Annotated in this window: 46 protein-coding genes and 4 pseudogenes (1 of these 50 running past the window's edge); 23 read left to right on the forward strand and 27 right to left on the reverse strand. The window is 62.1% G+C overall.

Going from position 1 to position 57,671, the window contains the following annotated elements:
• Positions 1 to 23: 23 nt before the first annotated feature.
• The 9 genes and pseudogenes from AWJ14_RS21915 to AWJ14_RS11750 all read right to left on the reverse strand — a co-directional run bounded on the left by AWJ14_RS21915 (position 24) and on the right by AWJ14_RS11750 (position 7,161).
• The gene (locus AWJ14_RS21915) at positions 24 to 557 is read right to left on the reverse strand and encodes an autoinducer binding domain-containing protein (protein ID WP_171904868.1); all 534 of its coding nucleotides are present in this window, start codon (positions 555 to 557) and stop codon (positions 24 to 26) included.
• A gap of 68 nt (positions 558 to 625) precedes the next feature.
• Entirely contained in the window at positions 626 to 2,623 is a 1,998-nt protein-coding gene (locus AWJ14_RS11715) for a relaxase/mobilization nuclease domain-containing protein (RefSeq protein WP_425349628.1), read from the reverse strand.
• Positions 2,624 to 3,011: 388 nt separating this feature from the next.
• A complete protein-coding gene (locus AWJ14_RS11720; protein ID WP_066179001.1) occupies positions 3,012 to 3,932 on the reverse strand; it encodes a lytic transglycosylase domain-containing protein in 921 nt (306 codons plus the stop codon).
• 4 nt (positions 3,933 to 3,936) lie between these two features.
• Entirely contained in the window at positions 3,937 to 4,272 is a 336-nt protein-coding gene (locus AWJ14_RS11725) for a DUF736 domain-containing protein (RefSeq protein WP_066179004.1), read from the reverse strand.
• A gap of 67 nt (positions 4,273 to 4,339) precedes the next feature.
• Positions 4,340 to 4,885 (reverse strand): S26 family signal peptidase, encoded by a 546-nt coding sequence (locus tag AWJ14_RS11730; protein WP_066179007.1) that lies wholly within the window; start codon positions 4,883 to 4,885, stop codon positions 4,340 to 4,342.
• The gene (locus AWJ14_RS11735) at positions 4,882 to 5,400 is read right to left on the reverse strand and encodes a DUF2840 domain-containing protein (RefSeq protein WP_066179010.1); all 519 of its coding nucleotides are present in this window, start codon (positions 5,398 to 5,400) and stop codon (positions 4,882 to 4,884) included. Before AWJ14_RS11735 ends, AWJ14_RS11730 begins: the two co-directional genes overlap by 4 nt.
• Positions 5,397 to 6,474 (reverse strand): annotated as a pseudogene (locus tag AWJ14_RS11740) (replication initiator protein A). Before AWJ14_RS11740 ends, AWJ14_RS11735 begins: the two are co-directional and overlap by 4 nt.
• Positions 6,475 to 6,744, reverse strand: coding sequence for a helix-turn-helix transcriptional regulator (locus AWJ14_RS11745; RefSeq protein WP_066179013.1), 270 nt, complete (start codon positions 6,742 to 6,744; stop codon positions 6,475 to 6,477).
• A 195-nt stretch (positions 6,745 to 6,939) separates the two neighbouring features.
• Positions 6,940 to 7,161, reverse strand: a complete 222-nt coding sequence (locus AWJ14_RS11750) for a helix-turn-helix domain-containing protein (RefSeq protein ID WP_066179016.1) — start codon at positions 7,159 to 7,161, stop codon at positions 6,940 to 6,942.
• Positions 7,162 to 7,295: 134 nt separating this feature from the next.
• Between AWJ14_RS11750 and AWJ14_RS22810 the strand changes: the two are divergent.
• From AWJ14_RS22810 to AWJ14_RS11770, 5 genes and pseudogenes are all read left to right on the forward strand, one after another.
• Positions 7,296 to 7,638: pseudogene (locus AWJ14_RS22810) on the forward strand (DNA -binding domain-containing protein).
• Between the two features lie 75 nt (positions 7,639 to 7,713).
• Complete coding sequence (locus AWJ14_RS11755) at positions 7,714 to 8,622, forward strand: ABC transporter ATP-binding protein (RefSeq protein WP_066179019.1); 909 nt, start codon at positions 7,714 to 7,716, stop codon at positions 8,620 to 8,622.
• Positions 8,619 to 9,413 (forward strand): hypothetical protein, encoded by a 795-nt coding sequence (locus AWJ14_RS11760; protein WP_066179021.1) that lies wholly within the window; start codon positions 8,619 to 8,621, stop codon positions 9,411 to 9,413. Before AWJ14_RS11755 ends, AWJ14_RS11760 begins: the two co-directional genes overlap by 4 nt.
• Positions 9,414 to 9,493: 80 nt before the next feature.
• On the forward strand, positions 9,494 to 10,150 hold the full coding sequence (locus tag AWJ14_RS11765; RefSeq protein WP_066179024.1) for a transglycosylase domain-containing protein: 657 nt from the start codon (positions 9,494 to 9,496) through the stop codon (positions 10,148 to 10,150).
• A gap of 76 nt (positions 10,151 to 10,226) precedes the next feature.
• Positions 10,227 to 11,231, forward strand: a complete 1,005-nt coding sequence (locus AWJ14_RS11770; protein WP_066179027.1) for a S41 family peptidase — start codon at positions 10,227 to 10,229, stop codon at positions 11,229 to 11,231.
• A gap of 70 nt (positions 11,232 to 11,301) precedes the next feature.
• On the opposite strand, the gene AWJ14_RS11775 is transcribed toward AWJ14_RS11770, so the two are convergent.
• The 4 genes from AWJ14_RS11775 to AWJ14_RS11785 all read right to left on the reverse strand — a co-directional run bounded on the left by AWJ14_RS11775 (position 11,302) and on the right by AWJ14_RS11785 (position 14,058).
• Complete coding sequence (locus tag AWJ14_RS11775; protein WP_425349627.1) at positions 11,302 to 11,814, reverse strand: DUF2285 domain-containing protein; 513 nt, start codon at positions 11,812 to 11,814, stop codon at positions 11,302 to 11,304.
• 70 nt (positions 11,815 to 11,884) lie between these two features.
• Positions 11,885 to 12,088 carry a transcriptional regulator domain-containing protein gene (locus tag AWJ14_RS21925; protein ID WP_083220210.1) on the reverse strand — a complete coding sequence of 68 codons (204 nt, stop codon included), beginning with the start codon at positions 12,086 to 12,088 and terminating at the stop codon, positions 11,885 to 11,887.
• A gap of 307 nt (positions 12,089 to 12,395) precedes the next feature.
• On the reverse strand, positions 12,396 to 13,238 hold the full coding sequence (locus tag AWJ14_RS11780) for a DUF932 domain-containing protein (protein WP_066179033.1): 843 nt from the start codon (positions 13,236 to 13,238) through the stop codon (positions 12,396 to 12,398).
• A gap of 502 nt (positions 13,239 to 13,740) precedes the next feature.
• A complete protein-coding gene (locus AWJ14_RS11785) occupies positions 13,741 to 14,058 on the reverse strand; it encodes a DUF736 domain-containing protein (protein ID WP_066179036.1) in 318 nt (105 codons plus the stop codon).
• Here AWJ14_RS11785 and AWJ14_RS11790 point away from each other — a divergent pair.
• Positions 14,048 to 14,257 carry a hypothetical protein gene (locus AWJ14_RS11790; protein ID WP_066179039.1) on the forward strand — a complete coding sequence of 70 codons (210 nt, stop codon included), beginning with the start codon at positions 14,048 to 14,050 and terminating at the stop codon, positions 14,255 to 14,257. The genes AWJ14_RS11785 and AWJ14_RS11790 overlap by 11 nt on opposite strands.
• A gap of 734 nt (positions 14,258 to 14,991) precedes the next feature.
• Positions 14,992 to 15,798, forward strand: a complete 807-nt coding sequence (locus AWJ14_RS11795; RefSeq protein WP_066179041.1) for a hypothetical protein — start codon at positions 14,992 to 14,994, stop codon at positions 15,796 to 15,798.
• A gap of 72 nt (positions 15,799 to 15,870) precedes the next feature.
• Here the strand turns inward: AWJ14_RS11795 and AWJ14_RS11800 are convergent, their stop codons facing one another.
• Positions 15,871 to 16,263, reverse strand: coding sequence for a hypothetical protein (locus tag AWJ14_RS11800; protein ID WP_066179043.1), 393 nt, complete (start codon positions 16,261 to 16,263; stop codon positions 15,871 to 15,873).
• A gap of 126 nt (positions 16,264 to 16,389) precedes the next feature.
• The gene (locus AWJ14_RS11805; protein ID WP_066179046.1) at positions 16,390 to 18,483 is read right to left on the reverse strand and encodes a ParB/RepB/Spo0J family partition protein; all 2,094 of its coding nucleotides are present in this window, start codon (positions 18,481 to 18,483) and stop codon (positions 16,390 to 16,392) included.
• Positions 18,484 to 18,824: 341 nt separating this feature from the next.
• Between AWJ14_RS11805 and AWJ14_RS11810 the strand changes: the two genes are divergently transcribed.
• The gene (locus AWJ14_RS11810) at positions 18,825 to 19,469 is read left to right on the forward strand and encodes a hypothetical protein (RefSeq protein ID WP_066179048.1); all 645 of its coding nucleotides are present in this window, start codon (positions 18,825 to 18,827) and stop codon (positions 19,467 to 19,469) included.
• A 45-nt stretch (positions 19,470 to 19,514) separates the two neighbouring features.
• Positions 19,515 to 19,871 (forward strand): hypothetical protein, encoded by a 357-nt coding sequence (locus AWJ14_RS11815; protein WP_066179051.1) that lies wholly within the window; start codon positions 19,515 to 19,517, stop codon positions 19,869 to 19,871.
• A gap of 5 nt (positions 19,872 to 19,876) precedes the next feature.
• Here AWJ14_RS11815 and AWJ14_RS11820 read toward each other — a convergent pair whose 3' ends face one another.
• Positions 19,877 to 20,377, reverse strand: a complete 501-nt coding sequence (locus AWJ14_RS11820; RefSeq protein WP_245304249.1) for a hypothetical protein — start codon at positions 20,375 to 20,377, stop codon at positions 19,877 to 19,879.
• 134 nt (positions 20,378 to 20,511) lie between these two features.
• The gene (locus AWJ14_RS11825) at positions 20,512 to 23,487 is read right to left on the reverse strand and encodes a TrlF family AAA-like ATPase (RefSeq protein ID WP_066179054.1); all 2,976 of its coding nucleotides are present in this window, start codon (positions 23,485 to 23,487) and stop codon (positions 20,512 to 20,514) included.
• Positions 23,488 to 23,778: 291 nt separating this feature from the next.
• Between AWJ14_RS11825 and AWJ14_RS11830 the strand changes: the two genes are divergently transcribed.
• Positions 23,779 to 24,648: a hypothetical protein gene (locus AWJ14_RS11830; RefSeq protein ID WP_171904870.1), complete on the forward strand. Its 870-nt coding sequence runs from the start codon at positions 23,779 to 23,781 to the stop codon at positions 24,646 to 24,648.
• A gap of 155 nt (positions 24,649 to 24,803) precedes the next feature.
• Here AWJ14_RS11830 and AWJ14_RS11835 read toward each other — a convergent pair whose 3' ends face one another.
• Entirely contained in the window at positions 24,804 to 25,718 is a 915-nt protein-coding gene (locus AWJ14_RS11835; protein WP_066179061.1) for a restriction endonuclease, read from the reverse strand.
• A 7-nt stretch (positions 25,719 to 25,725) separates the two neighbouring features.
• Positions 25,726 to 26,109, reverse strand: coding sequence for a hypothetical protein (locus AWJ14_RS11840; RefSeq protein ID WP_066179064.1), 384 nt, complete (start codon positions 26,107 to 26,109; stop codon positions 25,726 to 25,728).
• A gap of 223 nt (positions 26,110 to 26,332) precedes the next feature.
• Between AWJ14_RS11840 and AWJ14_RS11845 the strand changes: the two genes are divergently transcribed.
• Both AWJ14_RS11845 and AWJ14_RS11850 read left to right on the forward strand, forming a co-directional pair.
• Positions 26,333 to 27,868, forward strand: coding sequence for a PDDEXK family nuclease (locus AWJ14_RS11845; protein ID WP_066179067.1), 1,536 nt, complete (start codon positions 26,333 to 26,335; stop codon positions 27,866 to 27,868).
• The gene (locus tag AWJ14_RS11850) at positions 27,865 to 28,554 is read left to right on the forward strand and encodes a hypothetical protein (protein WP_066179070.1); all 690 of its coding nucleotides are present in this window, start codon (positions 27,865 to 27,867) and stop codon (positions 28,552 to 28,554) included. Before AWJ14_RS11845 ends, AWJ14_RS11850 begins: the two co-directional genes overlap by 4 nt.
• On the opposite strand, the gene AWJ14_RS11855 is transcribed toward AWJ14_RS11850, so the two are convergent.
• From AWJ14_RS11855 to AWJ14_RS23055, 7 genes are all read right to left on the reverse strand, one after another.
• Positions 28,551 to 29,708, reverse strand: a complete 1,158-nt coding sequence (locus tag AWJ14_RS11855; RefSeq protein WP_066179075.1) for a hypothetical protein — start codon at positions 29,706 to 29,708, stop codon at positions 28,551 to 28,553. The genes AWJ14_RS11850 and AWJ14_RS11855 overlap by 4 nt on opposite strands.
• A 13-nt stretch (positions 29,709 to 29,721) precedes the next feature.
• Complete coding sequence (locus AWJ14_RS11860; RefSeq protein WP_066179077.1) at positions 29,722 to 31,605, reverse strand: UvrD-helicase domain-containing protein; 1,884 nt, start codon at positions 31,603 to 31,605, stop codon at positions 29,722 to 29,724.
• A gap of 2 nt (positions 31,606 to 31,607) precedes the next feature.
• Entirely contained in the window at positions 31,608 to 33,596 is a 1,989-nt protein-coding gene (locus tag AWJ14_RS11865) for an AAA family ATPase (protein ID WP_066179080.1), read from the reverse strand.
• Between the two features lie 168 nt (positions 33,597 to 33,764).
• On the reverse strand, positions 33,765 to 34,409 hold the full coding sequence (locus AWJ14_RS11870; RefSeq protein ID WP_210183532.1) for a hypothetical protein: 645 nt from the start codon (positions 34,407 to 34,409) through the stop codon (positions 33,765 to 33,767).
• Positions 34,410 to 34,432: 23 nt separating this feature from the next.
• On the reverse strand, positions 34,433 to 37,396 hold the full coding sequence (locus tag AWJ14_RS11875; protein WP_066179083.1) for an HsdM family class I SAM-dependent methyltransferase: 2,964 nt from the start codon (positions 37,394 to 37,396) through the stop codon (positions 34,433 to 34,435).
• Positions 37,393 to 37,863 carry a hypothetical protein gene (locus tag AWJ14_RS11880; protein ID WP_066179085.1) on the reverse strand — a complete coding sequence of 157 codons (471 nt, stop codon included), beginning with the start codon at positions 37,861 to 37,863 and terminating at the stop codon, positions 37,393 to 37,395. Before AWJ14_RS11880 ends, AWJ14_RS11875 begins: the two co-directional genes overlap by 4 nt.
• The gene (locus AWJ14_RS23055; protein WP_342587258.1) at positions 37,770 to 38,267 is read right to left on the reverse strand and encodes an AbiEi antitoxin N-terminal domain-containing protein; all 498 of its coding nucleotides are present in this window, start codon (positions 38,265 to 38,267) and stop codon (positions 37,770 to 37,772) included. Before AWJ14_RS23055 ends, AWJ14_RS11880 begins: the two co-directional genes overlap by 94 nt.
• Positions 38,268 to 39,573: 1,306 nt before the next feature.
• Between AWJ14_RS23055 and AWJ14_RS11885 the strand changes: the two genes are divergently transcribed.
• From AWJ14_RS11885 to AWJ14_RS11895, 3 genes are all read left to right on the forward strand, one after another.
• On the forward strand, positions 39,574 to 45,915 hold the full coding sequence (locus AWJ14_RS11885) for a YDG domain-containing protein (RefSeq protein ID WP_083220212.1): 6,342 nt from the start codon (positions 39,574 to 39,576) through the stop codon (positions 45,913 to 45,915).
• Positions 45,916 to 45,966: 51 nt separating this feature from the next.
• Positions 45,967 to 47,682 carry a ShlB/FhaC/HecB family hemolysin secretion/activation protein gene (locus AWJ14_RS11890; RefSeq protein WP_210183533.1) on the forward strand — a complete coding sequence of 572 codons (1,716 nt, stop codon included), beginning with the start codon at positions 45,967 to 45,969 and terminating at the stop codon, positions 47,680 to 47,682.
• A gap of 88 nt (positions 47,683 to 47,770) precedes the next feature.
• Positions 47,771 to 48,373: an invasion associated locus B family protein gene (locus AWJ14_RS11895; protein ID WP_066179091.1), complete on the forward strand. Its 603-nt coding sequence runs from the start codon at positions 47,771 to 47,773 to the stop codon at positions 48,371 to 48,373.
• Positions 48,374 to 48,901: 528 nt separating this feature from the next.
• Here the strand turns inward: AWJ14_RS11895 and AWJ14_RS11900 are convergent.
• Positions 48,902 to 49,618 carry a response regulator transcription factor gene (locus AWJ14_RS11900; RefSeq protein WP_066179095.1) on the reverse strand — a complete coding sequence of 239 codons (717 nt, stop codon included), beginning with the start codon at positions 49,616 to 49,618 and terminating at the stop codon, positions 48,902 to 48,904.
• Positions 49,619 to 49,692: 74 nt separating this feature from the next.
• Here AWJ14_RS11900 and AWJ14_RS11905 point away from each other — a divergent pair, with 74 nt between their 5' ends.
• The 8 genes and pseudogenes from AWJ14_RS11905 to AWJ14_RS11935 all read left to right on the forward strand — a co-directional run.
• Positions 49,693 to 51,771: a sensor histidine kinase gene (locus AWJ14_RS11905; RefSeq protein WP_066179101.1), complete on the forward strand. Its 2,079-nt coding sequence runs from the start codon at positions 49,693 to 49,695 to the stop codon at positions 51,769 to 51,771.
• A 534-nt stretch (positions 51,772 to 52,305) separates the two neighbouring features.
• A complete protein-coding gene (locus tag AWJ14_RS11910; RefSeq protein WP_139112623.1) occupies positions 52,306 to 52,533 on the forward strand; it encodes a hypothetical protein in 228 nt (75 codons plus the stop codon).
• Positions 52,530 to 54,302, forward strand: coding sequence for a putative bifunctional diguanylate cyclase/phosphodiesterase (locus AWJ14_RS11915; RefSeq protein WP_083220215.1), 1,773 nt, complete (start codon positions 52,530 to 52,532; stop codon positions 54,300 to 54,302). Before AWJ14_RS11910 ends, AWJ14_RS11915 begins: the two co-directional genes overlap by 4 nt.
• 285 nt (positions 54,303 to 54,587) lie before the next feature.
• Complete coding sequence (locus AWJ14_RS11920; RefSeq protein ID WP_083220216.1) at positions 54,588 to 55,544, forward strand: ABC transporter ATP-binding protein; 957 nt, start codon at positions 54,588 to 54,590, stop codon at positions 55,542 to 55,544.
• A gap of 20 nt (positions 55,545 to 55,564) precedes the next feature.
• Positions 55,565 to 56,332 (forward strand): MMPL family transporter, encoded by a 768-nt coding sequence (locus tag AWJ14_RS11925; protein ID WP_139112624.1) that lies wholly within the window; start codon positions 55,565 to 55,567, stop codon positions 56,330 to 56,332.
• An 82-nt stretch (positions 56,333 to 56,414) separates the two neighbouring features.
• Complete coding sequence (locus tag AWJ14_RS22815) at positions 56,415 to 57,074, forward strand: transglycosylase domain-containing protein (protein WP_066179118.1); 660 nt, start codon at positions 56,415 to 56,417, stop codon at positions 57,072 to 57,074.
• 49 nt (positions 57,075 to 57,123) lie between these two features.
• Positions 57,124 to 57,361: pseudogene (locus tag AWJ14_RS22820) on the forward strand (class I SAM-dependent methyltransferase); the annotation flags it as partial.
• A 4-nt stretch (positions 57,362 to 57,365) separates the two neighbouring features.
• A pseudogene (locus AWJ14_RS11935) lies at positions 57,366 to 57,671 on the forward strand (class I SAM-dependent methyltransferase) (its annotated part continues 253 nt past the right edge of the window); the annotation flags it as partial.

Below are 57,671 nucleotides of genomic sequence, written 5' to 3' on the forward strand. Positions count from 1 at the left end.
CGAAACTTCTTCAAGGCTGCAGGCTATGAGGCACAATAGATGCGACACGCTTTAGGCTCCCGTGCATGAAGCAGGAATGCGACTTCATGGAGGTAAGGAGCAAGCGCGGAAACAAACGCCTGGTAGCGCCATCTTTTTTGTTCCCACTCCCGGCAGGAATGAAATGATGTCAGCGTTATAAGCGCTCGCTCCCCGGAGGCTCCCCGCATCGGTACAGACACTCCTTGCCGCCCAACGCCGAAGCTTTCTGCCTCCGCAAATAGCCAGCGCAGCGAGGCCGTGCTGGCAACTGCCTGCCAATCAAACGGCAGCTTCCTGGTGATGCCGTCGGCAATCGGGTCGATTCCCAGATAACCACGATCAAAGTAACGGCCTTCCCATTCCCTTGAATATGTAACGTATCGAATCGGATCATCAGCAGGCGCTAATGCGCCATCAGCCATATAAGCAATATTAGCGGCATCGATCTCTGTAGATATTTCCATCAGAACAGATTGTATCTGGTTCTCAAACTTGACGTTCTCTAGCCTCCGTACAGCGTCTTGCAGCACAATCATCGCACATCTCCTCCCGGCCTGCCCGTCGGGAGATGCTGCATGTATTGCCCGGCTACAGCAACCGTGCCTTATAGTCCCAAGCCGCGTTGCCGCCCCAACTGCCACGACACCGATCCGCCTTGAACGACGCCACTGACCTCGCGCCCGAGTTGGCGGTCGATGACCGGCCGCCATGGGACCATCGTGAACTCGTGGCTCTGCTCGACTAGGGCGAATTTGCCGCTCAATAGCTGGACGGTGCCGGTGAACTTGCCCGCGATGGTCTCGCCGTCAGAGGCGGGGCGAAAGGGCAGGTTCTTGCTTGCAGCCAGCTCGCCGCCGATGCGTTCGATCTCCCGTGCGCGCAACGTGGCGAGAAGGTTGCGCCGGTAGAGCGTGCCGCCGTTCGGGCCGAGCGAAGCATCGCCATGGTCGATATGATGCTGGCGGCGGCGGTCGATCGCGTCGCGAACCTGCTGGCCGAAGCCGGCCGGCGCGAGGTTGGAAGCGTCGGGCGTCACCAGCCGGCGGTCGAGCCAGGTCGCGCCGTCCGCGCCGATCTGCTGTTCGAGTCGGGCGGCCGAGAGGATGCGAATATTGGCCTGCCGGTTGCGGCCGGCGTCATAGGCGGCGGCGCGGCTCTCGAAGTCCTGGGGGATGCGCCACTGGTCGGCGTCGATCCGCTCGGCGATTCCGGCGCGGCGCAGCGCCTCCAGTCGGCGCACATGGGCATCGACGTAGCCCTCATAGTCGCCGCCCGGAACACGGCCTTCGAACCTCGCCTGTTCGAGATGGCGGCTCGGCCGATAGACGCCGCCCTCGGCTATGCCTGCGATGGTCCGATCGGATGGCCGGCTCGCCGTCTCGGCCGGGCCGATCTCGATGACGCTGCCGATCCGCGTATCCTCGACGCGGGCTGGATCGATGCCGGCGATATGGTGGGTGCGCCCGTCCACGCCGTCGACCACGACGGTCAGGTTCTCGCCCAGCTCGTCAGTGAGATATTTATCGACGACGCGGCCGGTGATCGCGACTTCGAGCGCAGCGTCGTGAATCTGGAACGTCATCGGATCTCGCTCCAATCCGTCTGCCTTCAGCGCCTTGTGCATATTTCGGATGATGTCGCCGCGCTCGCCCAGCTCGCGCAGCGCCGGTTCCATCCGCTCGCTCAATTCCCAGACGCCGAGCGCGTGCTCGGTGGCGAGGCCCATCTTCTCCAGCTTGCCGAGACGGCGCAGGCGCAGCGTGCGGTCGAACCGGCGGCGATGATCGGCCGCCTCATGGCGCAGGTCGAGGAAGCGGTCTTCGGCTTCCTCGGACATGGCGCGGTCGATACGGGTGAAGCGGTCCTGATCGATCTCGGCCGAGAGCTTGCGGCTCTGCTCGATCTCGGTGACGGGACCGAGTTCGAGCGTCGCCAGATCGCTCGCCCGCTCGCGGATGCCGTTGGCGAGATAGTCGCCGTTGATAACGAGGTTCTCGCCCAACTCGTCCTTGCCGCGCACGATGACATGGACGTGGGGATGGCCGGTGTTGTGGTGATTGACCGCGACCCAATCGAGCCGGGTGCCGAGATCGGTTTCCACCTGAGCAATGAGGTCGCGCGTATAGGCGGTGAGATCGGAAAGGTCTGCGCCATCCTCGGGCGAAACGATGAACCGAAACTGGTGGCGATCGTCCGCACCGCGCTCGACGAAGGCAGCGCCGTCGGCGCGGTCGTCGGTCGCCGAATAGAGCTGGCCTTGCTCGCGATCGCGGGAAGTGCCGTCACGCTGGATGTAGCGAAGATGGGCGGCGGATTTGCCATTCTTTCCCGCGCCCTGGACGTAGCGGGTTTTGACGACGACGCGTCGCTGACCGGGGCTGCTGTGCTTCCATCCGCCCGACAAGGTTCGGGCGCGCACGAAGGCCGCGCCACGTCCCCGTTTCAGGCCCGGTGCGCCGCTCGCCCGCGAAGCCTTGCCGCCCTTGGCCGACGCCTGCGTGCGGGCGCGCTGCGATGATGATCCCGACGAACGCGACGGGCTGTTGCTCTGCTGGCGGGCGATCTTCTTCGCCTGCGTGAGAAAGCTCTTGGCCTTGCCCATCTTGGGGGCATCACTGCGGACGCGCCCGGGCCTCGGGCGGAAGCAAAACTCCTCGTCGTCGCTCAAACCCGCGCCTCCGGCCCGAAGGCGTCCAGAGCGGGGAAACGGCCCGATTTCGGGCTATGGTGCCGCTCGAAACCCAGCAAAGGCAAGGCTTTGCGCGACATCGCGGCACGCCGGCTCCAAAATGAAGGTGCCGCAACCGCCGCGCCAAAACAGTGTGCAGACAAGGGCTTGCCCTGAAACCGGCCCGACGTGGTGCCGGTTTCCTTTATCTTGCCCTCCGCCTTTTCTGACCTTTCCGCCCTTCCGACCGGGAATGCAGCTAGGCGCGACCTTGCCTGACTGCGCACCGGGCCAAGCGCAAGCGGACGCGGGAACGCTATCCTCATGGCGCCCTCCCGTCGTCGGCCCGCGCGACGAACATGCTGCCGTCACGCGGCTCCGCATCGCGATGCTCGCGCACCGGGACGGTGGGGCGAGAGTCGCCTGATGTACCGATGGTCTGCACTGGATCGGCTGTTCGCGTGTCGGTCGGGCGCATGACGAAGAGCGGTGCGTCGCGCCAATCGGGCGGCGGATCCGCGCGTTTCGCCGGATCGCCGGACGGAGCCGCGCCGCCGAGCAACGGTACGAGCGCGGCGACATAGGCGCGGGTTTCTGCCGGCAGCGGCCGGCCCGTCGCGCGATGATCGTCATAGCGGCCGGGACCGGCATTGTAGGCGGCGAGCATCGCCGCGACATTGCCGTAGCGATCCCACATCTCGCGCAGATAGGCGGTGCCTGCGAGGATGTTATCGCGGGGATCGTAAGGATCGCGGCCGAGGCGATAGCGCATGCGCAGGCCCGCCCAGGTTTCGGGCATGACCTGCATGAGGCCGATCGCGCCCGCCGTCGAGATCGCGCGCACATCGCCCGCGCTTTCGGCGCGCAGCACCGCACGAACCCAGTGCTCGGGAATGCCGAAGCGCTGCGACGCCTCGGCGATATGCGCGCCGTGCGGATCGCTGACGGGCCGCGCGACGACGGCAGATTGCGCGATCGTGACAGTCGGCCCGGACGAGAACGCCAGCACGGCCAGCGCGATCAGGAGGGCATAGCGCCGTGCCAACCTTTCTCCACCGAACCGCCATCCTGCCAGCGTGCTCGCTGCGGTCAAGGGTGCACGCGAAGCGCCGGCCGGTGGCTGCCCTTGACCTTCGCTGCGCGCGCCGGCCGACTTGTGGTCGAGCGGGACAGAGGAATGAGACGGCATTCCCGCGAACAAAGGAATACGAGCTTTGAGCGCGATGATGACGGGATGACGCATGGCCTCAGTCCCGCTCTTCGCGCGGTTTAAGGCGCGTCCAGTGCAGCGACCATGACGATCCCGCATCGTCGTCGCGGAACAGGTTGGCGCGGATCGGCTGCGGCAATGCCGGATCGTCAAGCAGGATGGAAAGATATTCGCCGGCCTTCTCGCCGGTGCGTTTCCATGCCGCGCCGATCTCCGGGCCATCGTCGGCTCCGTGATGGACACGGAAGTCCGGCACATTCTCCGCGTCCGAAGGATCGGCGGGAACGATGGTGAGTTCGCGATAGAGCGTGAGGGTGTGAACGCGCCCGGTGAAGCCGGACCCTTCGCGCGTGAACTGACCGATTTGCTGCATGACTGTCTCCGTGCGGTGGCGTTAGGAAAGCCATCGGCGGGCACCGCTCCCGCCGATGGGGAAGCGGTCAGTGCGTCGGCGCTCGCCAGACGAAGCGGCCGTCGCCGTCCTCGTTGGTCCAGAGCGGCAGCGCGCGGCCGATGACGGCGCTGGCCGGAATGGGACCGAAGTAGCGCCCGTCCAGGCTGTCGCGGGCATCGATGTTCATGAGGAAGAGCTGGCCGTCGGCGATGACGCGACAGCCCTGCCAGACCGGCAGCGTGCGCCCGATCCGGTCGCGGTAGAGCGCGTCGCCCATCTCCACGCCATCGACGGTGATGGCGCGGCCGGAGCGGCATACCCGCTGTCCCGGCAGGCCGAAGACACGCTTCAGAAGCGGCACGCCGCGACCGACATAGCCGCGCGCCACCATGAATCCGGCGAGCGGTTCGGGCGGCACGACCGCGACCAGCTCGGGCACAGTGAGCCGGTCAGCCGGTTCTATGGTGTAGAAGCCGACTGGCGCGCTGGCGGTGACGTTCCATAGGAGTTTCGTCGGCATGTCGGCGATGCTCGTGGCGGCGATACCGGTCACCGCGAGCAGCGTCACCGCGAAGATGCGGTGGCAGCTCATGGATCGATCCTCCGGCGGCCGATCCATGCGGCATGGCGCTCTGGCGTATAGGCGGCCGGCTCCAGCCCGGCGCTGAGCCGGTTATGGACGTGCCGCCAGTGATCGGGGGAAGCGTCGGCGGGATCGAGGCCGAGAGCTTCCACCGCATCGATCGCGGCAAGTGCGCGCTGCACCTTCGGCCAGCCGTCGAGCCGCAACAGGATATCGCCGCCGGGGCGGATGAAGGGCAGTGTCTGGAACGGCTCACCGCGGCCGATGGCGCGCACGATGTCGATGCGCGAGACGATCGTGCCATGCTCGCCGGCCGCCCAGCGAACGAAGGCGAAGATGCTCTCGGGCGCGAAGCCGACGACGCTCCGGCGACGGTCGAGGATTTGTTCGTAGGCTTTTCGGCCGAAGCGTATCCAGTGCTCGACCCTACGTTTCTCGAAGGTCAGCTCGACCAGGGTGGTGAACGGTGCTGGCCCGTCCGGCAGCGGACGGCCATGCGCGCGATGGGAGGCTTTGCCGCTCATGACCGGCCTCCATGGCGGTGGTCGTCGGCGAGCATGTCGCGCAGCACGTCGGCGATGGAGTGGGCGGCACCGGCACCACGCCTCGCGCGCGGTTGCGTCAAAGATGAAAAGTTAGATTCTCTGTTAGACTCTAAGTTAGCAGTCGGATTCCGCGTTTCGGGCCATAGGTTTAGCTGCGGTCCGTGCGCCTGATGTGCCGATGGTTTCCACAGGCGTATCCACAGGCACTGTGGACAAGGTTTCAGGGCGAATGCGCAGCAGCTCGCGGCCGTGCTCGCGCTCGATCTGAAGGCGGTAGCCGGGGAGCGGCTGGCGGGCGGCGATGCGGCGCAGGTCGAGCGCGAAGTCGGAGGCGCGCGCCATGCTGCCCGACTTCACATGGAGATGCGCGACATCAAACAGCCAACCGTTGCGCTGGTGGCCGGCGTGCTTGCGGGCGACACGATAAAGCCAGCGTTCAATGCCGCCCGTCAGCCGGAAATAGGCCGGGTCGATGGTGAGGACGAGCGTGCTATCGACGACGCTATTGTAGAACCATTCGGGCAGGACAAATTCCATGCCCTCGACGCGGCCCGCGCGCGTCGTCATCTCCTCCCATTCGTTGATCCATGAGAATTGCCGGCGCCGCCAATGCGGGCCGTTTCGGATCGTCGTCGCGACGACGGTGGATTGCAGGCGCGCGAGCGCGGCCTTCAGCAGCACATATTGTCGGTTGCCGGTGGGCCGCCCAATGGCGCGCAGCAGATGATAGGGAGTGAAGCGGAAGAAGCGCGAGGTGCGCAGGCCGTCATTCTCGGCCGCGACGATCTGCGACGCGGCCCAGATCAGCACGTCGGCGTCCCAGATGGTCGCCATGCCGTGTTCGGGCATGGCGAGCACGTGCACCTCGACATCGGCCGCCTTGTAGAAAATGGGCTTGGTGCGCGGCGTCTTCGCCAGCGAGAAGAAGGGCCGTTCCATGAGATCGCGCTGATCGCGCGGGCTGGCGTCGCCCGTCGCGACCACGAAGGGGGCCAGGTGATTGCGCTCGCTCATGTCGGCCGGCTGCGCGGGGCTGTGATCGTCGTGCAGCATTCAGCACTTGCCCCGCTCTTCGGGCGTCAGCGGACGCGCGGGGAAAACCGTGCCGACATTGGTGTTGCGGGTGGATTTGCGGGTTCCGATCTCCGACCAGGCTTCGAGATCGTGGATGGTGTATAGGACGCGGCCGCCGATCTTGCGATAGGTCGGCCCGGTGCCGTAGGTCCGGTGCTTCTCAAGAGTGCGGATGGAAATGCCGAGGAAGCGAGCAGCTTCCTGCGTGCGCAAGAGTCGTGGCGGCAGGCCCGCCAATGGGTTAGCCATGGGATCACCTCTGGTTCGTCGTGATGCGCGCTGCCTTCGTGGCAGCGGGCTACGGCGAACCATGGCGAGGGATCGGCGACGGGTAGCGTGCCGCATTTGCGCTTATGCGCAGGCGGCACCCCGGCGCGTGCAGGCTGGAATCCCTGTTCGGAGACAGGAGCGGCGGGCTTCTGGCTACATGCTATGCCTAGATTACTACTTTGGCGCGCTGGTATTCTTCAGCAATTCGCCCGGCTCGATCCCAAGTGCCTCGGCGATTTGGCCAAGAACCGTGACACTGGCGGACACGTCGCCACGTTCGATGGCTCCGACGTAACGCATACTCAAGCCTGCCCGGTCGGCGAGTTCTTCCTGCGTCAAATTTTCATCATGGCGGATCCGACGCAGATTCCTCGCCATGACCTCCTTGAGATCCATGACAAAAGAGGAACCAGCATAGGAACGATCATTCTAGGAACGATCATTCCCATTCGTATCAGATCATGCTATTCATCGGGTTGTCCTGAAGTGCTTCATTATGTCCGCGTTCTCGATAAAAAAGGGCAGAATTCATGCGTGAACGGCCTCTGCTTGATCCAGATGTTGAAAATGAGGCCCCTAGGGGGCCCGATATCACGACCTATGACGAACAGCACTACGTAACCTATTTGCGGCTGTTAGATGCCAGCCGAAACGGCGCGGACTGGCAGGAGGTCGCGCGCATCGTTCTGCACCGCGATCCCCTCCGTAATGAAGTAGAGACGAGGCGATGCTGGGAAAGCCACAGGCCCGTGGCGTGCCCTCGACGGCGCGCGCGGGGCCGGCAAGAAGGGCCACATCGAACGCGCCCGGTGGATCGCAAACAAAGGCTATCGACGCATTCTCGAACAAGAGATTGCCAACAATCACTTATAGGCTAACCGGAAGATGAGTTCGTGCCGTACGCCATTGACGGCACGAGGATTGAAATGCTTGAGGCGGGATCATTTATTGAGCATTGGAAATGAGGAAGACGCCATTACAGTCTCGGGCGTCGAGAAGAGATTTGGATGGGGAGTCCGTGCCTTTAAGGCGCTCGATGGGCTTTCTCTTGGTGTTCCGCAAGGCTGCGTATACGGCCTGCTGGGTCCGAACGGTGCCGGCAAGAGCACGTTGCTACGGATCATAGCTGGCCTCGTGCGCCCTGATCGCGGCTCGGTTTCCATATTTGGAGAAAATGCTGGCAGGGAATCGCGACGCCGCCTTGGCATGTTGATAGAGGCCCCGGCGTTCTATCCATTCCTGACCGCACGCGAGCACTTGGACATGTTCGCTCGGATGAACGAGTCCGCCACAATGGTAGAGCCTATTCTGCGGCGCGTTGGCATCGGCTACGCCGCGGACAAAAAGGTAGCTGCATTCTCGTTGGGGATGAAACAACGCCTGGGGATCGGCTGCGCGCTCGTCGGCCGGCCAGACGCTATCGTTCTCGATGAGCCGACGAACGGTCTCGATCCGGACGGCATCCTCGAAATGCGTTCGCTGATCGTTGATCTAGCCCAGAGGGACGGCATCACCGTACTGCTTTCGAGCCACCTCCTCGACGAGGTGGAGCGCGTGTGCGAGCGCGTCGCGATCTTGCGGAGCGGGAGAATGGCGGCGCATGGGAAAGTCGCTGGCCTGCTCGACGGCCAAGCTCGCTTTTGGATTAACGTTGATTCACCGCAAACCGTGCTGGAGCGTTTGGCATCGCGGGCCGATGCAGGTGACGGTGGAGTTTATGTTCGAATTGGGCGCGACGATGCACCTGAACTCATTCGCGCGCTTGTAAACGCGAACATCCGGATATTCGAAGCAAAATGGATCACTCCCGATCTGGAGTCGGTCTTCCTGTCGGAAACGCGGAGAGAGCCACAATGAGCGCTCTACTCTCGGCAGAGCTTCTGAAGCTTCTACGACAGCCAGGCATTCTATTCTGGGGGTTCCTGTCGGTTCCTGCCGCCGCACTCGGCCTTAAGATCGCGCTGGAGAGTTTTTTCGTCCTACGATCAGGAAACCTCCCGCAAGCACAAGCCGATGCGCTTCTGTCAGCCGCGCAATCATTGGGCATCGCAGGCAATCCGATTGCACAGCTTCTCTATGCGATCGGTGTTTCCTCTGTCTTCTACGTCGAATACCGCTTCTCGGCTTGGCGTAACCTCGTGCCACGGACAGGGCGTATTCCTCTCCTCGCCGCAAAACTCGCTGTTTGCCTCCTGTGCATGGTCATCGGTCTTGTTCTGACAGTCGTCGGAGACATGATCCTCAACACTGCGCTTAGCTTTCTCGGCGGCGGCACCAGCAATAAAACCCCAGTCCAAGCGGGCAGCATCCTCGTGCTCTGTGCGGCGTTTGTAATCGCCTTTCTCGAACTGGCGACCCTTGCTGCAGTTACCGCGACGCTCACGATCATATTCCGGAGCATGATCGCGGCAGTCGTTCCAGTATTTCTGGTAGGGATAACGTGCTCGATCCTGCAAGCTTATTTTGGCGCTGCCATAGCCAGCGTTCCCATGCCGTCTTTTGCTGCCGATGCTGCGCGAGCATGGCTTTTTATAGGTGCCGAGGGGTCGTACGGCATCACGGGTTTCGGCACACTACTGGCATGGCTTTTAGCGGCGGTAGCGGCCGGGTCTTTCATATTTTGGCGTCAGCCTCTGAATACCGAGTAGCAGCGAAAACACTCATATAACTCGCTGAAGCCTTGATGAGTGGATCAACGAAACACCAATCTGAGGGACATGCAGATCGAATGATGCGGATACTTAAATATGCGGGCGTTGCATTTGCTCTCTTGCTGGTCGGCCTCGTCGGTTATGGCGCTAAGGGATACTGGGATGCGCTATCGGATGCAGAAAGCTTGCGCACTCGTGCCGACGCGGTGATCGCTCAAGGCCGCGGCGGCGACTCTCTGGGGGCAGCCCATAGGGCTATTCTGCTCGCGGTAGAAGACCCGAATTTCTCAACGCATTCCGGTGTTGATTTCTCCACCCCGGGCGCTGGACTGACCACCATCACTCAATCGGCTGCCAAGCGGCTCGCCTTTGAGAAATTTCATCCCGGCATCGGCAAGATACGCCAGACCGGTTATGCGCTAGGGCTGGAGAGTCGTCTTTCCAAGGAGCAGATCCTTGCCCTGTGGCTGGAGACGCTGGAAATGGGCAAGGGGCCAAATGGCTGGATGGTCGGTTTCCATTCGGCAAGCTCAGCGATCTATGGGCGGCCTCCAGCCGAATTGACCGAGGCCGAGTTTATCCGACTTGCGGCGGTGCTGATAGCGCCGGCCTCCTATGATCTCGTTCGAAGCGACCCCAAGCTCGACGAACGCGCCGCCCGTATCCAGCGTCTGGCAGCCGGGGCGTGTGTGCCTGCGGGCTTTTCGGATGTTTGGCTTGAGGGTTGCCAGTAGCGATACACGAAACGTATTCGTGGTCTTATTTTGATCTAATCAGCGTCATGCGCTCTTTTCGCGAGGTAGAGATTGAATGTCCCATAACTACTCATCGTTCCTTACTGTCTCCCTCTTGGCGATTTCACTGTCGGCAAGCACTCTCGCGGCGCGAGCCGATGTGCCTCCCGCCTCCGCGCAAAGCGTAACCTTGGATCGGGCAACGGTCGCCAAAACGATCGGTGGTATCGCCGCCGAGTTGCGGGAGGGCTACGTGTTCCCGGAACGGGGCGCGCAGGCGGCGGAGGCGCTGGAGAAGGCACTGGCGGAAAACGCCTATGGCGGCGTCACCGATCCAGCGCAGTTTGCGATGCAGCTAACGGAGCAACTCCGGGCGATCACGAAGGACGGTCATGTGCGGGTGATATTCGGTTCGCCCTTCGCCAATCGGCCTACGCCAGCGAGCCCGCAGGATGCCGGTTTCGAGGTGAAGCGGCTAGACGGCAATATCGGCTATATTCACTTGACGCGGTTCGTTCCGCCTGAAGTTTTCAATCCGGCCGCCGACGAGGCCATGCGCAGCTTGTCGGACACCGCCGCGCTGATCATTGACATGCGGGAGAATGGCGGCGGGCACCCGGCATCCGTTGCCTACCTCGCGAGCTTCTTCCTCGATCAGGGTGCGCGCGTCCATATCAACGACCTCATCTGGCGCAATCGCGGGACGTTGACGTTCAGAACGGAATCGTTCTGGAGTTCGCCGACGCCAGTGCGCTACGTCGGCAAGCCGGTCTATGTTCTGGTCGGTCCGAAGACCTATTCGGCTGGCGAGGAATTCGCATATGACTTGCAAGCCCTTCGGCGAGCGATCGTAGTCGGCACGGCCACCCGCGGAGGTGCGAATCCGGGCGGGCTTAATGAACTCGGATCAGACCTCTTTGTCGTTGTGCCGACTGGCAGGGCTGAAAATCCGGTCACGCGAAGCAACTGGGAGGGTGTCGGCGTGCGCCCTGACGTTCAATCAACACTTGAGGACACCCAGGAAACTGCAGTGGCGCTGGCGAGGTCCGAGGCTGGCGCACCACAAACGACTCAACAATAACCGGCGGGCGTTGCCTGCGGCAGAGATTGCAAACGTTGCGGCAAAGCCGTGGAGAGGTGATGTTCTATCGCTATCTCCGGCTGGGGAGCTTGATGGGATAGTGAAGTAGCAGTCGATAGCCGCCGCGCATCATTTTGATGCCGTGCGCGATCAGACGGCGGGCCTTGTTCTTGCGCGGATCGAGCTCAAAATCCTCCTTACTGCCGCGAAAGCCTAGCAGGACTTCGGCGACAGTACGATAGCTTTCGCCGCGAAGCCGAGCGTCGAGGGCCCGCAGAGATAGGATGTGCCATTGCCTGAGCTGCCCGGGCAATGCGCGGAAATCGCGCCCCGGCCCATGGCCCTGAACTGCTTTAACCAATCGACGCGCCGCATGAGAGCGGAGGTCGTAGAAGGCGTCCGCCGGCAAGACCGTGCCATAGAAGGCAGCCGCATCGGGAGCGGCGTGCGGCAGCCAGAATTGATGCGCGACGCCGTCAGCCTGCCAGATGCCGTGCCAGCCATCCTCAGCCTGGCGGAGGTCGAGACCGTCGAGATGCGCAAGGGTGATGATGGGCTCGGTCTCGCCGTCATGGGGCTCCAACGGCATAAGCCGTATGGCCTGCGGCTGAAGACTTGGGCTCCAGAACAGTGTCTGCCGATCTGACGGGGTTTCAGGATCGGTCGGAAAATCGTAATCCCCACCGCTGCGCAAAAGCTTCCAGGCGCTCCGGGGCTGGATCGGTCGAAGTGCTTATGGCCTGAAATTCGTGACGATACTCGTCGTCGCGGCGTAGATACTCCCAAGCGAAACCGGCGGCGGGAATGCTGTTGGCAAATTCATATGCCGCCGGAGAACGCCAGTCGATACTCAGCATTGGCGTTGCCTCTCTATTCGGGCGCACGCAAAGCAGTGCCCGGATAGAGATCTTCAAGCATCGATTAAAACAACTGTAGTCGCGCTATCGAGATAACTAGATCGGCTAACACGATCAATCTCTTGGTTTTTTCTTCTTAACAGTGCTTACGTGTTTCTGCGAGCCGGGCGTAGTCCGGCGAGCGCGGCCATGATCTCGGGCATGGCCGCACCGCCGATCCGCAACGTCGGATGGGCGCGATTTTTCCGCTCCGGTGATCGCGGGAAGAGACAGGGCCGCCGGGACCGCGGCCCTGTCGCGTTTGCGGTCAAAGTCCCTTCAAGCGCTGCATACCCTCCGCCAGCGTCCAGAGCGCGCGATTGAGGCCGACATTCTGGTCGATGCCGTTGACGGCGCGGGTCTGGGTGCGGCGAATGCGGCCGTCTGACGTCTGGCGGCGTCCCCGCAATCCGCCCCGGATGAGATTTTCCTGAATGACATTGAAGGTAGTCCAGACGCTTTGCCCCGCATCCTCGCGCCGGCGGGGCATGATGATCTGGTCCGGCTGAACCGGGCTTTCCTCTTCGCCATAACGGGCGACAAGACTGGCCTCGGCCAAAACCCGCTGCTCGTCTCGCGAAAGCCGCGTCTCCTTCATCGTCTCGGTGGTGTCGATGAGGCGCGGGAAGTCCTCGGCGACGGTATAGACGCCCTCGATGATCTGATCCTGAATGCCGCCCTTGTGGGGAACGCGAATTTCCTCGAACCGCTCGCCCGCAATCATGCTGTTGGTGCAGACGAAACGCAGCATTCCCGCGAACATTTGATAGGCGCTCGTCCCATCATGACTGTTCACGATGATGACTTCGGCCGCCTCCGGCTTGCCGATCCCGCCATCACGGCGCAGGCGCAGCATATGCTTAGCGTGGCCGTGGCGGCTCCCGTCACGCGGAACCGACTGCACGGCGAAGAACGGAAACCACCCCTCCCGGCGCAGCCCCTCCACGATGTCGATGGTGGGAACGTAGACGTAACGCTCCGAGCGGCTGTCATGGGCCTCGCGGGCGAAGATGGACGGGACGTGCCGAAACAGGGCCTCATTGTCGAGCGGTTCGCGCCCGCTGATCTGGTGAGCATTGCGGCCGAACCGGGTGGCGAGCTGGTGATACATGTTCTTTCCTTCCGTGGGCTTGGGTTGAAGCGCAGCGCAGCGCTGCAACCCTGGCCGTCGCCGAGACCGGGGTAGAAAGGTGCAAGGGCGGCCGGGGCGGAGGGGGATCACCCGGCCTGCACGGAACGAAGGAACGACGTGGAGGAAGGCCGGGGAGACCGGCCCGGCCGAGCGTAAGCGATCCCTTGCGCCGCGCGGGGGCAGCGCCCCTAGCCAGTCTGCCGGCTGAAGCGGAGGCGGAAGCCGGAACAACGATCCGATCGGGATACCGATCTGCCTGTTCTTTGAAGGCGGCGGCCATAAGCATAGAGAAGCCCCGCTCTTGGCGGGGCTCCAGACTGCTGACAAAGTCCTTCTTGCCGCTGCTGACCCTACTTTGATTCCGATCCGTTCTCTTTTCGATTCAGAGACGTTCCGTGAATCTTGGTCCTTGAGAAGGTGGGTTGGGGGTTTGTCATCAAGTTGAAGCCCCGCTCTTGGCGGGGCTCCTGAAGGGCTGGCCTCAGTCGCCGTTGCGGCGGGACCAGATGAGGTTGTGGCCGCTGCCATCCTCGGCTTCGACCAGGCTGGCGTAGATCGGGGCCGGGAAGCTCGGATCGTCCAGCTTGACCGAGAGGTATTCGCGCTGGGTCTCGCGGGCGACTTTCTTCCAGGCCGCGCCGAACTCGGTTGCGCCGGCGAAGATGCGGAAGTCGGGGCCGCGCTCGCTTTCGCCCTCGGAGAGGACGAATTTGGCCTTGACGTTAAGGGTCAGGGTCTTGACCCCGCCGGTGAAGCCCGCGCCGTTGTCGTTCTTGGTGAAGGTGCCGATGGTCGCCATTGTCGTATTCCTTTTCCTGTCGGGCCGCTCCATTGCGACCTCGATGGGGGTCTTGAGACCGGGGACGCTCGGCCCTGCACCCGTCAGGGCTGGAACGAAGTGGAAGGCGGCCGGCGACGGCTTTTTGGATCGCGATGCAAAGCCGAAGGCGGCGGAAAAAAGTTGGCGGCGGACGTTGCTGGAGACGAGCGAGGCGTAGCCGGTCTTCGGTCAGACCCATGCCAATCGAGATCGCGGATGGAGCGCCCGTCTCGGGAAATCGGGGAATACGGCAATGGCGGTCGTCCCTCGCACTTCACGGCTCGAGAACGGAAACGGCGCTGGCTCTGCTGGCCGATGCACCACCATCCTGATCCTCGCCGTCATGGCCAATCCTCGGCCTTGGGAGAGACGGATGCACATGCGACCCTGTTCCCGCACCATCGCGGCATGATCCGCGCGCGACGCGCCCAATGGCCGCCGCGCACCGCCGTCCCGATGTCTTCGGTTCATGCGGATGCAGGGTGTCTCCCGGCCTGTCTATGCAGCTCGCCGTGTTCGAGCGCAGCGGCCCGATCCTTGCTGGCGTCGGTGTGATGGCGACTGAGACCGGCCCCTCGGAAGCCTTGCCGCTGTGGGGCATTCGCGAAATGGCCACCGCCACCCTTTGCGTCAGTGATTGAAGCCGAATGGCGGAAACGCGCCGTAGGCGTGGTTCCGGCGCAGCCGAATGAACGGCCCGAAGGGGGACGCCCACACTCTGCTTCCTCCAATGCAACGCTCTTGAAATTCGGTACGAAGAACATCATCCTACGAATCGGGCTGGACACCTGTGACCTGTCGCCGGGTCAAACGTCCTGAACGGCAACGTTTCAATACATCTCAACACCTGCATCCCGACCAATGGGCTGCTGCGTAATCGGCGAACAGCATGGCCCGATATGGAGATGCATCGTGTTTACTCTCACGATTCCTGTTTCGACGGATGGCCTCAGCGCGATCAAGGCCGACCTCACGCGCAAATTGCCTGACGTAAAATCCTCGCATCGCTGCGAGGCTATCGCCCGCGGGCTGGGCTTTCGCACCTACGCGACGGCTCTGGCGGCCGTGCAGGCGGGCGCAACAAACACGGCTCAGGTTCGCGGCGACCTCTTTGCCGCCTATCTCGCGGAACACGCTTTCGCTGTTTCACCGGCAGCCTTCTACCACGCCGCTGCAAAGCTCGCCCTTCGCGATGTCTGGGAGCGCACGCCGAAGCTAACGATGTGGGGCATTGGTTCCGGAGGTCCACGACGGAAAGAAGACGGCCGCTGGGAGGACTTCCGGGACATGAATGCCGGGTTCAAGGAAGCGCGCGCGGAACTGCTCAGCGACGGTGCCGGCAAGCCATTCCTTGCGTCACTGTCTTTCCTCGGGCGGGTCACGCCGACAAAGACCATTCGGAAGGGAACGGGAAGCTACTGGTTAAAGCACATCGCGGAGAACTTCGCGTGCAGCTATCCAGAGGGTGAGAAGCTCGGCCCGACCTATGTTCCGAACGGCGTGTTGATTGCGGCCGCGCTGCATGCTGGCTTCAAGATGAAGACCTATGTAGACAATCTTGGCTACGATGAGTTGAACGTCAGCTTCAACATGTCGAAGCCTTGCCTTGAGGAACTCGACTACGAAGTGCGTCCAGACGGTGCGCGGGCGCAGGATCGGCGGCACCGCGAGGCCATGAAGCGGAACCGGCACTATCCCTTAGGGTCCGCAACATTCTGATAGCCGCCAATGTGGTCGCGCGGCGAAAGAACGCTCGCGCGACCACGCCCTATATCCGCGATTGGCGGGGAGTCAGGCACGGGCTGACGTGGTCGATCGCCGCAGCGCCGAAGTTCCGACAAATGCCCCACCGACGATGCAGAGAATTTGCCGCCAGATTTCGGACGGCACAGATTCCTTGGTAACGCCGTGGACCAGCGCATAGCCCGCGATGGTGGCGGGCGTGGCGAAGACGAGCGCCACGATCAGGCGCAGGATCGGTGAGCGCAGCGTGAGAACACCGAAGGCGGCGACGGCGGCGCCGAAACCGACAAGGCCCGCCCCGATGAAGCCCGCGCCGGTATGATAGGCGAACCGCGCGGCGGTGACGCCGAGCATGAACGGCAAGGCATAGACGGCTAGCGTATAGGCCAGGACGCAAAACCCGGCGATCAACACGACGCTCATCAGCATGGCCGCAACCATGGACATTCTCCTTCACGGTGGTTCCGACCGACGGTCGAGGTAATCGGGCCGCGCGACCGCGCGGCCCGCGATTTTTTTGGGCGGGAAGAAAGCCGAGGCCGCTTGCGCGCCCCCGGCCTGCCTTCCTCATTCCGCTGCGATGGCGAAATGGTCATCATGGTCTTCCTGCGAGGGGGCGGGCTCGACGGTATCGCGGGCTAAGGTGTCGGCCTGCTGGTCGAGCCATGCCGGGCGCTCGGTGCGCAGCGCGGGCGGGAGCCAGCCGGTCCCGGCCAGAAGCTGTTCGGCGGCTTCGGCCATCTCCGTCTTCCTCTTGTCCGCGATCTGCTCTGCTGCCTCGTCGCCAAGGGCATCGCGCACGGCGGCAAGGATGTGGGCCTTGGTGACGCGCCCGAAATAGCTGCGCACGGTCGGGGTCCAGTGCGCCGTCATGTCGAGCGTTACCGCTGTCGCCAGCTTGTCCGCAGTCTCATGGGCGCGGCGCTTGCTGTTTTCCCATGGCAGCTTCACCGCATTGACGGTCAGCGAGGCGCAATGAGCGAGCAGGGCCATCAAGCTCGCGTGGTCGAGACCGGCGACGAAGCCCCAGAGGTCGGCCACATCGCGCGGCATATCCGCCGCCCATCCGGCATGACGATCGTTCAGCATCTTCGCCGCCGCCGTATCCTCGATGCCGTCCGCGTGGGCGGCGAGATAATTGCTGGTCGGGCTGATTTCGAGGCAATGGACCGTGCTGCCGCCCCGATAGAATGTCTGAGCAGCCAGCGTATGGACGACGGCGATCAACGCCATATCCGGCTGCTCGCCAAGAGCGAGGCGCAGGCCAAGGGTGCGGTGCGCGCTCAGGTCGCGGATCAGGGAATCCGATAGCGGCTTACGGGCATCCTCGGCGTCTTCTTCCGGCTCCGGCTCGATTGCGGAAACCTGATCGCCTTCGCCGACCTGCTCGTTGCCGTCGAGGATTTCGCTATCGCCGTTGACGCGCACCCCGTCCATGACGGTTTCGCCGCCCTCGGCTTCCTCCGGTTCCAGCGCCTCGTCCTCGGCTTGGATGAACCCACGCTCGATACGAACGTCCCCGTCATGGGCTACTACGAAGAACGCCCCACCGCGCGCGATCTCATCGGGATTGTAGGCGTGGCGCTTGGCGTCGATATGCTGGATCTCGACTTCAAGCGCCGCGAACCGCGCATCCACTTCGGGGGGGAGGTCAATGTCGGCGTCTTCCCATTCCGCCGTCAGGCGCTCAAGCTCGTCCCGCGCGGCATCGTAGGCGGCGGCATCCGCTTCCGAAAGCTCCACTGAATGCGGATAGACGCGGCGCATCCCGTGGACATGGGGAAAGTCGAGATAGGCGGCGGTCCACTTCCACCCTTCGGCCTCCTGCACCTCGGCGGCGATCCGTTCCAGCTTCTCGATAGCGAGCCGGTCCAGAAGCGCGGGGTCTTCATAGAAGCCACCACGATCCTCGGTAAACAGGTCGCGGATGATGTTGCCGCCCGCCTCGGTATAGGCTTGTGCGCCGACGAAGATCGCGCAGCGATCCGTCGCGGGCACATTCATCTTGGTCAGGTCGCGCCGGATGATGGACGGATCGCGGTTGTAGGACAGGTTCTCATAGACGTGTTGCTGCCGCGCGTGATCGTCGGTGATGGCGAAGGCCATCAACTGATCCAAAGTCAGTTCGCCCTCGCGATAGACCTGCAACAGTTTAGGGCTGACAGCGCCGAGACGCATCCGCTGCTTCACGACATGCGCGGTCACGCCGAACCGGGCGGCGATTTCCTCCGCGCCCCATCCACGATCCTCCGAAAGCTCGCGGAAGCGTTCGAACTGGTCGGCGGGGTGCAGGTCTTCGCGCGTCACGTTCTCGTCAAGGCTGATCTCGGCGGCATCATTCGACGTATCGATGACGCAGCGGATCGGTTCGGTCTTCTTGATCTCCTTGCGCTTCACGCGGAGCATCTGCGCCAGCCTGCGGCCTTCACCGATGCTGACGAGATAGAAGCCGGTCGGCTCGCCGCCTGCATCAAGCTCCGGCTCCACCACCAGGTTTTGCAGGATGCCCTTGGTGGCGATGCTCGCAGCCTTCGCCTCGATAGACGCCTCGCTGTGCGGGGTCTTGCGCGCATTCTTCGGGTGCTTCTTGAGCTTGTTGAGCGGGATGAAAACCGTTGCGCCATTCTCGACGGTCGAGGCGTTGGTTGCGGTCGTGGTCATGGTCCTTCTCCTAATGGGCTTGGGTTGAAGCGCAGCACTGCGCTGCAACCCTGCCCGTCGGCGAGACCGGGGGGTGCAAGGTGCAAGGGCGACCGGTATGGAGGGGGATCACCCGACCTGCACAAGCGGATCAAAGCTATTGGTGAGAGTGAGGATTAGGCATCCGCGCGGAAGGTTGGGGAGACCGTCCCGGTCGAGCGCCAGCGATCCCTTGCGCCGCGCCAGGGGGCGGAGCCCCCAAGCGATCGAATTAGTCTCCAATTCAGTTGCTTGTCCTTGAAGCTTTGCAGATTGCCCGAGCTGGGTAAATATCTGCATCCGGAACGAGGCTAAGGATTCTGATGCAGCAAGAGGAAATCGAAAGAGAGCTTGAGCAGATGCGCAAATTGGGCAGCGTCAGCTCTTCGGAGTGGCAGTCCTATACATGGAAGAACGAGCTGGCCGAACAGAAACGGCGCATCAGTCTACACCTTGATGAAGCCCTGACGGACGCGGAGACCGAGCACAATCCCTATCATATGCTCGAACGGGCGATCGGGGTTGCGGCGGTCTGCATGCGGCGGTTGATAGAATGTCGGCTGGTGACGGATCGCTTTCGCGGCACGGCACTTGAGGTTCACGAGGTGCTCGCAAAGGCGGACGCGGATTGGCGCGAGCCGTTAATAAGCCGCACTGCCAGCGAAATCTTCAACAACTATGACCTGACGGCGCGGCGCGCGGAGAAGCGGATACCGAAGGTGATATCCGACAAGATGCTGCACGCGCGGGTGATCGGCGCGCTTTCCGGAAATGCATTTATACCCGACGGTCTTCTCATCGCGTCTGACACGCAAAGCAAGACCCAGCTTTCTCATTTCACGCCGCCCGAGATCGCATCGATCTTCGATGCTTTTCTCGACGATCAGGTTCAATCCTCGACGGACGGATACTTAGATAAGGACGGTGATTTCAAGGGAACTCGCAAGGTGTTCGCGATCAGGGATTAGTCGCCGCCTGTGTGTAGCCGAGGGGCCCCAAAAGAGAGGATTGCCGTGCCGGACCGTAAGCTTTCACCATGCGCCAGTCAGACCGAGGCCGAGATCGAAAACTACTACCGTAATCAGCCCGAGGGATCGCCAGCCGTCGTTCGCCGGACTCACGGTGGCATTGTGACGTACCAGATCACGACCTTCGGCCTGCGGCGCACGCGCTCCGGCCGGATCAACGTGGAAGGGGTCGGCGACTTCTTTATGAAGTCCGGAAAGAATTGCTGGGAGCCGACCGGCCAAACCAGGCTGGTCGTACCGACCGACGAGGTGCTGGCTTGGGCGGCCGAAAATCCGTGCGGGCAGATGGGTGTCAGCATCTACGCGGACGAACCATTCTGGCGAAAGCCGCGGAGGACCTAACGCCGTCAGGCTGCCAACTGCCCATGCCGTTCGAGGAGCCTCATTAACACGGCATTGGCGTGGGTGAAGTTCGCGTGCTGGCCCTGGAGCTGGTACGCCCACTTCTCGCCGTGGAACAGATTGTTGCGAAAGCGCCAGACGATCATCATCACGGTCAGCAGCCGATCGCGGGGGTCGTTGTTGCTCCCGTCGAGAACCGCTCGGACGAGGTCGGGCTGATCGGCAGGCCGCAGATGCAGGTGGGCGAAGTGGTGTGTGAATTGCCCGTTTGCGAAGTAGCGCTGCCGAAAATAGGCCAGTTCCCCATCATACTTGTCGGCATCGAGCCTGCCCGCATCGCGCCACTCGTCGGCCTTCGCGCAAATCAGGTCGGCGCGGGCAAAATTGCCCATGACCTGGGCTTCGAACAGGCTCCATAGGAAGGTGAAGTTGAAGATCGCGGCGCGGTCCTCTTCGGGCAGCGCTTGGAATCCCGGTGCTCGCGCCAACAGCCATTGCATGCTCATGTTATGCCCCGTTCGTTGTTAGTCTTGAGGCCGGTCAATCCTCTGGCCCGTCGCGGTCAGCCGCGCTCCGAGAGCGGGGCCGCAAGAGGTTCGGAATCGGACGCGACGGCTTTGCTTGCAAGCATCTCGTGGACCTATCGATCGAGGCGAACGCGAAGCCGCCGGGCGCGCTCCCGGAAGGCGGCTTCGCCGCCTTCGAGGATGTCGCAGACTGCCTTGCGGATTGCCGCATTTTCGAGGCCGCCCGCCACATAGGTGATTGGAGGCAGGCCGCCTGATGGATGCGGTCCTGCTTCAGCGACGATGATCTGATCCGCGTCGGTGTTGATCACGAGGTTTGCGTTATGGGTGACCATGATCACCTGGCGCTTTGCCTTCGCCGCAATGAAGAGCGCGACCAACTCGTCGAAGACGGACTTCGGATCGAGGTTCTCTTCCGGCTGATCGATGATCAGCGGCCGATCGTCGGAATCGTCGAGCGCCAGATAGAGCAAAAGCAGTACGATGCCGCGCGTCCCGGGCGAAAGCTTGCGGATGTCCACGCCGTCATAGGAGATCTCGTATCGGACGGTGATGTGGTCGGTGCCGAAGAGCCAGTGCGCAAATTGCTTCGACCAAGCCCGGAATTCGGCCTGCTGGGTAGGCGCGTAAGGTGCATGGGAGAGCAGATCTCGCAGGTATTTCGCCATGAAGGCCGTCATGGCGGCTTGGACTTCGACAGCCGATCCGGTCTCCCATGCTGACTTGAGCGCCTGGGTTCCCGCAGCAATAAGAGAACCGCGTCCATAGAAGGGACCGGTTTTGCGTCGGTCGAGAAGCTCTTCCTCCGCGAAAGTTCCCCAAGCTTGGACGTCTGCGATCCGGCGGACTGAGAAGCTGAGCTTCTTCAGCGTTCCCGACGAGGCAGCAAGGCGCGCCATCAGCGGCGCATAAAGTCCGGCAAGCGCATGCTGCTCGCTAATGATCGCCTCGAATACGCGGCCATAGGTGTCGTCGCGCTCGCCTTGCAGGTCTTTGCGCCGGGCGGCGGCTCCTTCGGCATCCGCGAGCCGGGTCTGCAGGGTTTGCAGCGCCGAATTCTCCTGGGCAATGCGATTGGTGAGCGCCGCATATTGGTCGCGCACCAGCTTGTCGGCACTGAACAGGGCCTCCAGCCGTGTCATCTCGGCGACGATTGGCGCCAATGGAAGGGTCGAGATGTCCGCGGAGTCGGCAATTAGCGCGACATTCGGGTCGCCGGGGGGCGGCGGGACGCCCTGGAGTTTCCGGATCTCGCCATCCGCCCAGTTCACATAGGCGGTAAGGCTCTTGTCTACATCGCCCTTATAGATCAGCAAGAATTCGTCCCACTGCGTGGCGTTGAGCCCGCTATTGTTGTGACGAGCCTGGGCCTGCCGCAGCATCTCCGGCGAGCCCGTTGCCCGCATCGAGCGGACTTCGTCCTGCAGGGCGACGAAGGTTCGGCGTTGGTTTCCGAAATTCTGAATGGTGCTGCGGAGCTTTTGAGCGGCTTCGCTGAGCTGCGTATGCCTGGTGACCTGGGCTTCTGTACCCCTGACGACGAGCCTAGCGCGATCAGACGTATAGTCGGCGATCAGCTTGTTCTTCTCGCCGACCTGCTTCGTCAGCGAGGCGACGAGGCTCTCCTTCTCGAACTCGGTGGCGATACGATCCGAGATATCCGCGATCGCCTGGGCCTCACGCTCGCGGGCCTGCTGGAAGCGCGAAGTTTGCTGCTCGCGCAGTTCGGCGAAGTCGAGTGCCCATTCACGAGCATCGGGCGAGTGCGATTCGTAGATCACCCGCTCTATCTCGTCGACCAGGCCATCAGAGACGCCTTTGGCCGAGCAGAGCTCCTCGACGAACTGCTGGGACAGATACCGGGCGCGCGGAAACGACATATGGCCGTTGGCATCGTTGCCGTCGAGCGCGCGGGTGACCGTCGCGCCGCCGCCCCAGGTCAACGTCGTTGTCGCGTCGCCGATAAGCCGGCGCGCACGCGCCAGGAACGACGGACTGATGTTCTCGTCGGCATCCCAGCCGGAGGGCGTGATCGCATCGCAACCTGCGGCGATGACGTCCGCGAGCGCGGTCTTTCCCGAGCCCCGTGCGCCTATGATGGCAACAAGGCCCGGGTTGAGTGGAATGTCAGGTATGGTTGCCCAATCCGCATCATCAATCCTGACATGCGAAATGACCTGGGACGGCATTGCCGAGCGCGGCGGCTGCTCGCCGACATAAGCTCGGCCGTCGGGATCGATGCAGGCCTGCCGGAGAGCGTCAAACTCCAGCGCGCCCTTGATCCATGAAAAGCGGTTGTCGACGGGCTGGCCCACGGATTTCTGGTCATGAGAGTCGCTGCCATGTAGGCAGGGCTTACACCCATCATAGCGGTCGCGCAGCTCCTCGACCGTCACACCACGCTGCCCAATCCAGAACTCGCGTTGCGCCGGACTGCTCGAGAATACGATGTGCGCGAACTTCTCGATCTCCTGGCGGACCGTGGCGTCAGCGGCTTGGCGGACACCGGACGTGCCGTCTCCGGCCGCGCCAGCGACGGCGATGAGGATGTTCTTTGTCGCCCACTCGCTTTCGCCGATAACCTTCCGAAGTTGATCGAAGTTGACCTTGAACTGTGTCGCGCCGTGGCGGAGGGCGGCGCCCTCGTCGGTGATCGACTGGTCGGATCGCTTCCCGAGTTTGATCAGCTCTTCGCGCGTGCAATCGAAGCGATCATTGAACGCGTGGAACTGCAGGCGCTTGAGAATGCGCTTCACCTCGTTGAGGTGGTCGGGATCTTCGGGGCTAACCAGAAGATGGACGTTCACGAAGCCCGACTTCGCCGCCACATCCAAGCGCAGCTCGATGTTCGGGAAGACCAGCTTCACGCCCGGCAAGCGCCCAGCGGCCCTGTGCTTCAGAAACAGCTCGTAGGTGTCCGTGACGTAATAGTCTGTGACTGCAATCGCCTCGACCTTCGGCGTCAGCCCTTCCAACGACGTTAGATAGGCGCCCCAGGGATCGGCGGCCCCGAACTGATTGTTGAGGATGGTGCCGGGGGCATGAATATGCGGCTCCCAACGGTGCCATTCCGAACCGCGACTGATCATACGCCCCCCTAATGCCCTTTTCTGTTTTCCTTCTCCGTCGCCGGTGATGCAACTACACGGTAGCGCAACGCGGCACATTCTATCGTAGGAATATTTCCTGAAACTAACGTCGCGCAATGTGATGTCGCGCCAACCGCTTACTTGTCCTCGGAAAACAAGCCGTTATCCTTCAACTGGCTCACCAATTGCGGAACCAGTCTGAAGAGCACTATGTGTATCGAACACAGAGTCTATTCGGGGTGGATGATGAGCTCAAATGATATGAGATGGCCTCACAACGGCTTCGAGCCCTTGTTCGGCTATGTTTCCGATTTTATCCACCTGAACATCAATCTCGGTACACCAGCAGCGTGCAAAGCCTACCATGACATATGGATGAAGCGATATTCGTCCGCCATAACGACATGGTCAGAGCTGGATACGGCCGTTTGGGGAATGCGCTGCCGGCAATCACTGAAGCTGTCGTTTAGCGCCACCTTCTTCGCCCTCAGCGCTGACGCCGTCGGTCAAAGCAAGATCAAGGCTGGTGAGTTCTATCTGGCCTATTACGCGATGCTGCATGCGATGTGGGCCGTTCTGTATCTTCACCCTGATCAAACATTGGCGAACGTGACGTCTATCACCCATTCAAAAATGGCCAACCTCTATCATTCGGAATTTGCGAGCGGCCGAAGCCGAATAATCGTGGAGGACGTCAAGGCGCTTGCAGAGGACCTCAGATTCCTCAGAGAGTATTACTCTTATCGCATGCCTTTGAACTCGCCGTTCGAAGCCATCCCTGAACTTTCTGTGTCCTACAGTCGTTTGGGCGGCTTCGTAAAGCAGAGCATTCAACTTGCGAACCTCCAATCGCATATCCTCCGGAAAGTCGGTGAGAGGGCTGGTAAGGCCGGTGCTTCCATAACATCGGCTGACCGGGATGCATTCCGGGAGGCCTTTCTCGCAATCAACGGCAAGCGGCACGAGCTTCGTGATCTCGATTTGCTCGATGATGCCGACAAGGAAGCGAGAACAGAAGCCCTTACACATGGAGTGGACCTTCTGCCGCTCTCGTTGGGGTATGAACATATGTTCGATAATTTCATGACTTGGGAAGGTGATCCTCCGGATCAAGAAATGCTGCAGAGAGTGCGCTCGCTCGTGGGCAATGCGCTTCTCTAAACCGTTCAACCGAAGTCCCGTGTCTTCGTCTTGATGGTGTCGAGGTGAAGATCGGGAATGTAGACGTCCAGGGGCTCGCGTCCATTCTTCGCGGACGAAGGTTGGTGCGGAGGGCCGGAGAACCGGAGGTCGGGCTTTGATTAGCGTCGTCTTGGTCAGGAGACCTTTTCCCGCAGCCACGATGAGAGGCCGGCGTCGAGCACCATGCGAGAGAGCTTTTGCGGACCAAGAAGTATGAGGCCTCCCGGACTGCTTTCCTCGGCGATGTAGCCCGTGTGCCAGACGAAGAACATCCGGTCGTAGGCATCGGCCTCTGCCAGGCGGGCCACATAGTCGTTCAGGGCCGCAGATGTGGCCTGCGATTTGACCTGAACGAAAGCGCGCTCGGCCGTGCTGGGCAAGATGAGCTCCAGGTCCACAGTCTTCTGCGTGCGCCCGACCTGGCTAACCCGGCGCCAACCGCTGGTCGAGAAAACGAGATCGACAAGAAGCTCGAAGTCTTGCCAGGTGAGAAGGCGCATCAGATCCACGATCGCCGTCATCAGTGCTCGTTCGGCCTCTTCGGCTGCGGCGACCTCGGAGGAGAGCTGATCGCTAAGTTTTCGCAGGAGATAGTCTCCCGCCCGAACATCGCAGATCGTCCCCCGGAACATCTTCACCTTCAGCAGACGTCCCGACAGCCGGTCGGCCGAGAGCAGGGTGCCGTTGACGCTTGTGTTTCGCCATCCTTCCGCGGTTTGACGACGGTGGCTGCGCTCATCGAGCAATTCGACTGGGCCGCTAGGTCGGCACCAGTAGAGGATTCCGCCGACGAAGGTGATGAAGATCGAATGCTCGTCGGCCTCGTAGTAGGCCCGGACCTGATTGACGTCGCGGGTCGCCGCGCCAGCATCACCGCGGATGGTTTTCATTGCCTCCCAGACACCTTGCCAGTCGCCGCGAGCACACAGATCGTGCGGCGCCTCGCGATAGCCGAACCGCAGGACGCCATCGCGCAGGCTTTCGGCTTCCCAGTCTCCGCCGCGACCGCGCTTGATGTAGTAGAGGTGGGAGGCCGTGACAGCGGTCATTCAGAGATCAAGCCTCGCCTTCGCATACTTTATCGATCTCTGATCGGACGTGGTCGGCGATCCGATCGAGTTGCACGAGTAGAGCGACGTCGCCTGCCTCGGCCAATCGGTCCGGAAGGTGCCACAGGTCGTCGCCCGTAAACAGAATGAAGTCGTAATACGGCGGCCAAGCCATCAGTGTCGTGCCTGCGGCCCTTGGGTCTCGCGCGAACACCTTTCGAACATCGTCACGCGAAGCGATGCCATTTGCCTGTTCGAACGAAAGGCCAAGGTCAATCAGTTGCTTCGCCAGACGCATCAGGCAGAGGTCGACTAAGCCAAAGCGTTTCCACTTGGCGCGGACCCGGCTCAAGTCGGGAGCCGGTGAATCGCGATGAACGAACGGCGCCATCAATCCGCTCGAACCGAGCAAGCCACGCTTCAGGTATTAGCGTAGCCCTTCGTATCCAATAGCGACGATTTCCGCTGCCTTCGCCGTCGTGACGGTCTGTTCCATTGCGCACCTAATTCGGTTCTGCCAGAACCAATATGTGCCAATATAGAAATTGGTGTCAAAGGACCCATCTTCCTCCGGAAAGGAGAGGTTGCCATGCCCACGGGGAAATTTGAGCGTCATGCGGACGATATCGGGAGATGAAGCGAGGGCCCTGATCGAGAGCCAGTTGGGCACGCACGGCCACGGCGTGTTCACCGTCCTCGCGCAGTATCGGCGAGATGACGCGGTGGCGGCATGGCATGAGACGATCCGGGCCGTCGAGGAATTCATCAATCTGCCAAGATTCGGGATCGCCGACGTTCGGCTTCGAGCTTGGTTGTGCGCGATCCGATTGGACGGCGCTTTTGTTTCAGATCCGGGTCCGACATGGCTGGCCGTGCGTCAGGCGCTCGCGCCCCATCTCGAACCATCGGTCATTGCCCGGTTCACGCGGATCATGCTGTACGCCGGGGCGATGGGTGTGGCCTTCGCCGCGCATGGCCAGGACGCTCGTAGCGCCACCATCACGCTCGACACGATCGGCGGGGCAGTCGATTATTTTCAATCGCGGCGCCGGCACTTCGTCTCGCTGCTCTACACCATGCCCCATGCGTGTTCCGGCTCGCTGGTTCTTCAGCCCTATGACGCGCTGACCGTCCTTCTGCCCCAGGTCGAGCATAGCTGCATTGCCATCACCGGCTTTCACCATAAGCTTGCGCTGCTCGAGGCGCTGCCGGATTTCAGCCTAGAGGTCGACGGCATTGGCGCGATGGCCAGCCACGACTTTGAGACCTTGGACGACCATTTTCTTGAGCCGGAACGTGCGTCGATCCACGTCATGGCCGAGCTGCGCGGCGATCAGTTCACAATGCCGGCCATGGAACCGGTGGATGGCCGGAAGATTTTCTCGACCGCCGAACTCCGCAACGGCGTCAAGCTGATCGGCGCGATCTATGAGGCATTCGGCCTCAAGGATTCCGACTTTTCCGCCATGGGCGTGCTGGTGGTCGCCTTCGCCCGCTATTCCCGAGACGATTACTATGTCGAGATCGAGAAGGATAAGTTTCGCTCGATGCTCCGCGCGCAGAACGAGTTGGATCCCGCCGAACTCGAGACGCTGCTGGTGAACATACCCTCGGACTACGCAACCAACACCAACGCCTATCAACCGTTTCTGGACCTGGGCGATCGGGTTGTCTCGAACGTCAATCTGCTATCGCGCTTCCTATACTCGTTCAAGAATGTCCACCTCGGCAGCCGCCGACGCTTTCAGATTCACGCGGGCTTTATTTTTGAGGACATGGTCAAGCGTGACTTGGAACGCATGGGCTTCACCGTGACGAACATCAAGCGCATCAATCGGAAGGAATTCGACGTCGTCGCTACGTATGACGGTGTCATTTTCAACATTCAATGCAAGAACAACTGGATCGATCTTTCGAAGATCGAGGCTGAACGTAAACTGTTCGTCCGGTATAATCGGTCTCTGACGAATTACTATTCGCGAGCGCTGAAAAAGGAGCGCGGCCGCGAGCATCTGCTCAAACAGGAACTGGGTATGGACAAGGTCGTGCATTACGTCGTCAGCCGGTTTCCGGTCATCGGCGCCGACGCAGCGGTGATCAACTACAATCAGATCGAACGGCTTCGTCCCGCCGGTCGGGTGGGCGCGTGACGACCGGCCTTGCAGACATCGGCGCGCTGCTAGCGCGGTTCACGGGGCCGGACCTGACACAAACCCTCGCTCGGATCGAGAGCGGGGTTCGCGGCGTAACGGCGGAGGGCTGTGCGAGCTTTCTCGAAAGCGCGGGGGCGGGTCGAGAGGCACTGGCCGCGGCGGCGGAAATGAAACGCCTGGCCGGCCAAATCAACGTTACAATCCATGCGCTCGGCATCCTGTTGTGCCTTCCACACATCCTCGAACCGGATGAGCGGGTGGAATATGTGTCCCTCGGCGCTGGAAACACCGGACGGGATTTTGATCTGGAGACCAATCTGCGGGTCGCCGAATTCAAGTTCATCCGATGGCGGGGCGGCGCGGAATCGATCCGTCAGAATTCGGTGTTCAAGGATTATCTGCTGCTCGCGGAGCATCCTACGGGGAAACGGAAGCACCTCTACCTGATCGGAACCGAGCACGCGCTGAAGTTTTTGCGAGGCGGCCGGGCGCTATCGAGCGTGCTGAGCCGGAATGACAAGCTGCAGAAAGTGTTTTCTAACCGCTTCGGCGAGACGTTTCGGACCGTCGGAGACTATTTCGCGGTCCACGCCAACGCGGTGCGGATCGATGACGTCTCGCCGTGGCTTTCGGAACTGGCCGAAGAGCTGATCGCGGAGCCGGATGCTGAGTCAAACGATTAGGGCGCTGGCCGGGTGACCCTGGGACGGCGCGCGCCGCGTTCGGCCGGTGGACGTGTCGCGGTGAGGAGGGCTTCCTCGGCATTTTTCTGCGGCCCCATGAAGTCCATGCGATCGGCGATATAGGCTCCGAAGGCTTTTGGATCGTCAGCTGATGGCATGGGTGCTGCGTGGGTGAGCGGCAGAAATGCAGTCAGCGCGATGCGATAGAGCGGTGCGGCATATTCGAAGATCGTCCGCTGCGGCGTCGAAAGGACGAGATTGCTGCGCTCCACCGGGTTGCCGTGGAGAAAGTCGTTTCGGCATTCGTATAGCACTTGGTGGAGCCACGATGCCAGCGTACGCTTCACCTTAGCTTTTCCGCCCGTATCGTGCGCGAGCTGGCCGCTCGCGGGGATTGCCCAAGGCGTGCGCTCGATCATCTCGAACACCTTATCCCGGTTGGCTTGGCCGCTTCCGCCGGGATGCACGAGGATCTCGAACGCGCTGACCCAGAGGGAGACGACGCGCCCGACGTCGTAAAACGTCGTGTCCGTTCCCGCCGGCAAGAGTGAGGCGTGATACGCCACGTTGAGTGAGCGCATCAGCGCAACATCTTCCCAGGCGGGCTCTGCGGCTTCATAGCGTTGACGCCACCGCGCCATGAGCGCCGTGAGCAACGGCTGGTCGATGTCACCTTCTCCGAGGGAGGTGCGGAACAGTGCTGGTGATGACTGACCCTTGAAGCTGGAAACTTCATGCGTACCGAGGATGGCCGGTGTGCTGCCGATCACATCCTCATAGCGTCGGTCAAGCATCCAAGGATAGATCGAGAAGGCCTCGCCAAAGAGTACCCGATGCCCGCGCGGATGTCGGAGTTCCAGCGCGCGGCCGTGGGTGACCGCCGAGAGCGCGATAAGATCGCGAAAGCTCGCCAGCGCCGAGACTTCGCTAAATATCGGTGGCGCCGCTGTGTTAAGGATCAGGACGGCGGGTTCGAACTTCTGCCCGAAGTTGTCAGCGAAACGGTTGAGGAAACGCCTGAGCATGGGGTGCGTGCGCTTCAGGGTCGCAACGCGGCGATCGTGTCCGGGGGCAAGCGCCGCGATGTCGCAGCCGATTGCAGCTTCCAGCGGAATATTGGGAAGGACGAACACTGGCGTCCAATCGGCGGTCATGATCTCGACCCACTCATATTGCGATTTCCGGCACGCCCGCATCAGTCAGAAGCTGATAGAGCTCAGCCACATTGTTTCGGTTTCCGCGTTGTTGGCAGAACGCGAAGATAGCGCGCTGTTTCGCCCGCGAGAGGGCGACGAAAAACGCAGCGACGCCCTCGGGGTCGCCGGGGGTGTGGGCCCACCAAGCACGGTCGTCGAGGCCGACGAAGATGATGGTGTCGTATTCGAGGCCCTTGCTCTTGTGGACGGTCATCATCGGAATCTGATTGACCCCCTCGAACGCATCCAGGCAAGCCGTCCAGTTGGGGGCACCATCGGCCGAAGCGAAGAAGTGGATGCAAAAGGCTTCAAGGATGATCTGAAGCAGGTCGCCAACGCCATATTCGGCATAGGTTCGGGCGATCGCTCCGAGATCCAGATATTCGAAAACCCGTCGGACGAAATCGGCAGCGCTTTGCCGCGACGGGGCAGTAGCCGCCATGTCGGTGCGCAAGGCCGTCAGAAATGCGCTGAGTTCCGCCTCGACCTTGGCCGCGCGCGCATCATCGTCTTGCCCGGTAGTGCGCAGCGCCAGGACAGAAGACGAGACCAGCTGCCATGCGGCCGGCGCGCGGCGTGTCGCGCCCAGGCGGAAGATTGCAATCGCGAGCCGGCTCAGGTCATCAGATAGCAAATCCTGAAGCGAGGTTTTGCCGAGAGTATGGCTCTCATTGCGAATCCGCAGGCCATGAACGGCGAAGGCTCCAGCGAGTTCGTGCTCATAATCATCGGACTTCTGCTTCACTAGGAGGGCGTAGTCGCGCGGCGCCCGGCCGCGGGTGGTAATGTCATTGGCGATCCATTGCGCCAGGTGGGCGGCTTCCGCCGCAATGGTCTGGCTGGACCAAACCTGAGCGACGTCGCCATCGACCTGACGGGCGGTCTGAGCGACTGTAGGGACGGTGTTCGGATCGAGAGCGCGCGCGACGATGTGCTGGATCGCGACCAGGTCCGGCGAGGAACGGAAGTTGAAAAGGAGGGGGAACCTTGCTCCGCCGAAATCGGCCTGCAGCCGCTGAAAGGCGTCCTGACGCGCGCCGGCGAAGACCATGATCCGCTGCTTGTCGTCACCGACGCCGGTGATGATGGTTTGCCCGCCAGAGAACGCCGAATGCAGGAAGTCGTATTGCGCGTAAGTCGTGTCTTGGAATTCGTCGACGAAGACGAAGGGATAGGTGGCGACGAGCGCCCGGCGGATGTGGGGATTGGCCCTTAGCAGCCGCTCTGCGAGTCGGTTGATACCTATGAAGGTGAGTAACGAAGGCTGTCCGGGCTGCAGTTGTGTCGCCCACCAGCGGGCGATCGTGAACTCGGCGGCGTTCTGGGGCGCGATCGGTCCCATCGGCAGGCGGTAGCTGCCGACGATCTTGGCTTCGAAGTCGCCCGCGCTGTAGCCGGCGATTTCGGCCTGCCATTCCGGCGGCGCGCTGAGGCGGGCGAGCGTCAGGAAGCCTTCGACCGCCTTCCGCTTCGGGAAGGCGATTTCGTAGGGCCGCGTCGGGCGCCAGTCAGCGGGAATGGCGTTGAGAAAACGATCGACTAGGCTCTTGGTGAAGGCGTCGAAGGTGACAGACACGAACCGGTGGGCGAACTCTGGCGGGCACCGCTTGCGGACCCGCGATGCGAGATTGTTGGCCGCATCGGTTTTAAACGAAATCGCCAGCACGCGGTGCGGCGCTCGGCAGAGGCCCGTCTCAAGGAGATAGTCGGCGCGCTGCGCCAGGAATTCGGTCTTGCCGGCGCCAGGACCCGCGACCACGCATGCCGAGCCGGCGTGGCGCAGGGCGTTCCACGCAGCCGGTTCGAGGTCGTCTATCCCGCTGGGGCGCCAGTCCTCTGGACGAATAAGGCGCATGGTCACAGGCCCGCAAGCGGCGGCGGCGGCGGCGGCGGTGGGGGCGGCGTCAGGCGCGCGACAATCGACGTCAGGAGGGCACGCAACTCTTCGGGCGCGCCCGCCGCGAGCGCGACCGGGTCTTGCGCGCTGAGCACCCGGACGTGGGTGCTCGGCTTGCCGCGCCCCAAGAACAGATAGCGATACCAACGCATCAAGGCGTCGTGGTCAGCACCGTAAAGGTGAGGCAAGCCGTCATCGCCCAGAACCGACGTGCGAGGCTCCCCTGCGGGCGACGGCCCTTGGCGGCCCGGTTCAATGACCTGATAGGCCACAGGAAAGGCCCTCAGCATCGAATAGTCGAGATCGAGGGGCGTGCAGAAGTAGACGTGGAACTGGCGGAGCCAGTTCATCCATTGAGTGATAGCGACGGAGTCCTGGATTGGCAGATTGTCGAAAGCCGCCAGGTTGACCGCTGGTCCTTGGGGATCGAGGAACTGTCCGAAAATGGCTTGAGGCGTGACATTGTTCGCAAGCAGTTGCGTACAGGCCGTCTTTATACGACCCCATCCTCCTCCGGAACGGCCCCAGTCGAGATCCAGCAGGGTGGCGTAGGGGATGTCGAGATCGGTCAGCAGTCGCCAGAGATGGTTTACATGCCGGCCGCCCAAGGGAACGACCGCGACGAAGGATCGATCGACGTCGAGCCCCATGACGTCGGCGAGACGGGGAAGAACGACCTCCTCGGACGCGCCTTCCCCCAGCACGACGAAGCGCGCGAAGTAGAGTTCGGGATAGGTGCGCACAGCCTCGCGGATGAACTTCGAGGCTTCTTCTTCGCCGACGGGGAGGGTGATCGGGCGGATGCGGGCCGTTCGATCCTGCGGGTCGAGGCGGAAGTGCCGGACTTGGGTAGGATCGACCCGGGCGAGTATGCTCGGGGAATGGCTGGAAACAACCGCCTGCGCCTGTGGCGACTTCGTTAGGTCCAGGATCTGCCGGACGATGCGAGAGAGATAGAAGGGAGCGAGATTGTTTTCGGGCTCTTCGATCGCGATGAGCGTGAGCGCCGGCAAGGGTACGCCGCCAGGCTGGAAACCAGCCCCGGCGGGATCGGCTACGATCCCACCTTCAACATCCAACGTCGCGGCGGTCATCGCCAGATGGAAGAGTGACCTCTGGCCGTCGCTCAGGTCATCGAGGGCTCGCTCCCGTCCGGCCTCGTCTGGACGGAAGACCACCTCCACCTTCCGGATGAAATGCTCGAACCGCAGATCGAGCGGGCGAAAAACCGGCGTCGTGTCGGTCCCGGCGGTGTAAACTTCCTGCCACCGTCGCGTCACCGCTGCGGCGATCACGTCGACGGCCGGTTCCCCGGCGAAAGCGTCGTTTAATGTGGCGCCGGCGTTCGTAAACGTATCGCGGACGCCCTGCGACCAGTTGATGGCACGCCACAACCGGCCGCGCAGAAAGGCCGTCACCTGGGAGGCGCCGTCCCGCGTCGCTGGCACGTAGATCATTTGGATCCGCGCCCGGTCGGCGGCCTTCAACTCGGTACAATCAGCGTCGGTGAACGCCCCGAAAGTCCTGACCACCCAGTATTTCTGTTCAATCGCACCATCGAGCGAACCGTCATCGGTCCAGGTCGCTTCGAGACGCAGGCGGCATTTCAGCTTGCCCGCCTCGTCAGCGGCCATCTGGTGGAAGAATTCCGGAATTGCCGCGCCGCCGGTGCCGTCGGCGTCCAGTTCGGGAAAGGCGATGATCGCCTCCAGGACGAAGTTTCGCTGAAGCGGGGCGGCAAGCTCGGCGGCAGGGACATGGAAATCTTGGCGCCGTAGGCGTCGCTGATCGCCGGTCACGCCGAAGAGGCGTTGCAGGGCCTGCATCAGGGCCGTCTTCCCCGCACCGTTGACGCCGACAAACGTGGTGAGGTCGGAGGTGAGGTCGACGCTTGTCGCTTCAGGTCCGAAGCAGCGGAAATTCGTCAGCCTGAGCCGCTCAATAAACATTTTAGCTGACCTCCCGTTATTAGTCGCCGATCGCGTCAAGTTTCCCTTGATTGGCAGCCGCCACCTTCCATGATCTCGCCACCTATACTTCATGGCTCAGTATAAATCGCGCTTGGGACAAAACTTCTGATAAAATTGCGATCTATCGGCGATAGCCAAGACTACGACTCAGGATCCGGCGCTCAGCCCGAGCAAAGCGTGGTGGATCGCGATGGCTGGTCGCTCAACCGTTCTGGCATGTTCGGATCGCCAGAATGCCGGATGTTCGACGACTGGAGAACGCACGATCTGTTCGTCGGCCCGTTTCACGCGCCCCAAATACGCGTTTACGCCCGCCGCTGCCGACAGCGCATCGCCGCCGAGCAGATACCCCGCCATGAAGCCGGAGGCATGGTTTTCCGCGTATTTGCCCGAACGGAACCGATCAACGCCTTCGACCACATACTCGCGGCAAAGGTAGGTGTCGCTTCCATCTAGGCGCTTGCACTCGATGATTGCGTGAGGATCGTGCTCAGCGTGGCGCAGGAAAACTTCTACGACATACAGGGGAATGTCTGTTCGACCGTCGGGTGTCTTGACATCGGGGGTAGAGCGCGACTCCATGCCGAGCGCCACGATGAAGGACTTTCCCCACGCCAGTGTTCCGGACGTCAGAGCCTGGCGCATTCCGTCTCGCAGCCGCTCGGTCATGACGACCTCGCCCTCTAGGGCCGTCTCCTCATCTATGGCCGCAAAAGCCCAGCCCTCCCGCACCGTCACCAGGATCGCGGCGACCACCTCATCGGCAAGGGCGATATATTCGCGCCCGACCACGCCTTGGGACTCATGGGGGATCCTCAATGTCGGCGCCCCGCAAAGCTCTCGGCGATCACCGCGTCTGCGTCCTCAAGCGCCACGCTCTCCAGCCAGTGGCGACGAGCCGCGGGTTTGATGATCACGACCTCGTTGCGACCATGGACCCGCAGTTCGCGCTGACCGGTGAGTGCGCTGGCGAGAGGCACCTTCATCCGGTCCTCGAGCCGTCCGAAGACCGCGGCGAGACTTCCGTCGGGCGAGACGATTTCGACATCCGGGGCCTTGGCGCCATCCTCTAGGACGAAGCGCACAATCCGCATCGCATCCGTGCCACGCAGGTCGAACACTTCAGCTCGCACGCTTCGTTGGCGACGCGCCGAAAGCCATCGATCCAGCACGGCCAAGAAGGTCTGTGCATACGCGGCAACACCCTCGCGCGGATCCGCCGGGGTCATGGAGTCGGAAAGCCCCGCGTTCCATTGCCATCCGGCTTTGAGGAGCCCGTCTCGCACCACTATTCGGTCGTCGGCGTCGAGGTCGTAGAGGTCGAATACAGCCTCGTCGAGCGCAATCCAATCTTTTGCGTTCGGAGCCCGAGTTCGGAATTGCTGCTCAAGCGCATAGATTTTTCGACCGGCATCTGAACCAGCGATCTGGTTGAGATCCGGCGTGGGCAGCAGCGCCACGTCCTGTCGGAAAAGACGCCGTTTATAGAGGCCGAACTCTCCGGCCGTCATGAGGAAGAACCAAGCCGCCAAGGCTGAGCCTAAGACTCCGGCGAGGATATGGGCTGCTTCGCGATGGGACGCGGGGAACGGTGCGCCAAAGAAGGCTTCGGCGAAGACGAGGTCGCGATCGGATACTGCAGTCAACGGCCTCGGCTCCCCGGGCAGAAACTCCTTCACCAGCAGTAGAGGCGCCTTGTAGAGCGCCCGATCACGCGGCCACTGCGCGGCCGCTAGTCCGAACAAGGGCAGGTCGTTGGGCACGGCAAAGGGTTGCAGGTCATCCTTCTGCAGATAGTCGAGCGCAGTTAGGTAAGCCGCGTCGCGGTTCCGGTTCTCGGCTTTGCCAAGAATCAGGCCATCACCCAGCACAGTTCCCAGATCACGAAGCCGCTCGCCAAGCGGCTGATGCCTGTCGGTGAGATCGTCTACGAGGCGCAGGTCCCGGCGCCGGCCGAAAGCCGCCGTCTTGAGGCGGGTCGGCCGTGCCTCCCAGTCGTCCAACGAAAGACGGACGATATCGCTGGGTGCGATTTCGAAGGTGTGGGAGCGCGGCCCCGCAGGCGACCACGGGACCTGAACAATGGTCAAGGTCTCGGTTGGCTGGGGCCGATGCCGAGCGAACAAGACAATGGCCGGCATCGCTGCGCCCTCGAACAGCCAGGACCGCAGGTTCGAGAGATTGACGAGCGTCACCGGGCCCAAAGCTCGAACCACGTGACGTGCCGCTGATGCGCCTGTTTTACTGGCGCTGAAGAATGGGGTGGCGCTCAATACCATGCCAAACCGCGTTCGCGGGTTCGCGAATTCGACAGCCCGCATCAGGAAGTCTAGGCCCACGCCCCGTGGCTGGGCGGGAAGGGTCTGTCCGCCCTTGCGGCGATCGGCCGTGCCGGCTTTACCCTTGAAGCTCCAGGGCGGATTGCCGACGATGATGTCGAACGATTTTAGGGCGTTATCTTCTATGAGATGTTCGGTCCCCGCATCTGTCTGCTCGATGGTTCGAGCGTCGCCAACGAATAGCGTTCGGCCGATCAGAGGCTCGAACGTCAGGCCTTCCGGAGGCTGCGGATCGGGGTCGAGTTCAAGGGCCGCCAGATAGAGGCTGAACGCCGCGACCCGGATCGCGGCTTCGCTGATGTCGACGCCGTAGACCTGGGAATACAGCGCCTTGCGGATGCCCTTCCTCGTCAGGGGCCTTTTCAAGCCCTGCAGGTGGACCAATCGCCGAAACGCCTCGACAAGGAAGACGCCCGATCCGCACGTCAGGTCGAGCACGGTCTGTTCGCCGTCGAGGCCGTCCATGACTTCGTCAAGGATCAAGGAGACCACAGGCAGGCGGGTATAATAAACGCCTGCGCGGGTGGCCTCCGTGGACCGGGCACGTCCCGCAATGGGCGCGGCGCCGGAGTGTGCGAACTGCTCGTAGATCGAGCTGATCAGCTCTACCGGAATCACGTCGAATTGATACGGAAAGAAAGTGGTTTGCCCGCTGACCGGATCAACGGCGTCCAGAAAGTTCGCCACCCGGGAAAGATGCTCTGTCGCGGGCGGGGCCGCCGAGGACGGCGGGAACATGTCGCCGTTGAAGGTCTTGGAAAGCCACTGGAACAGCTGGCTCGTTGCCTGCCGGTCGCGCAGCGCAGCTGACAGACGCGCCGTTCCGCAAAGACTGTTCATCCGTTCTGCGGTGATGATGTCGCGATCAAGCAGGTACTGAGTGAAGATCGCTCGGCCGATCAGCGCCTGCGCCTCGTCCCGGACGAGATTCGCCGAGACTAGGTCGCTCTCGAGCACGGCAAGGTCCGACAGCAGTTGTTGATCGACTGCGGTCTTGCGATCCACCTGCTTGGTTCTGGCCCAGAACTGGCCGGTCTCCATGGCAAAGCGGCCAGCAAGCGCGTCGAGTTCCTCCAGTCCCGATGCGATCGTAAGGAAGGTTGCGAGACGGTTCTGTGCCGGATCAGCCTCCGGCCGGGGGCGACCGAAGCCGTTGTAGAGATCGATGCGATCCGGTGACATGATCCAGAGTAGTGGCGCGAAACCTTCATTCCAGATCTCTTGGCGCCAAGCGGCCAAATCCGCGTCGGCCGGCGGGCTCGAAGTGAACTTGAAATACACCGTAAGAGAGGACTGGCCACGCCACAGAGCGTCGGGCGTGAAGGACCGACCTCGCCGGCCCAAGCGAGCTTCCTCGCCCAGCAGCACGCCCGGCGCAGCTTCGCCGTCCGCCATGTAGCCGGTCGCTGACAGGATTTCACGAAGCGCCGTATTAGTCATCGGCCCGCCTTCACCATCTGAGGCGCGAAGGGCAACGCCGCTTGAAGCGAGGCGGACGCGAGCGGCATTACTCTCTGGCTCAAATCGTGCACGAGCTGCGCGCAGGGGATTACGAAGGTCGGGTCCTTAAGTGGCTTGGCTCCAAGGTCAAAGCCGGGCACTAAGAGGGCCGTATGAGCGTCAATCAGAGCGACCGAGCTCTCAAGATCAGAGGGGCGGGTCTCTGAAAGGGCACGAAACAGCGCGTCCATACTGCCACCGATATCGCTGATCCGAACGTGAAAGTCCCCGGTAATCCGCCGCGTAATCGCCAGTCCGAGTATGTCTGCGAAAGTAAAACGGGCCGCTTTGCCCGGCTTGGCGGCGAGATAGCTCACTGCCTTGCGCCATGCACGCACCTCACCTGGCGAGACGCCAGCGAGATCGCGCGCTTGCTCCTGGGTAAATTGAATCGTTTGTAGCGACATAGATACTTGTCGCAGACGACAGGAAAATCCGCAAGAGCTAACGCGGTGCCGTACGCGATTTCAATCCTCGACGCGGCTGGACGGCGTGAGTTCGGCGATGGGTACAGATAGCCCTGCAGTTCGAGACCTGTTCGGCCACCAACGGCGAGGCGATGGTCGAGGATCGTCTGGAGCGAGATAACGACCTGCTGCCAGCTCAACTGTCCGCGGGGGCGTCTATAGACCCGGCGTGCTGGCTGTTCGAGCCAGCCTGAGGCGACATATTTGGTGCGCAGGGAAATGTAATAGTCGCGCGCGGAGAGCTGTACGCATTGATTTCGCCGGTTTTGACGGTACTTTATCGCCGCGTCAGATTCGACGTTTGTGGCCGATGCCTTACTGCGACGCGGCCGATAGATGCCGATAGCTCACAGAATTTTTCTAGCTAGCTTCGTTCCTGAAAACCCAGCAAAATCAGAAGGCTAGGTTTTTGACGGTACCCTTTACGGTACACTCAGCCGCTGAAATTATTTTTCGTAGATATGTCAGGCAGTTAGGGCGAAAAGAATATTCGAGTGGGAATGACGGCTGCGTGAGGCTTGATGCTGCCGGATGCGGCGGCCTGCCAAACGGGCAACGCAGATTGCCCGGCGGGCCGGTTGATCTCCTGGGTGCGGGCTTGTGAGGGCGCATCCGATGTTGGCCTACGCGCGCGGATGGCCGTCGGGGGGCGTAACAGCACCCGGATGCGCGCCCTTCAAACCGCATCGAGAGCCCTGATCATGCGATGAAGCCGTTATCGGGCCCATTTTCGCTGTCGCCAGTCGATGCGCGAAGGATCGAAGCAGCGATGAGCGGCGCGCGCTCCGGGGAGCATCCGGCATGTGTCTCGAAGATCCGCAACCCCGGACGCCTTTCTTGTCGCACCCGTAGCGGCGGTTGTGGTCGGTTGTGTCGGGGCTGCGAGCCCGGGCAGGTTCGGCCAAGGCGGCCGGCTCCCCGATATCCGGATCGAAAGCGCGCCGTCCTCGCCCTTCCGCTGGAGACAGCCCCCCGCCCCCCATCGGCACCTGAACCGGGCTCCCGTTTCCGCGGGCGCATCGCGGGGCGGAGCCGCGCCGTGTCGAAAGCGGCGTGTTTCAGCCGGTCCGGTCCAAGGCATCCGCTGTCCCTTCGCCGGCAAGTCCTCGGACGCAACAGCGATCCCCCTGACGCATTGCCGGTACTTGCGGCCCGCTCGAGGGCTGATGTCGGATGCACGCCGTCTGCGGCCGTCCGCTCCGGCACCGCGGCTGTCGTCTTCAAACTCTGCCCGTTGCCGCGTCCGGTCCATTTGCCGTTCGCGCTGCGGTTCATGGATTCCGGCATCCTCCAGCCTCTCCGCTCCTGAAGGCCGCAAAGGTGAAATCCCGGCTCCACCCCGTCCGGGCGATGGAGGCGTGCCGCCTGCCGCTCTCCATTCCGCGGGAAGGTGTGCGAGGTGATTCGCCTCGTTGAGCCGGCCTTGCGGATTGTTGTGGTCCTGACGCCCTCCCGCTTCCGGCCCGGGTGATCGAACCCTTGTCCTGCCGGCCCGTGCCAAATGGCCGAACCCAATGAAATGACGCCTTTTTGCCATGTGTGAGCCGAAAGTAAGATCTTGGCAAATCCTGTTGAAGTTTTGGTAAGAATCGAGTGTTGTATTGATCATTAATAGATGATATTCGAGTAATGAATACAAGGATTTAGTGTATGAAGTACAACAGTTGTGAAATAGAACAACTCAAACTGAATGAGATCTACTTTGTACGTAAGAAGTCTTACAACAGTCACAGCAGAGCCGACGGTGTGATCTGCTCATTCAAGGGGCGTGCCATGAATCTGATGAGAATCTTCCACAAGCCACTCTTGGCCACGACGGCGCTTGTTGCCGTCGGCTCAGCCTGCCTTCCGGCCCTGGCGGACGGGCTCCCGACCGGCGGCAGCGTTGCCGCGGGCTCGGCGACGATCCAGCAATCGGCCGGCGCCATGACGATCACCCAGCAGTCGGGCCGTGCCGTCATCAACTGGAACGGCTTCTCGGTCGGACAGGGCAACACGGTCACCTTCGTCCAGCCGGGTTCGAATGCTGCCATTCTCAATCGCGTGACCGGTTCAAGCACATCGGACATCGCCGGAAGCGTCTCGGGCAATGGCCAGGTCTATCTGGTCAATCCCAACGGCATCGCCATCACGCCGACCGGCCAGGTGAATGTGGGAGGCGGGTTCGTCGCCTCGACACTCGATATCGACGACGACGATTTCATGGCGGGCGACTTGCGGTTCAAGGGCAATGGGGCGTCGGCAGGCGTCTCCAACTCGGGAAGCATCGCCGTCGGGTCGGGCGGCTATGCCGCGCTCATGGGCGGCAAGGTGCGCAATGACGGCGTCATCTCGGTGCCGCTCGGCAAGGTCGCCCTGGGGTCGGGAGAAGCGGCAACCCTCGATCTGAGCGGCGACGGATTCCTGCAGGTCAGCGTGCCGACCGCGGCCGGCGCAGAGGGCGGCGACGCGCTCATCGAAAATGGCGGACGCATCTCGGCGGATGGCGGCTCGGTGGAGATCAGGGCCGCGACCGCACGGCAAGCGGCCCGCCATGCCATCAACATTCCCGGCGCGATCGAGGCGAACTCGGTCGGCGGACGCTCGGGCGCGATCGTCATCGGCGGCGGCGCCGGCGGGCGCGTGGCGGTATCCGGCAAGGTTTCGGCCAAAGGCACCCAACGCAAGGGCGGTCGGGTCGAGGTCACGGGCAGGGAGGTCGTGCTCAAGGCGGCCGAGATCGACGCCGCCGGGGACGCCGGCGGCGGTGTGGTCCGCGTCGGCGGGGGGTATCAGGGCGGCGAAGGGCTGATGCAGGCGGACACCACGCTTGTCGACGCCGACAGCGTGATCCATGTCGATGCGACCGAGGACGGCGCCGGCGGCAATGTTGTGGTCTGGGCGGAGGGCTTCACGGCGTTCGACGGCCTGATCACCGCCCGCGGTGCGGGTTCCGGGGCCGGCGGCGACGCCGAGGTCTCGGGCAAGGCCCGGTTGGCCTATAACGGGCGCGCCGATCTGCGGGCGGAAAACGCACCGGCCGGAACCCTTCTGCTCGACCCCTACGATCTTCGGATTTCGAACACCGGCGCCACCAACTCGAATGTGACGACGACAACGCCAATCACGTCGACCGGGACGGGATCGGTCCTGAACGTTCAAACGCTCAGAGATGCTCTCTGGTTGGGCAGTGTCACGATTCAGACCGGAGCGGGCGGGAGCGAGGCCGGAAACATTTTCTGGGAAGGGGGAAATGACGTCACGCTCGAGCCAAATACAACGCTGACGCTGAAGGCAACCAACAACATCGAGATCCAGTCCTACATCAAAGGCGGGAATCTGTCCTTTCTCGTTCTCGATGCGGACAGCGACAGAGATGGAAACGGACAGGCATTTACATCTGGCGGCGGGCAATCCTGGATCAACGTTACCGCCTATACCAACCCGAAAAGCGATGGAACGGTGCCATTCATCGCGCTCAACAACGCGGCCATTTCCACACGAAATGTCTTCATCGATACCTATCAGGAACTTCAGGGCATTGCGAGTTGTGTTTCCTGCAACTTCATTCAGACGGCCGACATCGATGCGGCGGATGGGTCGACCTACGGTTTCGATCCCATTCTCAACTACAGCGGAAATTTCGATGGGCGAAACCACGTGGTCTTCAACCTGACCATCAAGCGCCCGGCCGAAGAGTTCGTCGGGCTGTTCGGTACCGTCAACGAATTCGGGGTGGTGCAGAATATTCGGCTGGTGAACGCCTATGTCCAGGGAGGCGATTCCACCGGCGCGCTGGTCGGGTCGATGGCCGGCAGGGTCGAGAACGCAGCTTCGTCAGGTATCGTTCTCGGCAACAACAATGTCGGTGGCCTCGTCGGCAACATGAATGCCGCTGGGGTCCTGAGGTATGCCGGAAGCTCAGCCTCTGTCGGCGTTGTCACGAACGGCAACGGAGATGCGATGGGGGGGCTTGTCGGCCACGCGCGGGACACCACCAACATCATCGAATTTGCCTTCGCTACCGGCACAGTGGATGGCAAGACCACCCTCGGCGGTCTCATCGGCGCATCCCGCGCGCAGATGAATTATGTTTATGCAACCGGCGCGGTCAGGAGCTACACCAACGACCAGAGAGTCGGCGGGCTGGTCGGCGGAACCTATGGTGCGCGGATTTTCCAGTCCTATGCCACCGGAACCGTGACGACCAGCAGTGGCGTGAAGGGCGCGCTCGCCGGATACATGGACGGAAGCTCTCGCCTGGAGAGATCGGTTTACAATAGCGACGTTCTGGGGAGTGCCTGGGGGGTCCGCGACAGTGGCGCGGATACCAGTCAGGTCTACGGGGTGTCCACGGCGGATTTCAACAATCCGACCCTGTTCATGGCCTATTTCGGCGCGGGAACAGGGGTCGATTGGGACTTCAACAGCATCTGGTCGCCGCCGATCAACGGCACACCCAGACTCTATTCCGTCAATCCGGTGGTCTGGATCAAGACGGGTTCGGCAAGCACCGTCTATGGAAGTGCGACGACCGCTCCCATCACCGTTGGCGAATGGCATGGCGGCCCGGGCGCCTTCATTCCGGTGATCCGCTCGGGCCAGTCAGAATTTGTCAGCCTGCCCGGCACGATCGCCGTCGATCCGAACACCAATGTCGGCACCGCCAACGAAACGCAGACCGCATTGTGGACCAATATCTCGATCCTGGGGATTCCCTACCAGATCCTTTTCGCCGGAACCCTCAGTCGCACGGTCACAAAGGCGCCATTGACGGTGACTGCGATCGACAAAAGCAAGACCTATGACGGGGGCGCCCATTTCGGCGGCAATGGCGTGACCTATTCCGGGTTCGTCAACGGCCAGAACAGCTCCGTGCTCGGCGGGATACTGAGCTATGTCGGAAACTCGCAAGGGGCGGTCAATGTCGGAAGCTATACGATCACTCCTGCCGGCTACACCTCGAACAACTATGCGATCACGTATCAGAGCGGCACGCTGAACGTCGCGCAAAAGCCGCTGACAGCAAGCCTGACCGGGCCGATCATCAAGACCTATGACGGAACCAGGGCGGCCACGCTCACGCTTGGCAACTACCAGCTCAGCGGGCGGGCGGGCAATGATGACGTGTTTCTCAATGCGCCGCCGCTGATGGCCGAATATGACAGCGCGGCCGTGGGTTCCAACAGATGGGTCACGGTCAACGGACTGACATTGGGCGGCGCCGCCGCCTTCAACTACACGGTGAACTGGACGGCATCGAATCCGGTCGGACAGATCGACAGGAGAGCGCTGACGGCGAGCCTGATCGGGACGATCAGCAAGACCTATGATGGCTCCAACGGGGCGACGTTGACGCCCGCGAACTATCAGCTGGTCAACTGGATCGCCGGTGATCAGGTCTATCTCCAGGCGCCCCCGCTGACGGGAACCTACGAGTCGGTGAACGTCGGGAGCAACATCAAGGTCACGGCCAACGGCCTGACGCTGGGTGGGAACGAAGCCTCCAACTACACCGTAAACTGGACTGCATCCGGCAATGTCGGGCGGATCGATCAGAGGTTGCTGACGCTCAGTCTGACCGGAGACGTTATCAAGACCTATGACCGGTCACGCACGGCGACACTCAGCGATGCGAACTATGGCGTACTGAGCGGAATCGTCGCCGGTGACGATGTGCGCCTTCTGTCCAAACCCACCGCGGGCACCTACGACACCGCGAATGTGGGATCCAGCAAGTCGGTTGAGATCACCGGGCTGTCGCTGACCGGCAATCACGCGTTCAACTACAGGATCAACCCGACGGCGTCGGCCAATATCGGCCGGATCGACGCCTTGGCGCTGACGGCGAGCCTGATCGGGGAGGTCAGCAAGCCTTACGACCGGACAGATGCGGCCACGCTCACCGTTGCGAACTACAAGCTTGAGGGTGTCCTGACGGGCGACACCGTGAGCCTGCAGTCGCCGCCGACCGCCGGGACCTACCAGTCGGTCACTGCCGGAACCAATATCAGGGTCACCGTCAACGGGCTGGCGATTGAAGGCCCCGAGGCCTCAAACTACACCGTCAACTCGACCGCGTTCGCCAATATTGGCGAAATCAGGCGGAGGATGCTGACGCAGGCCATGGTGGGAGTCGTGGCCAGAACCTATGACGGTTCGGACGTCGCCACCCTCACCGACGCCAATTACGGGGTGTTGAACGGGATCATCGGGCCGGACATCGTATCGCTTTCGTCGAAGCCGAGCGCGGGTACCTATGATACGCGGGCGGCGGGAAGCGGCAAGACGGTCACCATCAACGGGCTGACGCTTCAGGGCGCGGATTCCGGCAACTACATGATCGAGTCGACGCTGTCGGCCAATATCGGCCAGATCTATACGAAGGCATTGACGGTGGACCTGGCCGGCGAGGTCGCCAAGACCTACGACGGCAACACCACGGCCACGCTCACGCTTGCGAACTATGCCCTGAACGGGGCCTACTCGTTCGACGACGTCTCGCTGCAGACGGTGCCGACAAGCGGGGCCTACGATGTCGCGACCGCGGGCACCAATATCCTGGTGACAGCCAGCGGGTTCACGCTGTCCGGGGCCGACGCAGCCAACTATGCGGTCGCCGCATCGGCGTCCGGCTCGGTCGGTCGGATCGACCGGCGGGCACTGACCGTGAGCCTGGTCGGCAACATCACCCGGGATTATGACGGCACCACCGCCGCGACGCTGACGGCCGGGAATTACGGTCCGCTTGTCAACGTCGTTTCGGGCGACACGGTCGATCTCCTGTCGAAGCCGACCACCGGGACCTTTGATTCCCGGCACGCAGGCACCGGCAAGAGGGTCGAGGTGACGGGCCTCACGCTGACTGGCGCGGATGCCGGCAACTACACGATCGACCTGACGGCATTCGGCAATATCGGCCAGATCGACGCGAAACAGGTAACGGCGGTCCTGTCCGGAGAGATCGTCAAGACCTATGACGGTACCAACGCGGTCTCCTTCGCCAATGGCGGCTATGCGCTGGCAGGCACCTACGGCTTCGACGATGTCGGCTTGGTCGCCTCCGGTGGCGCCTATGACACCGCGGATGTTGGCACCGGCAAGACGATTACCGCCACCGGACTCTCCCTGACGGGCAACGAGGCCGCGAACTATGCGCTGTCGAATAGCTCGGTTTCGGGGCCCGTCGGCAGGATCACGCCGGCTGCGTTGACGATCACGGCCATCGACGTCAGCAAGGTCTATGACGGTGCAGGCTTCAGCGGCGGAAACGGACTGGCCTATCTCGGCTTCGTCAACAACGAGACGGTGGCCGAGCTCGGCGGGGCGCTGAGCTATGGCGGCTCCGCGCAAGGCGCCGTCGCGGCAGGCAGCTACACGATTTCTGCCTCGGGATATACCTCGACCAACTACACCATCGCCTATGTGGACGGGACCCTGACGGTGTCGCCCCGGCCGATCATGGTCGCGGCCAACGATCTCGTCCGCACCTATGGCGCCCCCAACCCCGCGCTCACCTACCGGGTGACCAGTGGGCAACTGGTCGGGGCGGACGCGTTTGATGGATCGCTGAGCACGGCCGCGACCGCGCAGTCCGATCCGGGCCTGTATGCCATCGAGCAGGGCTCTCTCGGCCTGAACAGCAACTACAGCCTCGCATTCCTGCCGGGTGTCCTGACCATCCAGGGCCAGTACACGCCCGTGGTCCCGGGTGGCCCGACCATTCCCTACATCCCTTCGGTGCCGAACGACACCATTGCCCAGGGCGTGACCGACGGGTCGGGACAGGCGAGCGCCAACCCTTCCCTGAAGCTGGAATCGGCCTGGGGCGCGTCGGGTCTGGGAAGCGCGCCGCGATACGGCGTCGGCGCGGGCTACACCGCCGACCGCGGCACGATCTCGGTCGAGCTCGGGAACGGCGAACCATTCTCGTTGTCCCAGGAATTTGTGTGCCTCGGGACGACCAATTTCAGCGGCGCGTGCGCGTCGCTCGGGGGTGGAAATGATCAGTAATTCCAAGGGTCAAACGACTGCAAGGACGAAGAGATGGGGGTTGAAACCGTAATGTTCGTCAAGAGAACTCTTGCTCTGAGCATGATGTGTTGCCTGGCTGCGGGGTCCGGCGCATTCGGACAGAGCGCCAGCCAGGTCACACAACCGAACTATGCGCCGCAACAATCGGTCGCCCGCGGCGGATTCGATCTTCCGCTCACCGCCGATGCCTCGGTTCCGCAGGGCGCCGACCAGTTCCATGTCACCCCTTCGGGGGTGACCATAGAGGGCGCCTTCGAGGACATGTCGGCGGCGAACGACAGCCTCCGGCAGCGACTGAGCGGCAAATCGGTTACCGCAGCGGAGCTGTTCGAGGCCGCCGCGGACCTGGAAAGGGCCTATGTCAATGCGGGCTATCTTCTTGTCCGCGTCAGCCTGCCGCCCCAGACGGTGCGGGACGGCATGCCGGTGCTGTTCGTCGTCACCAACGGCTATGTGGAGAGGATCGATGCCTCGACACTGTCGACCTATGTGCAGCGACGGGTGCTCACGACCCTCGAGCCGTTGATTGGGGTCCGCGGGGTGAAAAGCGGCGAGCTGGAGCGGCGGCTGCTGCTTGCGGGGGACACGGCGGGCGTGACGCTGCGCTCGACCTTGAGGCCGGGCGAGACCGCGGGCGGAACTGTCGTCGTCGTCAACGGGGACTACAGTCCGATCGGCGGCTCCTTCGGCATCAACAACGGCCTGTCGGACGATCTCGGCGTCTATGCCGGCGAGTTCAATGTGAATTTCAACAGCCTGCTGGAAATCGGCGAGACCATCTACGGAAGTTTCAGCGGGTATCCGGGCGCTAAAGCCGACGGGGCTGCCTCGTCGGCCCCCCGAAACCGGCAGCTGGCCGCAGGCTTTATCGTACCCCTGGGCCATGACGGCCTGTGGTTCAACGGCGAATATGTTCTCAGCCAGACAAATCCGGACAACGGCCTCGGCTTCACGATCGGGGACGAGTTCAGGAAGCTGAGCGGCCGGCTGGGCTACGAGCTTGTCCGGTCCCGCAATCTCAACCTGACCACCATGGCCATTTTCGACATCGCCTCCGAAGAGCAGTCGTTCATTGCGCCCGGAATTGACGTGATGCTGTCGAAGGACGAACTGCGCGTTTTTAGGCTGTCGCAGAAGGGCTCCTTCGCGCCCTGGCGCGGGGCGGAGTTCTCGGGCGACATCACCTGGTCCTTGGGGCTCGATGCGCTCGGCGCCCGGCAGGCGACGGCGGCTTTGCCGCTCAGCCGCTATCTCGCGGAACCCGATTTCCAGAAGCTCGCGGCCTCGCTCGGCTATGTGCAGTCCCTGCTCGATGGGCGCGCGCAAATCAGGCTGTCCGCCAGCGCCCAGACGTCCTTCGGCAAGGCGCTCCCCTCGTCCGAGCAATTCTCGATCGGCGGTGCGGGGCGCGTCTCGGTACTCGACCAGGGACAGACAAGCGGCGACGCCGGCATCGTCGGCCGGGCCGAATTGACGGCGCCCCTTCCGATGCCGCCCGCGCTGGGCACCAACGCCACGGTCTGGCCATATGCGTTCGCTGCGGCGGGGGCCGTCGAGCTCGTGCATCCGACCGCGCTCGAAGACAAATCCGAGAATGCGGTTGCGGTCGGACTTGGAGCCCGGATTGCGCTCAACCTGCCGAAGACGACCAGCCAGTCCTTCTTCGAACTGGAGTTCGCGAGTGGCTCGACCTCGTCGACCGGCCACGAGAGCCGTTTGAGTTTCAGGATCAACAACCGTTTCTAGCCGAGCCCACCGGGCACCGGCGCAACCGAACGTGACAGAGCGGCAAGAGGATTGCCGAGCAATTGGAGGAAATCCCGTGAGTGGACAGATGATGCTGAACAACATGCGCTACTTTCTCGCAAGCTTGCTGGTGTCGGGCTCGATAGCGGCTGCTGCCCTCGCTCAACAGCCGACCCAGGGGCTTGCAAGCGAGGCGAATTCACCCGAGGTGACAACCGCAAGCTATGGCGACTGGGTACTGCGCTGCGCCCGCCTGCCTTTGGCGGGAACCGACGAAGCCGCTCCCGGGGAGGCCTGCGAAGTCATCGTGTCGATGTTCGTGCAGGGGCAGGCGGAGCCTGTCGCGCAATTGGCCATCGGCTACAAGCTCGAGGAGGCGGCGGGTCTGGTCGCGACGGCGGTCCTGCCCTCCAACATCGGTATTCCCGGCAGCGTTCAGGTCGTCAGCAACGCGTCGGTCGATGGCGATGGGGCCGGCGTCATCGCGCTGCAATGGACGCGGTGCATGGGTGGCAGGTGCTTTGCCACCACGCCGCTCACCGAAGAGGAGATTGCGGGACTGCGTCCGGACGATCGCAACGCGGAAGGCGCGGTCCGGTTCGAGACGGCCGCGGGGCAGGTGGTGTCGATCCCCGTGCCCTGGAAAGGCTTCGAAAGTGCCCTCGCCGCCTTGAAGGCCACCAAGACGTGACTGCCGACGCTGACGGCGCTCCGGAACTGAACGTGCGGGCGGGTTGCGGCCCGGACGAAGAGTGCGTCCGCGCTGCAGCGGGATGGTTGAGTGCTCACCTTGTTCTGCGGAGCTCAACCCTCCCCCGCACCGCACGTTCAGCCCCGGCCGACTGGCGTCAGCCTCCCGCACGCGAGCGGGACTTTGAAGTCCTGTCCCCGGTTCCTGCCGGGATTCCCGGAGTTACGCGACGCACAAGCAAAAGTGTTTCCGGGAAGCGGCAAGCGCTGTTGCCGAAGACCCGGGCCTTCGATGCCTTCCATCGCAGCGAAACAGGGCGGCGCTTGCCGAAGGCTTCAAGGTCTTCCCGGTTCACGGGATGGCGCCGCTCTCCTGGCGATCATGCCGATGCCGGTTCTCTGCTTGCGATCCCCGAGATTGCAGCCGGGTTCCGGCCGCTGCCCGGATCCATGCCGGCCACTTCCGAGGGGGCTGCATCGGCGGGCACGCGCATAGCGGCTCGCGCCGCTTGACGGTACAACTGATCCTTCAGGGGGAAGATTTCTCATTGGAGCCACGCGTGCCATGCCCGTGTTCGTCTTCCAGCTCGACATCCAGTGTAAATCCGTATCCTTGCAAAGTAACCAACGGAAAATCGAGCGTGGAATAGCCCTTTATCTTGTTCCTGAGGCGCGACAGAAGCGTATCGAGATTTCGCCTGTTTCCTTCGCCTTCTGCTTCTCCCATGAAACGAAATATCTCCTCTCGGAGAACTTTCTTTCCAGGTCCGTGATGTATCAGACAGTTGATCAGCATGCTCTCTTTTCGCGAAAGCGGTATTGATGCGCCGTCAGGCGATGAAAGTGTCAGGGATCTGTTGTTGAATTTCCAGAGATCCTTTTTGTCGGCCGATGGGTTTGAGGTTAAGCGCCCTTCCAGGGTGAACAGGGCCGCTGACAATTCTTCGGGATGAAGCGGTTTGGTCAGATAGATGTCGACCCCGGACTTGTATCCCTTGATGCGATCCTCGAGTTCGGCCCGCACAGTCGTGATGACAATCCGGATGGATGTGTTCTCACGCAGGTAACTGACGATAGAGTAACCATCGCTGTATGGTAAATTGATGTCGACAAGGGCTATGTCGAAAATGTCCGGCGAGAACGATTTGTAAAACTGTATCGCGTCTCGAACGCCGAGAACGGAATGTCCTGCTTCGGTCAAATAGTCATTGATGCTCTCTCTCAGCATATCGTCGTCTTCGACCATAATAACCCTTGCCATAACGCCACCCTTGTTTTTCTATTGAAAGAAGTAGGCAAGAAGGAGGATTTTATAGAAAAATGTATATTATTCAAGATAAACGTTTTTACGTTTGCCTCGTTGTTGCTTGCGCGGCCGTTTTTGCTGCAATCATTCTGATTCCAAACTGGAACCGTCTTGAGCGGGGTCATGGGGCCTCACCCAGAGTCCTGACGATCGGGCCGGACTTCACCCGGAAATCCCTGGCCGGACATCTGGTCCTCGTCGAGGGTGTCGCGCCGCATGAGGGTATCGAGGACATTGTGTCGGGTCGGGGGACGCATCGCGAGATTGCGCTGAGCGGAAACCTCGCCCTTGGCTACAGGACGGACGAGACATGGCTCAAGGTTGAAATGGAGCGCGCCGACTTCCGGCGGCGCAATCTGTTCCTCTGGATGCAACCCAGCGTTTTGGATCATGTGCGTGTCTATCTGGTCGAAAGACACGGCCTGGACGCCCCCCGGATCACCGAAATCGGACAGATCGGCGACAATGATCCTGATTATTTATGGAACGGAGTGGGGTCCTATCTGATCCTGGAATACAAGGAACCCGTGTCCCAATATTATGATCTTTACTTCAACATAGGCAGCACGAGCTCAATCCTGCTCTCGGGCCACATCGGAACCGTTGAGCAGTTCAACAACAGAATGTACGCATCTGACCTGACCGTCGGATTTTACATATCGTTCCTGATGACGGTTTCCTTCATATTCGTTGTGCTTTTCTTCAGATCATTCTCGAAAAATGCATTATATTTTGCACTTTTTTCTTTCATGTATGCGGTGAACATCATGATTCCGGCCAGGATGTATGAGCTGCTTCCGGTCGCGGTCGACATGAATGTCATGGACATCGTCAATGTTCAGTCCCTTATTTTACTGCATATAGCGGGGGCGTTGTTCTTCCGGCAGTATTTTGAATTGTGGATAACGAACGAGGGTCTCAACTCCCTGTCCTTGTGGCTGTGCGCGATGCTGCTGGCGATGGCGATCGGGGCCGGTCTGGGGGGCTGGCAGGCGATCATGCCGATAGAGCTGGGCGTCGTGGCAATCGCCCTTTGGTTGTATTTCTTCGAATATGTCCGCCAGTTTCTTTCCGGCAGGAAGCTAAGTCGCGCAGGCCTTCTCGGAACCGGATTGTACAGCGTGGAAGTGTCTACATACCATTTGATCCTCATCGGTGCGGTCGCGCCCGATGGCCCCTCATTGAGCATCATCTATCTGGCGAACGCGCTTTTCATTTTGCTGTTTACACTCGGGCTGATCGAGGAGGCCGCGGTGCAGGAGCGGCGCAATCGCCTGAGCCTGAACCTGCGGCTGGCGCGCCGAGCCGAGCAGACAGCCGTCAGGCTTGCCCGGGAAATGACCCGGGAGCTTGAGGAAGCCAAGGTCGCCGCGGAGAAGGCGCTGGAAACGGAAAGGCGCGCGCAGGCGGAACAGCTGCGGTTTGTCGATGTCATCTCGCATCAATTGCTCACCCCGGTTGCCGTCATAAAGTCGAGTGTCGCCAGCCTGCGGCGATCTGTGGGCGAAGCAGGCGGCGATGATGCGATGCGGCTGCAACGTATCGAGACTGCCGTGCGCCGGCTCAGGGAAACGATCGATGTATCGCTGGTGAGGAGCCGGATCAGCTCGGTCGGCGGGCGCGCGCGCAAGCGAAAGGTCGTGCTTGTCACGGAACTTCAGAAGATCGTCGAGCGATCGTGCAGGTTGTTTCCAAGTCGCGATGTGACGCTGGAGTTCGACAATCTCGACTTGTCGGCCCGGGCCAATATCGACGTGGAAATGTTGGGAATCGCGATCGGCAACCTGATCGACAACGCATTGAAGTTCTCGGACCGCGAGGAGCCCGTCGCGGTCACGGTCAGTCGCGATGGCGATGAGCTTTCGATTGCGGTCAGGGATCGCGGGATCGGCGTGCCTGTCGATGAAATACCGAAAGTGAAGGAGCGCTATTATCGCGGTTCGAATGCGGCCTCCTATTTCGGGACGGGGCTCGGCCTCGACATCGTCAATCAGGTGGCGCTGGCGCATGGCGGGCGGCTGGAGGTCGAGAACGCCCCCGTTGGCGGGCTTGTCGCACGACTGGCAATCGTCGGCGAATTCGACCCTGGCTAGCCGCCCGGCAGGCGGCCCGCGATTGGGCCTTGGGCGGTCGCGGATGGATCTGAAGCAAGCTGAAGCCGTCCCGGGCCGGTGGGGAGAGGCGGTGACGCAATCCTGGCGGTAGGGAGTTCGGTCGATAGGTCCTCCCCCTGCTTCCCTTGTCGCTGGCGCATGCCCGGTCTGCCCCCTCTTCGAGGCCTTTTCACGGTGCAGTGCGGCCCCGGAAGCATTCATTCCCTCCCCGACGGGTCATCGCCCAATCCCATGGTCGATGGCATCGAGTGTCGTTTGCCTAGCTTGGACGTGTGCTGGGCATAATGGCGCGACTATAAGTCCCCGATGAATGAAAGGTACAGCAAGAAATAAATATTGTAATCGAATCTAAAATAATGCAGAAATAGCAAGGAATACAGATATGTAATGTATGAAATGTAAGTTTTGCGTAAGATGTGTCTTGCTGTGAATGAAGTCTACTTGGAATGTAAGAAATATTGCGGAGATCATCTCGGCGCTGCCGATATGATCTTCTTGTCCAAGAGGTGTGCCATGAACTCGATCACACTATGTCGCAAGCGGCTGCCGGCAATGGCGGCGCAGGTCACGCGCGATGCGGCCGGTGCTTTGGCCCCTGTGCACCGGTCTCCGGTTGGCGGACGCGTCGCGGTGGGTTCCGCGATGCACCGGAAGCCCGGCTTCCCGACGGCGGTCCCGGGGCTGCCGAAGCCGGATCGCGTCCCGGATTTCAAGGCTGATATCAGGGAGGATGGCGAATGAAGCAGAGCAAGCTATTCAGCGTTGATGGCGACCGGGCGTCACCCGTCTTTGGTCGCCGGATCAGGACAGCCGTTGTGGAATCGCAGATACAGGAAGGCATGGCGCGCCATGCACTTGGACTTTGCGACGCAGCACCGGACGCCATGCTCTGCACGGACGATGCTGGCCGCATTATTTTCTGGAACGCCGCGGCTGCCGTCCTCTTCCGGCACAAGCACGGCGACATTCTGTCGAGGCCGATTGAAGCGCTGCTCGGTGTCAAGCAGGCCAACGTCTTCAAGGCCGTGACACGGGAGATGTGCGGCAGGCCGCGCCAGACCTGGTGGCCGACCATACTCGAGTTTTCCATCTCGCGGCGGAACGACAAAAGGCTGCCGATCGAGTTGTCCTTGGCTGCGTGGAAGGATGAGGGGCGGTCGTGCTTTGGCGCGATCTGCAGGGATGTGTCCAAGCGCCATGACAAGCAGCGCGAACTCGATCGCCTGATCTATTTTGACGGCCTGACAAACCTGCCGAACCGGATCTTCTTCCTTGAGCGGCTCGAACAGGACCTGATACGTCACCGTCAATTCGGCCTGCTGAAGATCGGTCTCGACAATTTCAAGGAGATCAATTGCTCGCTCGGACTGACCGCCGGTGACGAGCTGCTGAAGCTGATGGCCGAACGCATCTCCACCGCCGTCGGCAGCTCCATGTTCATGGCGCGCCTTGGCGGCGACGTGTTCGGTGTGCTGTTGACCGGGTCCGGTTCCGTGGCGGCGACCCACAGACTTGCGGAAAGGCTGCTTGCGCTGGTGACGGAACCGCTCGTCATCGGCGGGGTGAAATGCCGGATCAGTGCCAGCATCGGCCTCGTCCTGTCGGATGAGCTGACCATTCCGATGGGGGCCAATTCCGTGCTGACGGCCGCCTTGCTGGCGCTGCATCAGGCAAAGGGTGCGGGTGGCGGGCAGATCGTTGCCTTTCGCAGGGAACTGAGCCGCAACATTGATCAACGTTTCAGGATGAGAGCCGAACTGGACTGCGCCCTCGCACAGGGCCAGTTCGAGCTGCACTTCCAGCCGCAGGTCGGCCTGCCCGACAGAAAGCTCGTCGGAGCGGAGGCGCTGATAAGGTGGCGGCATCCCGAGCGCGGTCTGCTGGCGCCCTGCGTGTTCCTGCCCGCACTGGAAAGCACGGCCGTGGCACCGGTGGTCGGTCGGTGGATCCTCGAACAGTCATGCGCCTTTGCGGCAGACTTCGCCGCCCGTGCATTTCCCATTCGCATTGCCGTGAACCTCTTCAGTGCCCAATTGCGCGATGGCAAGCTTCTGTCCGATGTGACCGGTGCACTGGCAAGTTCGGGCCTTTGCCCCTCGTTGCTTGAGCTGGAAATAACGGAGACCACGGTGCTGGGGCTCGACGACGAGATGATTGAACCCCTGTACCGGCTTCGTCAAATGGGCGTGGGCATCGCATTCGACGACTACGGCACCGGCTTCGCCTCCCTCAGCCATTTGAAGCGCTATCCGCTGAGCCGGCTGAAGCTCGACAAGGATTTCACCTGCGGGATCGACAGGGACAGCGAGAACCATGCAATCGTCAGCGCTGTTCTGGCGATGGCGCGAAGCCTGCATCTGGAAAGCACGGCGGAAGGCGTCGAGCATGGCGAGGAAGCGGAGGTCCTGCACAAACTCGGCTGCAAGGAGGCGCAAGGCTATCTGTTCGGCATGCCGATGCCAGGCGCCGAATTTCTCAAGAGGCTGGCTCAAGGCAACCCCTTGGCCTGACGGCCCGATGCCAAGCCGGCGCATCAACCCGGTCCCGGCAATACAGCCGTTCCGGGATCACGACCGCTGGCTGAACGATCTCGGCACGCGCCGCGGCAAAGCCGGGTTTCTCCGCGGCCGGGGAAACCTGCGGTCAAGCTGCGTCCGGGAGCGGGCTAAAGCACAATCGAAGTGCTGCAGGTCGCAGTCCCGTTGGCCATAACCCGGGCTGCAAAGCTGCAGAACAAAACAATGCCCATAATCGCCGATAAGCTCGACTGAGGTGACAGCCGGTGCGTGCTGTGCATGGTGGAGCGCTTCAGGCGAGGTCGGCGGTGGGATGGGTTCGTGAACGGTGCAGATGAACAGGATGCCATTGCGGTCGCTGGCATCGAGAAGACCTACGGATGGGGAGGCCGTGCGTTCAAGGCGCTTGACGGGCTTAGCCTTGGCGTGCCGCAAGGCTGCGTCTATGGCCTGCTGGGCCCGAACGGCGCTGGCAAAAGCACGTTGCTGCGGATCATCGCCGGGCTGGTGCGCGCGGACCGCGGCTCGGTTTCCATCTTCGGAGCCACCGCGTCCCGGCAATCGCGGCGCCGCCTCGGCATGCTGATCGAAGCTCCGGCCTTTTACCCGTTCCTGACAGCCCGCGAACATCTGGAAATGGTCGCCCGGACGAGCGATAGCGATACCAATGCGCGGGTGGAGCCCGTTCTGCGGCGCGTCGGCATCGGCCATGCCGCCGACAGGAAGGTGGCGGCCTTCTCGCTCGGCATGAAGCAACGGCTCGGGATCGGCTGTGCCCTCGTCGCGCATCCCGATGCGATCGTTCTCGACGAGCCGACCAACGGGCTCGATCCCGACGGCATCCTCGAGATGCGCTCGCTGATCGCCGAACTGGCCCGGCGGGACGGCATCACCGTGCTGCTTTCGAGCCATCTCCTCGATGAAGTCGAACGCGTGTGTGATCGGGTCGCGATCTTGCGCGATGGCCGATTGGCGGCACAGGGACGGGTCGCCGACCTGTTGGACGGCCAGGCCCGCTTCTGGCTCAGTGTCGATTGTCCGCAGCTGGTTCTGGAACGCCTGGCCGGGCGCGCCGATGCCGGCGACGGCGGGGTTTACGTCCGCATCGGACGCGAGCAGGCGCCTGAGCTGATCCGCATGCTCTCCGCTGCCGATATCCGCATTTTCGAGGCCAAATGGGTCAAGCCCGATCTCGAATCGGTGTTCCTGTCGGAAACCCGAAAGGCGGCCCCATGACGGCTCTCTTCCTGTCCGAGTTGCTCAAGCTCAAGCGGCAGCCGGGGGTGCTGTTCTGGGGATTTCTCGCGGTGCCTGCGGCCGCCCTCGCCTTCAGGATCGCGCTCGAAGGTTTTTTCCTGCTGCGATACGGGGATTTCCCGCAAGCCCGGACCGACATGCTCGTGTCTGCGGCGCAGTCGTTGGGAATTGCGGGCAACCCGGTTGCGCAGCTTCTCTATGCAATCGGCGTTTCCTCGGTCTTCCATGTCGAATACCGCTTCTCGACCTGGCGAAACCTGGTGCCCCGCGCTGGACGGCTGCCGCCGCTGGCCGCGAAATTCGCCGTTTGCCTTCTGTGCATGGCAATTGGTCTCGGTCTGACGGTGGTCGGCGACATGATGCTCAATGCCGGACTTGGCCTTGTCGGGGACGGCGGCAGCAGAGCCCCGGCTCAGGCGGGCGGCGTGCTGGTGCTCGGCGCGGCATTCGGGATCGCCTTTCTCGAACTGGCGACCCTGGCGGCCATTGTCGCGACGCTGACACTGCTGTTTCGCAGCATGATCGCGGCCGTCATCCCGGTGTTTCTGGCCGGCATCACCTGCGCGATGGCGCAGGCCTATTTCGGCGCGGCCATCGCCGGCATACCGATGCCCGCCTTTGCCGCCGATGCCGCGCGGGCATGGCTTTTCGCCGGCGCGGAGGGAGCATACGGCGTCGGCGGAGTGGGCACGCTGCTCGCGTGGCTGCTGGCGGCAATGGCCGCCGGATGCCTCGTCTTCTCGCGCCAGCCGCTGAATACCGAGTAACACGGATGCCAGTGATTGCGAATCACGCGTTCAGGCCCTGACGCGAGAGACATTGAAACAACCCTTTTCAGGACGTCACCGAATGATGCGAATGCTGAAATACATGGGCATTGCCTTTGCTCTCCTGCTGATCGGCCTCGTGGGCTACGGCGCCAAGGGCTATTTCGACGCGCTGTCGGATGCCGAGGGCCTGCGTGTCCGCGCCGACGCGGCGATTGCCGAAGGTCGCGGCGGCGATTCTCTCGGAGCTACCCACATGGCGATCCTGCTCGCGGTCCAGGACCCGAATTTTCCGACGCATTCCGGCGTGGATTTCTCGACCCCGGGCGCGGGCCTGACCACCATCACCCAATCGGCTGCCAAGAGGCTCGCCTTCGAGGCGTTTCGCCCTGGCATCGGCAAGATACGCCAGACCGGCTACGCGCTGGGGCTGGAGCGCCGTCTGTCCAAGGCGCAGATCCTGGCCCTGTGGCTGGAGACGCTGGAAATGGGAAATGGCCCCGACGGCTGGATGGTCGGGTTCCATGCGGCGAGTTCCGCGATCTATGGTCGGTCCCCGGCCGACCTGAGCGAAGCCGAGTTTATCCGGCTCGTGGCGGTGCTGATCGCGCCAGCCTCCTACGATCTCGTGGGAAGCGACGCCAGGCTCGACGACCGCGCCGCGCGGATCCAGCGCCTGGTGGCGGGCGCCTGTGCGCTGACGGGCCTTTCGGATGTCTGGCTCGAAGGATGCCGGCCGTGACCCGGCGGGATGCGTCCGGATTCGAGAGAAGGAAAAAGGGAGGGCAGGTGTGAGCTCGCTCACGTCCGGCAATGCCGAACAGTATGGCGATAGCCGCAAGCTCGCGGCACGCGCCCGGCTGAACAGCGAATATACGATAGCCGAAACCGGCTGGTTCCCGTGGGTTGCAGGACAGCTTCCCTTGAAGCCCGGTGACAGCGTCCTCGATGTCGGATGCGGTCCCGGCTGGTTTTGGGAGGCGGTCGCACCGGAGCTGCCGCAGGGCCTGCACGTCACGCTTTCCGCTCNNNNTTCTCCGAGCATGGTTCAGGAGGCCGTTGAACGGTGTCGGCCATTGCCATTTGCGTCGGTGATGGGCCGGCAGGCCGACGCGGCGGCCTTGCCTTTCGAAGACGGCAGCTTCGACGCGGTGATCGCCATGCACATGCTCTACCATCTGCCCGATCCTGCAGAGGCCATTGCCGACATGCACCGGGTCCTCAAGCCCGGCGGTTTCCTGGCGGTGACCACGAACGGAGCGGGCAACATGCGCGAGCTTTATGCCCTCACAGCCGTGTTCGGCAGCGCGCCCGTCGACCCGGCCGGCGCCGCCTTCGG

The sequence above is a fragment of the Parahoeflea olei genome (assembly GCF_001703635.1).
In the GTDB taxonomy this organism is placed as follows: Bacteria; Pseudomonadota; Alphaproteobacteria; order Rhizobiales; family Rhizobiaceae; genus Hoeflea; species Hoeflea olei.

Excerpts from the sequence above, each read along its gene's own strand:
- AWJ14_RS11915 (WP_083220215.1), top strand. The coding sequence starts at position 52,530 with ATGAAGCAGAGCAAGCTATTCAGCGTTGATGGCGACCGGGCGTCACCC.
- AWJ14_RS11885 (WP_083220212.1), top strand. The coding sequence starts at position 39,574 with ATGAAGTACAACAGTTGTGAAATAGAACAACTCAAACTGAATGAGATC.
- AWJ14_RS11895 (WP_066179091.1), top strand. The coding sequence starts at position 47,771 with ATGATGCTGAACAACATGCGCTACTTTCTCGCAAGCTTGCTGGTGTCG.
- AWJ14_RS11840 (WP_066179064.1), bottom strand. The coding sequence starts at position 26,109 with ATGGCGCCGTTCGTTCATCGCGATTCACCGGCTCCCGACTTGAGCCGG.
- AWJ14_RS11810 (WP_066179048.1), top strand. The coding sequence starts at position 18,825 with ATGCAGCAAGAGGAAATCGAAAGAGAGCTTGAGCAGATGCGCAAATTG.
- AWJ14_RS11735 (WP_066179010.1), bottom strand. The coding sequence starts at position 5,400 with ATGAGCGGCAAAGCCTCCCATCGCGCGCATGGCCGTCCGCTGCCGGAC.
- AWJ14_RS21915 (WP_171904868.1), bottom strand. The coding sequence starts at position 557 with ATGATTGTGCTGCAAGACGCTGTACGGAGGCTAGAGAACGTCAAGTTT.
- AWJ14_RS11900 (WP_066179095.1), bottom strand. The coding sequence starts at position 49,618 with ATGGTCGAAGACGACGATATGCTGAGAGAGAGCATCAATGACTATTTG.
- AWJ14_RS21925 (WP_083220210.1), bottom strand. The coding sequence starts at position 12,088 with ATGCTGAGTATCGACTGGCGTTCTCCGGCGGCATATGAATTTGCCAAC.
- AWJ14_RS11760 (WP_066179021.1), top strand. The coding sequence starts at position 8,619 with ATGAGCGCTCTACTCTCGGCAGAGCTTCTGAAGCTTCTACGACAGCCA.
- AWJ14_RS11765 (WP_066179024.1), top strand. The coding sequence starts at position 9,494 with ATGATGCGGATACTTAAATATGCGGGCGTTGCATTTGCTCTCTTGCTG.
- AWJ14_RS11715 (WP_425349628.1), bottom strand. The coding sequence starts at position 2,623 with ATGGGCAAGGCCAAGAGCTTTCTCACGCAGGCGAAGAAGATCGCCCGC.
- AWJ14_RS11820 (WP_245304249.1), bottom strand. The coding sequence starts at position 20,377 with ATGAGCATGCAATGGCTGTTGGCGCGAGCACCGGGATTCCAAGCGCTG.
- AWJ14_RS11855 (WP_066179075.1), bottom strand. The coding sequence starts at position 29,708 with ATGACCGCCGATTGGACGCCAGTGTTCGTCCTTCCCAATATTCCGCTG.
- AWJ14_RS11905 (WP_066179101.1), top strand. The coding sequence starts at position 49,693 with ATGTATATTATTCAAGATAAACGTTTTTACGTTTGCCTCGTTGTTGCT.
- AWJ14_RS11860 (WP_066179077.1), bottom strand. The coding sequence starts at position 31,605 with ATGCGCCTTATTCGTCCAGAGGACTGGCGCCCCAGCGGGATAGACGAC.
- AWJ14_RS11920 (WP_083220216.1), top strand. The coding sequence starts at position 54,588 with ATGGTGGAGCGCTTCAGGCGAGGTCGGCGGTGGGATGGGTTCGTGAAC.
- AWJ14_RS11730 (WP_066179007.1), bottom strand. The coding sequence starts at position 4,885 with ATGAGCTGCCACCGCATCTTCGCGGTGACGCTGCTCGCGGTGACCGGT.
- AWJ14_RS22815 (WP_066179118.1), top strand. The coding sequence starts at position 56,415 with ATGATGCGAATGCTGAAATACATGGGCATTGCCTTTGCTCTCCTGCTG.
- AWJ14_RS11910 (WP_139112623.1), top strand. The coding sequence starts at position 52,306 with ATGAACTCGATCACACTATGTCGCAAGCGGCTGCCGGCAATGGCGGCG.
- AWJ14_RS11725 (WP_066179004.1), bottom strand. The coding sequence starts at position 4,272 with ATGCAGCAAATCGGTCAGTTCACGCGCGAAGGGTCCGGCTTCACCGGG.
- AWJ14_RS11880 (WP_066179085.1), bottom strand. The coding sequence starts at position 37,863 with ATGTCGCTACAAACGATTCAATTTACCCAGGAGCAAGCGCGCGATCTC.
- AWJ14_RS11790 (WP_066179039.1), top strand. The coding sequence starts at position 14,048 with ATGGTCGCCATTGTCGTATTCCTTTTCCTGTCGGGCCGCTCCATTGCG.
- AWJ14_RS11745 (WP_066179013.1), bottom strand. The coding sequence starts at position 6,744 with ATGGCTAACCCATTGGCGGGCCTGCCGCCACGACTCTTGCGCACGCAG.
- AWJ14_RS11805 (WP_066179046.1), bottom strand. The coding sequence starts at position 18,483 with ATGACCACGACCGCAACCAACGCCTCGACCGTCGAGAATGGCGCAACG.
- AWJ14_RS11865 (WP_066179080.1), bottom strand. The coding sequence starts at position 33,596 with ATGTTTATTGAGCGGCTCAGGCTGACGAATTTCCGCTGCTTCGGACCT.
- AWJ14_RS11835 (WP_066179061.1), bottom strand. The coding sequence starts at position 25,718 with ATGACCGCTGTCACGGCCTCCCACCTCTACTACATCAAGCGCGGTCGC.
- AWJ14_RS11890 (WP_210183533.1), top strand. The coding sequence starts at position 45,967 with ATGTTCGTCAAGAGAACTCTTGCTCTGAGCATGATGTGTTGCCTGGCT.
- AWJ14_RS11785 (WP_066179036.1), bottom strand. The coding sequence starts at position 14,058 with ATGGCGACCATCGGCACCTTCACCAAGAACGACAACGGCGCGGGCTTC.
- AWJ14_RS11720 (WP_066179001.1), bottom strand. The coding sequence starts at position 3,932 with ATGCGTCATCCCGTCATCATCGCGCTCAAAGCTCGTATTCCTTTGTTC.
- AWJ14_RS11750 (WP_066179016.1), bottom strand. The coding sequence starts at position 7,161 with ATGGATCTCAAGGAGGTCATGGCGAGGAATCTGCGTCGGATCCGCCAT.
- AWJ14_RS11845 (WP_066179067.1), top strand. The coding sequence starts at position 26,333 with ATGCGGACGATATCGGGAGATGAAGCGAGGGCCCTGATCGAGAGCCAG.
- AWJ14_RS11770 (WP_066179027.1), top strand. The coding sequence starts at position 10,227 with ATGTCCCATAACTACTCATCGTTCCTTACTGTCTCCCTCTTGGCGATT.
- AWJ14_RS11875 (WP_066179083.1), bottom strand. The coding sequence starts at position 37,396 with ATGACTAATACGGCGCTTCGTGAAATCCTGTCAGCGACCGGCTACATG.
- AWJ14_RS11825 (WP_066179054.1), bottom strand. The coding sequence starts at position 23,487 with ATGATCAGTCGCGGTTCGGAATGGCACCGTTGGGAGCCGCATATTCAT.
- AWJ14_RS11800 (WP_066179043.1), bottom strand. The coding sequence starts at position 16,263 with ATGGTTGCGGCCATGCTGATGAGCGTCGTGTTGATCGCCGGGTTTTGC.
- AWJ14_RS11780 (WP_066179033.1), bottom strand. The coding sequence starts at position 13,238 with ATGTATCACCAGCTCGCCACCCGGTTCGGCCGCAATGCTCACCAGATC.